At 46.9% G+C, this 56,843-nt stretch carries 57 protein-coding genes and 2 pseudogenes; 39 read left to right on the top strand and 20 right to left on the bottom strand.

From position 1 onward, the window contains the following. The first annotated feature begins 782 nt into the window (after positions 1 to 782). Positions 783 to 1,250, top strand: a complete 468-nt coding sequence (locus EKM92_RS10895; protein WP_125710712.1) for a Dps family protein — start codon at positions 783 to 785, stop codon at positions 1,248 to 1,250. A 41-nt stretch (positions 1,251 to 1,291) separates the two neighbouring features. Here the strand turns inward: EKM92_RS10895 and EKM92_RS10900 are convergent. Continuing rightward, positions 1,292 to 1,381 (bottom strand): annotated as a pseudogene (locus tag EKM92_RS10900) (IS30 family transposase); the annotation flags it as partial. A 438-nt stretch (positions 1,382 to 1,819) separates the two neighbouring features. Between EKM92_RS10900 and fabZ the strand changes: the two are divergent. The 16 genes and pseudogenes from fabZ to EKM92_RS10980 all read left to right on the top strand — a co-directional run. Further along, complete coding sequence (gene fabZ, locus EKM92_RS10905) at positions 1,820 to 2,266, top strand: 3-hydroxyacyl-ACP dehydratase FabZ (RefSeq protein ID WP_125710714.1); 447 nt, start codon at positions 1,820 to 1,822, stop codon at positions 2,264 to 2,266. 12 nt (positions 2,267 to 2,278) lie between these two features. Continuing rightward, entirely contained in the window at positions 2,279 to 2,746 is a 468-nt protein-coding gene (locus EKM92_RS10910) for a MarR family winged helix-turn-helix transcriptional regulator (RefSeq protein WP_125710716.1), read from the top strand. Between the two features lie 10 nt (positions 2,747 to 2,756). After that, complete coding sequence (locus EKM92_RS10915; RefSeq protein ID WP_061777535.1) at positions 2,757 to 3,734, top strand: beta-ketoacyl-ACP synthase III; 978 nt, start codon at positions 2,757 to 2,759, stop codon at positions 3,732 to 3,734. A 25-nt stretch (positions 3,735 to 3,759) separates the two neighbouring features. Then, positions 3,760 to 4,005 (top strand): acyl carrier protein, encoded by a 246-nt coding sequence (locus EKM92_RS10920; RefSeq protein ID WP_125710718.1) that lies wholly within the window; start codon positions 3,760 to 3,762, stop codon positions 4,003 to 4,005. A 3-nt stretch (positions 4,006 to 4,008) separates the two neighbouring features. Next, positions 4,009 to 4,911 carry an ACP S-malonyltransferase gene (locus EKM92_RS10925; RefSeq protein ID WP_041095673.1) on the top strand — a complete coding sequence of 301 codons (903 nt, stop codon included), beginning with the start codon at positions 4,009 to 4,011 and terminating at the stop codon, positions 4,909 to 4,911. A 6-nt stretch (positions 4,912 to 4,917) separates the two neighbouring features. Continuing rightward, a complete protein-coding gene (fabG, locus tag EKM92_RS10930; RefSeq protein ID WP_125710720.1) occupies positions 4,918 to 5,637 on the top strand; it encodes a 3-oxoacyl-ACP reductase FabG in 720 nt (239 codons plus the stop codon). Positions 5,638 to 5,646: 9 nt separating this feature from the next. Beyond that, the gene (gene fabF / locus EKM92_RS10935) at positions 5,647 to 6,867 is read left to right on the top strand and encodes a beta-ketoacyl-ACP synthase II (protein ID WP_041095677.1); all 1,221 of its coding nucleotides are present in this window, start codon (positions 5,647 to 5,649) and stop codon (positions 6,865 to 6,867) included. Positions 6,868 to 6,869: 2 nt separating this feature from the next. Beyond that, positions 6,870 to 7,295 carry an acetyl-CoA carboxylase biotin carboxyl carrier protein gene (locus EKM92_RS10940; protein WP_125710721.1) on the top strand — a complete coding sequence of 142 codons (426 nt, stop codon included), beginning with the start codon at positions 6,870 to 6,872 and terminating at the stop codon, positions 7,293 to 7,295. Beyond that, on the top strand, positions 7,255 to 7,713 hold the full coding sequence (locus EKM92_RS10945) for a 3-hydroxyacyl-ACP dehydratase FabZ family protein (protein ID WP_125710723.1): 459 nt from the start codon (positions 7,255 to 7,257) through the stop codon (positions 7,711 to 7,713). Before EKM92_RS10940 ends, EKM92_RS10945 begins: the two co-directional genes overlap by 41 nt. Before the next feature lie 5 nt (positions 7,714 to 7,718). Then, positions 7,719 to 9,092, top strand: a complete 1,374-nt coding sequence (locus tag EKM92_RS10950) for an acetyl-CoA carboxylase biotin carboxylase subunit (RefSeq protein ID WP_056942986.1) — start codon at positions 7,719 to 7,721, stop codon at positions 9,090 to 9,092. Then, positions 9,073 to 9,906 carry an acetyl-CoA carboxylase carboxyltransferase subunit beta gene (locus EKM92_RS10955; protein ID WP_041095684.1) on the top strand — a complete coding sequence of 278 codons (834 nt, stop codon included), beginning with the start codon at positions 9,073 to 9,075 and terminating at the stop codon, positions 9,904 to 9,906. The genes EKM92_RS10950 and EKM92_RS10955 overlap by 20 nt, the downstream gene beginning before the upstream one ends. Continuing rightward, positions 9,907 to 10,677, top strand: a complete 771-nt coding sequence (accA, locus tag EKM92_RS10960) for a carboxyltransferase subunit alpha (RefSeq protein ID WP_041095686.1) — start codon at positions 9,907 to 9,909, stop codon at positions 10,675 to 10,677. 24 nt (positions 10,678 to 10,701) lie between these two features. After that, positions 10,702 to 11,457: an enoyl-ACP reductase FabI gene (gene fabI, locus EKM92_RS10965; RefSeq protein ID WP_125710725.1), complete on the top strand. Its 756-nt coding sequence runs from the start codon at positions 10,702 to 10,704 to the stop codon at positions 11,455 to 11,457. 9 nt (positions 11,458 to 11,466) lie between these two features. Continuing rightward, on the top strand, positions 11,467 to 12,276 hold the full coding sequence (locus EKM92_RS10970) for a biotin--[acetyl-CoA-carboxylase] ligase (protein WP_041095690.1): 810 nt from the start codon (positions 11,467 to 11,469) through the stop codon (positions 12,274 to 12,276). A gap of 158 nt (positions 12,277 to 12,434) precedes the next feature. Further along, on the top strand, positions 12,435 to 12,623 hold the full coding sequence (locus EKM92_RS10975) for a hypothetical protein (protein ID WP_225420795.1): 189 nt from the start codon (positions 12,435 to 12,437) through the stop codon (positions 12,621 to 12,623). Positions 12,624 to 12,710: 87 nt separating this feature from the next. After that, positions 12,711 to 13,001: pseudogene (locus tag EKM92_RS10980) on the top strand (transposase); the annotation flags it as partial. Positions 13,002 to 13,200: 199 nt separating this feature from the next. Here EKM92_RS10980 and EKM92_RS10985 read toward each other — a convergent pair. Together EKM92_RS10985 and EKM92_RS10990 are read right to left on the bottom strand one after the other, a co-directional pair. Continuing rightward, positions 13,201 to 14,694 (bottom strand): primase C-terminal domain-containing protein, encoded by a 1,494-nt coding sequence (locus EKM92_RS10985; RefSeq protein ID WP_123022952.1) that lies wholly within the window; start codon positions 14,692 to 14,694, stop codon positions 13,201 to 13,203. A gap of 581 nt (positions 14,695 to 15,275) precedes the next feature. Continuing rightward, positions 15,276 to 15,743, bottom strand: coding sequence for a hypothetical protein (locus EKM92_RS10990; RefSeq protein WP_125710727.1), 468 nt, complete (start codon positions 15,741 to 15,743; stop codon positions 15,276 to 15,278). 256 nt (positions 15,744 to 15,999) lie between these two features. Here EKM92_RS10990 and EKM92_RS10995 point away from each other — a divergent pair, with 256 nt between their 5' ends. Beyond that, positions 16,000 to 17,148, top strand: a complete 1,149-nt coding sequence (locus tag EKM92_RS10995) for a GGDEF domain-containing protein (RefSeq protein ID WP_125710729.1) — start codon at positions 16,000 to 16,002, stop codon at positions 17,146 to 17,148. Positions 17,149 to 17,416: 268 nt separating this feature from the next. Here the strand turns inward: EKM92_RS10995 and EKM92_RS11000 are convergent, their stop codons facing one another. The 4 genes from EKM92_RS11000 to EKM92_RS11015 form a co-directional block, all read right to left on the bottom strand. Beyond that, on the bottom strand, positions 17,417 to 18,370 hold the full coding sequence (locus EKM92_RS11000; protein ID WP_125710731.1) for an ROK family protein: 954 nt from the start codon (positions 18,368 to 18,370) through the stop codon (positions 17,417 to 17,419). A 309-nt stretch (positions 18,371 to 18,679) separates the two neighbouring features. After that, a complete protein-coding gene (locus tag EKM92_RS11005; protein WP_125710733.1) occupies positions 18,680 to 19,363 on the bottom strand; it encodes a fructose-6-phosphate aldolase in 684 nt (227 codons plus the stop codon). 142 nt (positions 19,364 to 19,505) lie between these two features. Then, positions 19,506 to 20,450 carry a sugar-binding transcriptional regulator gene (locus EKM92_RS11010; protein WP_125710735.1) on the bottom strand — a complete coding sequence of 315 codons (945 nt, stop codon included), beginning with the start codon at positions 20,448 to 20,450 and terminating at the stop codon, positions 19,506 to 19,508. 2 nt (positions 20,451 to 20,452) lie between these two features. Further along, entirely contained in the window at positions 20,453 to 21,247 is a 795-nt protein-coding gene (locus tag EKM92_RS11015; RefSeq protein ID WP_125710737.1) for a glycyl-radical enzyme activating protein, read from the bottom strand. 134 nt (positions 21,248 to 21,381) lie between these two features. Between EKM92_RS11015 and EKM92_RS11020 the strand changes: the two genes are divergently transcribed. Both EKM92_RS11020 and EKM92_RS11025 read left to right on the top strand, forming a co-directional pair. Continuing rightward, positions 21,382 to 22,140 carry a DeoR/GlpR family DNA-binding transcription regulator gene (locus EKM92_RS11020; protein WP_125710739.1) on the top strand — a complete coding sequence of 253 codons (759 nt, stop codon included), beginning with the start codon at positions 21,382 to 21,384 and terminating at the stop codon, positions 22,138 to 22,140. Positions 22,141 to 22,427: 287 nt separating this feature from the next. Then, positions 22,428 to 24,872, top strand: a complete 2,445-nt coding sequence (locus EKM92_RS11025; protein ID WP_125710817.1) for a glycyl radical protein — start codon at positions 22,428 to 22,430, stop codon at positions 24,870 to 24,872. A 49-nt stretch (positions 24,873 to 24,921) separates the two neighbouring features. On the opposite strand, the gene EKM92_RS11030 is transcribed toward EKM92_RS11025, so the two are convergent. Beyond that, positions 24,922 to 25,869, bottom strand: coding sequence for a Gfo/Idh/MocA family protein (locus EKM92_RS11030; RefSeq protein ID WP_125710741.1), 948 nt, complete (start codon positions 25,867 to 25,869; stop codon positions 24,922 to 24,924). Positions 25,870 to 26,013: 144 nt separating this feature from the next. Between EKM92_RS11030 and EKM92_RS11035 the strand changes: the two genes are divergently transcribed. The 9 genes from EKM92_RS11035 (at position 26,014) to EKM92_RS11075 (ending at position 34,477) form a co-directional block, all read left to right on the top strand. Beyond that, positions 26,014 to 26,877, top strand: a complete 864-nt coding sequence (locus EKM92_RS11035) for a MurR/RpiR family transcriptional regulator (RefSeq protein ID WP_125710743.1) — start codon at positions 26,014 to 26,016, stop codon at positions 26,875 to 26,877. Between the two features lie 20 nt (positions 26,878 to 26,897). Next, positions 26,898 to 27,305, top strand: a complete 408-nt coding sequence (locus tag EKM92_RS11040) for a MarR family winged helix-turn-helix transcriptional regulator (RefSeq protein ID WP_125710745.1) — start codon at positions 26,898 to 26,900, stop codon at positions 27,303 to 27,305. A gap of 99 nt (positions 27,306 to 27,404) precedes the next feature. After that, complete coding sequence (locus EKM92_RS11045) at positions 27,405 to 28,793, top strand: MFS transporter (RefSeq protein WP_125710747.1); 1,389 nt, start codon at positions 27,405 to 27,407, stop codon at positions 28,791 to 28,793. A gap of 206 nt (positions 28,794 to 28,999) precedes the next feature. Then, complete coding sequence (gene spxB, locus EKM92_RS11050) at positions 29,000 to 30,775, top strand: pyruvate oxidase (RefSeq protein ID WP_125710749.1); 1,776 nt, start codon at positions 29,000 to 29,002, stop codon at positions 30,773 to 30,775. Between the two features lie 11 nt (positions 30,776 to 30,786). Further along, on the top strand, positions 30,787 to 31,377 hold the full coding sequence (locus tag EKM92_RS11055) for an FAD synthetase family protein (RefSeq protein WP_125710751.1): 591 nt from the start codon (positions 30,787 to 30,789) through the stop codon (positions 31,375 to 31,377). A 17-nt stretch (positions 31,378 to 31,394) separates the two neighbouring features. After that, on the top strand, positions 31,395 to 32,096 hold the full coding sequence (locus EKM92_RS11060) for a PAS domain-containing protein (protein ID WP_125710753.1): 702 nt from the start codon (positions 31,395 to 31,397) through the stop codon (positions 32,094 to 32,096). Continuing rightward, on the top strand, positions 32,093 to 33,013 hold the full coding sequence (locus EKM92_RS11065) for an FAD:protein FMN transferase (RefSeq protein WP_125710754.1): 921 nt from the start codon (positions 32,093 to 32,095) through the stop codon (positions 33,011 to 33,013). The genes EKM92_RS11060 and EKM92_RS11065 overlap by 4 nt, the downstream gene beginning before the upstream one ends. A gap of 89 nt (positions 33,014 to 33,102) precedes the next feature. Further along, positions 33,103 to 33,699, top strand: coding sequence for a histidine phosphatase family protein (locus EKM92_RS11070; RefSeq protein ID WP_125710756.1), 597 nt, complete (start codon positions 33,103 to 33,105; stop codon positions 33,697 to 33,699). After that, positions 33,677 to 34,477 (top strand): glycosyltransferase family 8 protein, encoded by an 801-nt coding sequence (locus tag EKM92_RS11075; RefSeq protein ID WP_125710758.1) that lies wholly within the window; start codon positions 33,677 to 33,679, stop codon positions 34,475 to 34,477. The genes EKM92_RS11070 and EKM92_RS11075 overlap by 23 nt, the downstream gene beginning before the upstream one ends. Before the next feature lie 40 nt (positions 34,478 to 34,517). Here EKM92_RS11075 and EKM92_RS11080 read toward each other — a convergent pair whose 3' ends face one another. The 7 genes from EKM92_RS11080 to EKM92_RS11110 all read right to left on the bottom strand — a co-directional run bounded on the left by EKM92_RS11080 (position 34,518) and on the right by EKM92_RS11110 (position 41,843). Then, a complete protein-coding gene (locus EKM92_RS11080; protein ID WP_125710760.1) occupies positions 34,518 to 35,450 on the bottom strand; it encodes a metal ABC transporter substrate-binding protein in 933 nt (310 codons plus the stop codon). Continuing rightward, positions 35,447 to 36,280: a metal ABC transporter permease gene (locus EKM92_RS11085; protein ID WP_125710762.1), complete on the bottom strand. Its 834-nt coding sequence runs from the start codon at positions 36,278 to 36,280 to the stop codon at positions 35,447 to 35,449. The genes EKM92_RS11080 and EKM92_RS11085 overlap by 4 nt, the downstream gene beginning before the upstream one ends. Further along, positions 36,277 to 37,008: a metal ABC transporter ATP-binding protein gene (locus EKM92_RS11090; protein WP_125710764.1), complete on the bottom strand. Its 732-nt coding sequence runs from the start codon at positions 37,006 to 37,008 to the stop codon at positions 36,277 to 36,279. Before EKM92_RS11090 ends, EKM92_RS11085 begins: the two co-directional genes overlap by 4 nt. 582 nt (positions 37,009 to 37,590) lie before the next feature. Then, on the bottom strand, positions 37,591 to 38,610 hold the full coding sequence (locus EKM92_RS11095; protein WP_125710766.1) for a winged helix DNA-binding domain-containing protein: 1,020 nt from the start codon (positions 38,608 to 38,610) through the stop codon (positions 37,591 to 37,593). Further along, complete coding sequence (locus tag EKM92_RS11100) at positions 38,603 to 39,259, bottom strand: TetR/AcrR family transcriptional regulator (protein ID WP_125710768.1); 657 nt, start codon at positions 39,257 to 39,259, stop codon at positions 38,603 to 38,605. The genes EKM92_RS11095 and EKM92_RS11100 overlap by 8 nt, the downstream gene beginning before the upstream one ends. 69 nt (positions 39,260 to 39,328) lie before the next feature. Next, on the bottom strand, positions 39,329 to 40,951 hold the full coding sequence (locus EKM92_RS11105) for an ABC transporter permease (RefSeq protein ID WP_125710770.1): 1,623 nt from the start codon (positions 40,949 to 40,951) through the stop codon (positions 39,329 to 39,331). A 1-nt stretch (position 40,952) separates the two neighbouring features. Continuing rightward, the gene (locus EKM92_RS11110) at positions 40,953 to 41,843 is read right to left on the bottom strand and encodes an ABC transporter ATP-binding protein (protein ID WP_125710772.1); all 891 of its coding nucleotides are present in this window, start codon (positions 41,841 to 41,843) and stop codon (positions 40,953 to 40,955) included. A 312-nt stretch (positions 41,844 to 42,155) separates the two neighbouring features. Here EKM92_RS11110 and EKM92_RS11115 point away from each other — a divergent pair, with 312 nt between their 5' ends. From EKM92_RS11115 to EKM92_RS11125, 3 genes are read left to right on the top strand one after another with little or no spacing between them, the layout of a single operon-like run. Further along, complete coding sequence (locus EKM92_RS11115) at positions 42,156 to 42,536, top strand: DNA-directed RNA polymerase subunit beta (RefSeq protein WP_125710774.1); 381 nt, start codon at positions 42,156 to 42,158, stop codon at positions 42,534 to 42,536. After that, complete coding sequence (locus tag EKM92_RS11120) at positions 42,533 to 43,825, top strand: Y-family DNA polymerase (protein ID WP_125710776.1); 1,293 nt, start codon at positions 42,533 to 42,535, stop codon at positions 43,823 to 43,825. The genes EKM92_RS11115 and EKM92_RS11120 overlap by 4 nt, the downstream gene beginning before the upstream one ends. Positions 43,826 to 43,837: 12 nt before the next feature. After that, positions 43,838 to 44,188 carry a hypothetical protein gene (locus tag EKM92_RS11125; protein ID WP_125710778.1) on the top strand — a complete coding sequence of 117 codons (351 nt, stop codon included), beginning with the start codon at positions 43,838 to 43,840 and terminating at the stop codon, positions 44,186 to 44,188. A 44-nt stretch (positions 44,189 to 44,232) separates the two neighbouring features. Here the strand turns inward: EKM92_RS11125 and ccpA are convergent, their stop codons facing one another. Beyond that, positions 44,233 to 45,234, bottom strand: coding sequence for a catabolite control protein A (gene ccpA / locus EKM92_RS11130; protein ID WP_125710780.1), 1,002 nt, complete (start codon positions 45,232 to 45,234; stop codon positions 44,233 to 44,235). A 202-nt stretch (positions 45,235 to 45,436) separates the two neighbouring features. On the opposite strand from ccpA, the gene EKM92_RS11135 reads away from it, so the two are divergent. Then, a complete protein-coding gene (locus EKM92_RS11135) occupies positions 45,437 to 46,540 on the top strand; it encodes a M24 family metallopeptidase (RefSeq protein ID WP_125710782.1) in 1,104 nt (367 codons plus the stop codon). A gap of 279 nt (positions 46,541 to 46,819) precedes the next feature. Here EKM92_RS11135 and EKM92_RS11140 read toward each other — a convergent pair whose 3' ends face one another. Further along, positions 46,820 to 49,171, bottom strand: coding sequence for a transglycosylase domain-containing protein (locus EKM92_RS11140; RefSeq protein WP_125710819.1), 2,352 nt, complete (start codon positions 49,169 to 49,171; stop codon positions 46,820 to 46,822). A 265-nt stretch (positions 49,172 to 49,436) separates the two neighbouring features. Between EKM92_RS11140 and EKM92_RS11145 the strand changes: the two genes are divergently transcribed. Continuing rightward, entirely contained in the window at positions 49,437 to 50,117 is a 681-nt protein-coding gene (locus tag EKM92_RS11145; protein ID WP_125710783.1) for a YjjG family noncanonical pyrimidine nucleotidase, read from the top strand. A 41-nt stretch (positions 50,118 to 50,158) separates the two neighbouring features. On the opposite strand, the gene EKM92_RS11150 is transcribed toward EKM92_RS11145, so the two are convergent. The 3 genes from EKM92_RS11150 to EKM92_RS11160 all read right to left on the bottom strand — a co-directional run bounded on the left by EKM92_RS11150 (position 50,159) and on the right by EKM92_RS11160 (position 53,762). Next, complete coding sequence (locus tag EKM92_RS11150) at positions 50,159 to 50,905, bottom strand: biotin--[acetyl-CoA-carboxylase] ligase (protein WP_125710785.1); 747 nt, start codon at positions 50,903 to 50,905, stop codon at positions 50,159 to 50,161. Next, entirely contained in the window at positions 50,905 to 52,317 is a 1,413-nt protein-coding gene (gene pepV / locus EKM92_RS11155) for a dipeptidase PepV (RefSeq protein WP_125710787.1), read from the bottom strand. The genes EKM92_RS11150 and pepV overlap by 1 nt, the downstream gene beginning before the upstream one ends. Positions 52,318 to 52,430: 113 nt before the next feature. Next, the gene (locus tag EKM92_RS11160) at positions 52,431 to 53,762 is read right to left on the bottom strand and encodes a glycerophosphodiester phosphodiesterase (RefSeq protein WP_125710789.1); all 1,332 of its coding nucleotides are present in this window, start codon (positions 53,760 to 53,762) and stop codon (positions 52,431 to 52,433) included. A 43-nt stretch (positions 53,763 to 53,805) separates the two neighbouring features. On the opposite strand from EKM92_RS11160, the gene EKM92_RS11165 reads away from it, so the two are divergent. The 5 genes from EKM92_RS11165 (at position 53,806) to EKM92_RS11185 (ending at position 56,815) form a co-directional block, all read left to right on the top strand. Beyond that, the gene (locus EKM92_RS11165; RefSeq protein WP_125710790.1) at positions 53,806 to 54,120 is read left to right on the top strand and encodes a hypothetical protein; all 315 of its coding nucleotides are present in this window, start codon (positions 53,806 to 53,808) and stop codon (positions 54,118 to 54,120) included. Between the two features lie 16 nt (positions 54,121 to 54,136). Beyond that, the gene (locus tag EKM92_RS11170; RefSeq protein WP_225420797.1) at positions 54,137 to 55,189 is read left to right on the top strand and encodes a YibE/F family protein; all 1,053 of its coding nucleotides are present in this window, start codon (positions 54,137 to 54,139) and stop codon (positions 55,187 to 55,189) included. Next, a complete protein-coding gene (locus tag EKM92_RS11175) occupies positions 55,186 to 55,920 on the top strand; it encodes a YibE/F family protein (protein ID WP_125710794.1) in 735 nt (244 codons plus the stop codon). Before EKM92_RS11170 ends, EKM92_RS11175 begins: the two co-directional genes overlap by 4 nt. A 1-nt stretch (position 55,921) precedes the next feature. After that, a complete protein-coding gene (locus EKM92_RS11180; RefSeq protein WP_125710796.1) occupies positions 55,922 to 56,515 on the top strand; it encodes a metallophosphoesterase in 594 nt (197 codons plus the stop codon). A 63-nt stretch (positions 56,516 to 56,578) separates the two neighbouring features. Further along, positions 56,579 to 56,815 carry a hypothetical protein gene (locus tag EKM92_RS11185; protein ID WP_125710798.1) on the top strand — a complete coding sequence of 79 codons (237 nt, stop codon included), beginning with the start codon at positions 56,579 to 56,581 and terminating at the stop codon, positions 56,813 to 56,815. The last annotated feature ends 28 nt before the right edge of the window (positions 56,816 to 56,843 follow it).

Raw genomic sequence — 56,843 nt, forward strand, 5'->3', positions numbered from 1 at the left:
ACGAAGATCTAAATCAAACTTGACCATAAGAAAACCCCCAGATTTGGATTGTTGTCCAAACCTGGGGGTTCACATCAAAGCCGCCGTCGTGTTGCGAGTTTTTTTCTTCTCTCAATATGTGTTCTTCCTGTGCCTTTCATGTAACTATATAGCAACACAAAGGACGCATAACACGACACCTGGCGAGATATTACTAAGTACATGCGCGGTTTTAGACGTGTGACTGTTGACGATTTTCGACAGGGGACGAATTTTGGAGTTTTGGATAATGGGCATAAGGGAAAACTGAACCCAAATATGGGTTACACCGCAGTGCGGTGGGTTTTCTAAAGGGGCCACATTCGTGGCCCTGGCTACCCCAAAGTGGGGTTTTGGCTACCTGATAAAAAACACGCTGGCTAGCCGCCACAGTCGTTTGGCTACCCCATTTTTCAATTTGGCTACCCCTACAGCATATTTTGGCTACCCCCGACAAAATCGTACCTAATCCAACTTTTCAGCATAATTTGTTTGAGCATGGCGAGCACTAGTGATTGCTTTGCGAATCTGTGTCACCGTAGTTTGATGTTGCTTGATTGAAGATTTCGTTTGGGCAATTTTACTCTTGGTATCAGATTTTTGAGACCCAGTTTGAAGATCCAACGACTGATTTTGCTTCGATAAAATCTTCTTGAGCTTGGCAATGTTGGACTTATTCTTGGCCGTCCAAAAAATTTTGAGACAGTGGCTAACTTGATTCTAAAATGCGCGTATAATAACCATATCGAAAGGAGATCAATCTAATGAAATATACGAAAACCAAAGCAGTATTAAATCAACTCGTTGCCGATTTGAGCCAGATGTCAATGATTATCCATCAGACGCATTGGTACATGCGTGGACCCAACTTTTTGAAGTTGCACCCCTTGATGGATGAGTTCATGGAAGAAATTGACAGCCAACTCGATGTCATTTCTGAACGGCTGATTGCGCTTGATGGCAGTCCTTACTCGACCTTAAAAGAAATGGCCGAAAACACTAAGATTCAAGACTGGCCTGGTGAATGGGACAAAACAACCCCAGAACGCCTCGCACACTTAGTTGATGGATATCGTTACTTGGAAAACCTTTACCAACACGGCATTGAAGTATCCGATGTTGAAAAAGACTTCAGTACCCAAGATATTTTCATTGGTCTCAAAACCGCAATTGAGAAGAAAATCTGGATGATTCAGGCAGAGCTTGGGTCGGCGCCGGAAATTGATGAATAAAATAATATTAAAAAATCGGTAGGCTTATGGTAGATTGTAAAATTAATCCGAACGCCCATTTGAATATTGGACAGCCCTAGTTCACAAAAGGTTTCGATTTTAATTCGTTCGGAATAGGTTATACTAGACAAAAGATCAGCTCCTAAAAGATGGGTTTGTGGTAAACACCATTTTAAAGGAAGCTGATCTTTTTTGTCCGAGCACAGAACGATAAAAAAATTTGGCTTAAAACAGTGGGATCTGCAACACTTTTTAAGTATGGCAGATTGTAAAATTTAAGTTGAACATTTAAGTGGACAGAAAAACCCATCAAGGTCTTTAATGGTGTTACTGAAGATTGGAACGGGTAACCCAACAGCGATTGGCGGCGTCATACCAAGGATAATCAACAATGCCAGTAAGGTGGCTCAATTGTTTAGCATTCATCATAAAACTCCTTAAAAAGGTTTGACATTCAAACTAAATGTGATTATATTAAGGTCATTCGATAAATTGGTTTGATGTTCAAACTAAATTACCACGTCGAATACTTAAAAACAAGTACTCAAGCAAAAGGGAGGTTAAAACAATTGGCAATCTTATCTGCCCAAGAAATTATGGAATTGATTCCTAACCGGTACCCAATCTTATTCATGGATTATGTGGATGAATTGGAACCTGGCGAATCAATTGTGGCAACCAAAAACGTCACCATCAACGAAGAATTCTTCCAGGGCCATTTTCCGGGCAATCCGGTGATGCCAGGGGTGCTCATTATTGAGTCACTGGCACAAGCCGCTTCAATTTTAATTTTAAAGTCCCCTGAATTTGCTGGCAATACAGCTTACCTGGGCGCTATTAAAGACGCCCGCTTCCATCAAATCGTTCGTCCTGGCGATGTTTTAAAGTTACACGTGGCCTTTACAAAACGACGTAGTAATATGGGAGTGGTGCATACAGAAGCAACCGTTGGCGACAACGTTGCAGCTAAGGCAGACTTGACCTTTATTGTGGCACCAAATACGGCGTCAAATTAAGGAAAATGAACAATGGCTGAAGAAAAAAACAATATTAGTAAAGCGGATTTTCGATTTATGAACGATGCATTGGTGGATGTTTACGACCATATTATGCGAATCGAGGAAGAAACGTTGCGGAAAAGTACCTTTCGGGATATTTCGGTGAAAGAAATTCACCTGATTCATGCGATTACGCTGCATGATCACAAAACGAGTACCGAGGTTGCAAATGAATTACGGCTAACTAAGGGGACGTTGACAACGAACGTCAAAACCTTGGAGCGTAAAGGGTACGTCAAACGAATCAACGACGAACAAGATCATCGGGTGACCCGACTGACACTAACCAACAAAGGCAAGCTGTTATACCGGGCCCATGACGCCTTTCATCGCCAAATCGTTAAGAGCTTTATTAAGGGAATGGACGGCAATGAAGTAAAGGTCATCAAGCGTGCCTTGATTAACCTGGAAGACTTTTTGAGCGACATCACCCAGTAAGGACAGCAAAATGACATTTAACTTAATAACAACGGCTCGTGCAGTACCGGATCAAATCATCACGAACTCTGATCTAGCCAAAATAATGCCGACCAGTGACGAGTGGATCAAACAGCGAACGGGGATTGAACGTCGCCACCTCGCCTCAACTGAAACAACGGAGAGCTTATGCATCGACGTTGCCCAGCAGTTGGTGCAGGCCAATAGTATAGGGCCCAAACAAATTGATCTCATTGTGGTTGCCACCATGTCACCAACCTACAGCATGCCCAGTGTGGCCGCAACGGTTCAAGGCGCGATTGGTGCTGAAAACGCGGCGACGCTTGACGTCAATGCAGCGTGCACCGGGTTTGTCTACGCCATGGCTGTTGCTCATGATATGGCAGTCGCAAAGGGCTATCAAAACGTCATCGTCATTGGCGGTGAGGTGATGAGTAAGTACGTTAACTGGCAGGATCGCAGTACGGCAGTGTTGTTCGGCGATGGCGCCGCAGGGGTGTTATTAGCGCTGAACGAGGATGGCCAAGACCATTACTTGGGTGACGCGTTTAAAACCTTTGGCGAAAAAGGGCGCAGTCTCATGGCTGATTTTCGGCCGAACAATAGCCCCTTCGCTAAACCGGTAGAAGCCGACTCATACTTGACGATGGACGGTCATCAAATCTACAACTTTGTGATTAAGAAGGCCCCGGTTGTCATTGAAGAGGTCCTTCAAAAGACCGGCCTGACGTTACCCGATATTGATTGGGTGGTTTTCCACCAAGCGAATGCCAGAATCATTCAACAACTCAGCAAAAAATTAGGGTTAACAGCCCAACAGTGCCCCATCAACATTGACGAATACGGAAATGTTGCAGCGGCGAGCGAACCATTGGTCTTAAACGACTTAGTGGCAAGCGATCAACTAAAACCCGGCGACAAGGTGCTACTGTGTGGCTTTGGTGGCGGGTTGACAATTGGCGCTTCAATATTCGACTACTACAACTAAAACCATTTTGGAGGAATCAATTATTATGTCAAAAGAAGAAATCATCGCAAAAATCATGAACGTATTACAACAAGACGACAGCATGGAAGGTAAAGACATCACGCCTGATATGTCATTCAAGCAAGAAATGAACTTAGACAGTCTTGACATTTTTGAACTCGTTAACGAAATCGAAGATGAATTTGAAATCGAAATTGACACGGATGAAAGCTTAGACACAGTTAACCAAGTGGCAGACTACGTCCAAAAGCAATTAGCAGCTAAGGAATAATCAATGGCAAAAACGGCTTATTTATTTGCGGGTCAGGGTGCCCAAACACTTGGAATGGGTCAAGACCTATACCGTGAAGAGCCCAGCTATCGCCAAACGGTCACGCAGGCTTCTGACATTCTTGGCATTAACCTCGCTGATCCGGAGGTTGCGGCTGCACCAGAAAACACGCAGGTTGCAATTTTGACGATGAGCTATGGCATCTGGCGGTTGATTGCGCCAACAGCGGCAACGCCTGTTGGACTGGTGGGATTAAGTCTAGGTGAGTATAGTGCGCTGGTTGCTGCTGGCAGTTTGTCATTTGAAGACGGCTTACGGCTCGTGGCAGACCGGTCTCGCTATATGGCGGCGGCTGGTCATGAAACACCGGGGAAAATGGCCGCGGTGTTAACGGACCAGCAAACCATTGTCCAAGAACTGTGCGATAAGATCGATGGGGTCTACATTGCCAACTACAATACGCTTAATCAGCTTGTGGTCGGTGGTACCCCTGAGGCGGTGAAACAGCTCAAACAGGCCTTGAAGGATCATAAAATTCGAGTGGTGCCGCTCAAGGTTGCTGTTAGTTCTCACACGCCATTAATGGCAAGTGCCTCAGAAAAATTGGGCCAACGATTGGAAACGGTGGCGTTTACCGCCCCTAAGTGGCCGGTTTGGAGTAATACAACTGGTCAGCCATTTGCTGTTGAACATTTAGCGGCGACCTTGGTTGACCAGCTAGTTGCGCCCACGCATTTTTATGATGATTTTCGAGGCCTGACGGCGGCAGGTGCGGACCAGTTTGTTGAAATTGGCCCCGGTCACGTTTTAAGTGGCTTTGCTAAGCAGATTGCACCAGCTGCCAAACGGTACCAAATTAATGATATGACAACGTTAAACGCAGTGAGAAGCGAATTAGGATGGTGAGTAAAAATGGCAGATGGAGTTGTGCTGATCACCGGCGGTAATCGCGGAATTGGTCTAGCAATAGCAGAACGGCTAGCGGGTGATGGCGAGAATGTTGTCATCACAACCCGTCACGAGTTACCAGAATCGCAGTTGGCTGCCCTTGATGCGTTGGGCATCCACACGGTTGTGGGAGATGTGACGGATGAAGCTGAGGCCCAGCGGATGGTTAATGACGCAGTGAAACACGGCGAATGGTTAAGTGGGTTAATTAATAATGCCGGGATTAACCGGGATAAGTTAATGACTCGGATGAGCACTGAGGACTTTAATGCGGTACTCCAAACGAACCTAGTCGGTGCTTTTAACATGTCAAAACCGGCGTTGAAGCTGATGCAAAAGCAACGCCAGGGTAGCATTATTCACATGGCCAGTGTGGTGGGATTGACTGGAAACGTCGGTCAAGCCAACTATGCGGCCAGCAAAGCCGGGTTGATTGGGCTAATGAAAACCATTGCCAAAGAAGGCGGCCTTCGTCAGGTTCGCAGCAATGCGATTGCTCCTGGGATGGTCGAGACCGACATGACGGATGCACTCAGCGATAAGACGAAAGAAGCCATTCTGGCTGAAATTCCGGCTAAACGATTCGCGAAACCAGCCGAAATTGCCGATGTTTGTGCCTTTTTATTAAACAACGAATACGTCACTGGCCAGGTCATTACAATCGATGGTGGCTTGACCCTTTAGGAGGTCTATATGGAACGAGTAGTTGTAACGGGAATGGGTGCAGTGACACCTCTAGGAAACGATGCCAAAACCTTTTTGAACGGTGTGGCAGATAGTCGGGTTGGCATTGCGCCAATCACCAAGTTCACTGCGGATACTGGCATTACCGTCGCTGGTGAAGTGAAGGATTTTGAGGCGACTAAGCGCTTGTCAGCCAAGACGGCGAAACGGATGGACCTGTTTTCTCAGTATGCTTTATACAGTGCGATTGAAGCGATGGAAAACGCGGGGCTAGAACCCGATAACGTTGTCTCAGAGGACTTTGGTGTCATCTACGGTTCAGGAATTGGTGGCTTGACCACCATTCAAGAACAAGTCATCAAAATGCATGATAAGGGCCCAAAGCGGGTTTCACCGCTTTTTGTCTCCAATTCAATCATTAATATGGCTGCCGGTAATCTGTCGATTTATTTTAAGGCGGAAAACATTAGTGAAGCCGTTGTCACGGCTTGTGCCTCTGCAACGAACGCCATTGGCGACGCCTTTGAACAAATTAAATTGGGCCGTGCTCAGGTCATGATGACCGGGGGCTCAGAAGCGTCTGTCAACGAAATTGGGATTGCCGGCTTTGCTGCCTTGACCGCGTTATCTAAGTCGACAGATCCATTAAAGGCCTCAATGCCGTTTGATGTGAACCGCAACGGTTTCGTCATGGGTGAAGGCGGCGCCACACTGATTCTTGAAAGTTTGACCCATGCCCGAGCTAGAAACGCGCCCATCCTAGCCGAGATTGTCGGTTACGGGCGAACCTCAGACGCCTATCACGTCACTGCCCCTGATCCTTCCGGCAAGGGTGCAAAACGCGCGATGAGTCAGGCGATTTCAGAAGCCGGTATCAAACCAAAAGACGTCGGGTACATCAACGCGCATGGTACGGCCACCAAGGCGAACGATGCGGGTGAAGCGCGCGCTATCGCGGACTTGTTTGGTCAAGATGTCTTGGTCAGCAGCACCAAGGGAATGACCGGCCACTTATTAGGTGCGGCTGGCGCAATTGAAGCCGTTGCCACAATTGGCGCTTTAAATGGTCAGTTACCACAAAACGTGGGGGTCTACGATCAAGATCCAGAAACCCCCGTCACATTGGTGAATGCGGACAATGCGCACCAACAAGTGAATTATGCGTTAAGTAACTCGTTTGGATTCGGCGGCCACAACGCCGTGATTGCCTTTAAACGCTGGGAGGGATAAGCGTGAACGAGCAAGAAATTGAACGTCTCGTTGATAAGTTCGAGCGGTCCTCATTAAACGAAATGCAAATTAGTGACAACAATTTCAAGTTGTTGTTAACCAAGCCTCATCACTCAAATGCAGCTAATTCGGCTGCACCAGTGGCAACTTCGGCACCCGTCCAAACTGCTGAAGCACCCACTGAGGATGATGCCGTTGTGCCGGCGCCGCTGGTTGGCCTTGTTTACTTAGCGGCTCAACCGGGCAAGCCCGTGTTTAAAAGCGTGGGAGATCAGGTTAAAGCCGGCGATGGTGTCTGCTTGATTGAGGCCATGAAAGTCGTGAACGAAGTGAAGAGCCCGTATGATGGCATTTTGCGTGAGGTTTTAGTTGAGGACGGCAGCCTCGTTGAATACGATCAACCGCTCTTTAGAATCGAGAAGAATTGATATGGATATTAAAGACGTGATTCCGCAGCGCCCACCCTTTTTATTTATTGACGAGATTAAAGCCGTCGAACCAGGAGTGGGAGCAGATACAACGAAACTGGTCACCATTAACGAGTGGTATTTTCGGGGGCAACCCAACGACAAGGTCGCACCCATGTTTATGCTACTAGAAATGATGGCTCAAACCGGCGCACTGGCAATTTTGAGCGACCAAGCCGCTGGCAAAAACGTCTTGTTTGGTGGGGTCAAAGCCGCCGAATACACTGTGGCGGTCCACCCTGGCGACCAGCTAGATTGCCATGTGGCCCTATTAAAACAACGCCACGGCATTGGAATCGGTAGTGGCGAAATTAAGGTCGATGGTCAAGTGGTGTTTTCTGCCACGCTAATTTTTGCCATTGTTGAAACAGAGGAGTGAAACCCATGTTTAAAAAAGTCCTGGTTGCTAACCGTGGTGAAATTGCCGTTCAGGTGATCCGTAACTTACACGAGATGGCGATTGAAGCCGTGGCTGTGTATTCGACCGCTGACCGGGATGCCTACTTCGTAGAACTTGCAGATGAGGCCGTTTGTATCGGGGCGCCTTTGCCGGAACAATCATACCTAGATATGAAAAGCATCGTGACCGTTGCGTGTCTGCTCGGCTGTGATGCTGTCCATCCCGGGTATGGTTTTTTGTCCGAAAATGCTGAATTTGTAGCGTTGTGCCAAGAAGTGGGGCTAACCTTTATTGGTCCTCAATCGGAAACTGTCGCCCTAATGGGTGATAAGGCTAGCGCCCGTGAAGTCATGCAAGCTGCGGGGGTTCCGGTTATTCCTGGCAGCGATGGGACAATTTCAGATCTGAACGCGGCCTTAACCCTTGCCGAAAAAATTGGGTATCCAGTGATGCTGAAATCCGCTGCTGGCGGTGGCGGCAAAGGTATGCGACGCGTCGACGACAAAGCTGCATTAACTGTCGCTTTTGAAGACGTTAAACGTGAATCTCAGCTATCGTTTGGTGAAACTGGCATCTATTTGGAAAAGGTCATCGAACATGCAAAGCACATTGAGATGCAAGTGATTGCCGATGACTTTGGTCACGTGGTGTACTTTCCGGAACGGGACTGTTCACCGCAACGCCACCACCAAAAGTTAGTCGAAGAAAGTCCTAGTTCCTTGATTTCGGCCGAGCGTCGTGCTGAGTTAGGCGCCATTGTGGTAAAGGCCTGCCAAAGCGTGAACTACCGGAATACAGGTACTTTTGAGTTCTTAATGGATCCTGATCAACGGTTTTATTTCATGGAAATGAACACCCGGTTGCAAGTTGAACACACTGTGTCTGAGGAAGTGACTGGCGTTGAGATGATTAAAGCCCAGGTTCTGGTAGCAGCTCACCAACCGCTACCGTTTGACCAAGCAGATGTTCAGGTGACCCAGTTTGCAGTTGAATGCCGGATTAATGCTGAAAACCCAGCGGCCCAGTTCATGCCAGCTGCTGGGGACGTCACTGGCCTGTTCCTACCGGTTGGGACCCACGGCGTTAGAATTGACACTGGCCTGCGTGAAGTGGACACCATTTCACCCTACTATGACTCGATGATTGCTAAGTTGGTCACCAGCGGGTCAAATCGGGCGGCGGCGTTGAAGAAGATGCAACGGTTGCTGACGGAGCTCAAAGTCACCGGATTGACAACTAATCAGGCATTTCTAGTGGATTTGGTTGCCAGTCCTGAATTTGTCGCGGACGAAGTGACCATTGAGTCCGTTGAACAGACGATATTACCGAGGTGGTTAGATGATGCCAGCAAAGTTTAATGGGTTAGATAAATCGACTCTGGCAAAACGGATGGATAAGATTCCGTCAGATTTATACGTGACGTGTCCGTACTGTAAGCAAAGTGTCTACCACCAGAAGTTGGGCCCCTTTCAAGAGTGCCCCCATTGTGGGTATGGCTTTCGGCTGGGAGCGGCCGCACGCTTAAAAATAGTCACTGACAAATTTGAAGCATTCGATGCGGAGCTAGCGGTTGACCCAGCTCTTGTTGATGATCAATACGCTGAAAAATTAACGAAAGCTAAGCAGCATTCTGGCCTGCCAGAAAGCGTTGTAACGGGGATGGCGACCATCGACAGTTTGCAGGTGGCGATTGGCGTGATGGATTCCAACTTCATGATGGGTTCGTTGGGATCGGCGACGGGTGAGAAGTTGACCCGGCTGTTCGAAGAAGCTACAAGGCGACGTTTACCAGTTGTGCTGTATACCGCATCTGGCGGTGCTCGGATGCAAGAGGGCCTGCATTCTTTGATGCAAATGGCCAAAGTCACTCAAGCAGTCACGGCCCATGGTGAAGCAGGGCTGTGTTACTTGGTGGTGTTAACTGATCCCACAACGGGCGGCGTGACCGCCAGTTTTGCGATGGAAGCTGACATTACGCTGGCTGAACCCCATGCGCTCATTGGGTTTACGGGGCGCCGGGTGATTGAATCAACCTTGCATATTAAGCCACCGGCTGATTTTCAACGAGCTGAAACGTTACTGGCTAATGGTTTTGTGGACGATATCGTGGCTCGGTCGGCACAAAAGGCCACCATTGTGTCGTTACTAAAACTGTCCCAAGGAGGCGCCTAGATGAGTGAAAATGCAGCATACGATATCGTTCAGGCGGCACGGAGTCAGTCAAAAATTGATAGTTACACGTTGATTAATGGGGTATTTAGTGATTTTCATGAGTTGCACGGGGATCGGTTACACGGCGATGATTCGGCCTTGATTGGTGGTGTCGGCCGCTTAAACGGTCGGCCAGTGACCATTTTGGCGACTAATAAGGGCCGTGACATGGCGGAAGGTCAGGCGACTCACTTTGGCGGTGTTAGTCCAGATGGCTACCGTAAGGCGATTCGATTAATGAAACAGTCGACTAAGTTTAACCGCCCCATCGTTGCGTTAATTAACACACCAGGCGCATATCCTGGCGTGGAAGCCGAGTACGGCGGGCAGGGGGAAGCAATTGCTCGAAGCATTCAAACCGGCCTTGGCCAACCAGTACCATATCTGAGCCTCATTTTTGGTGAAGCGGGTAGTGGCGGCGCCTTGGCACTTGCAACGGGTGATGAAGTTTGGATGCTTGAAAAAAGTACTTACTCGGTGGTGTCCCCGGAAGGGTACGCGTCGATTTTATGGCGGGATGGGAAACTGGCCGACCAAGCTGCGGCGAAGATGAAGCTCACGCCTAGCGAGCTACTAGCCGCTGGGTTTGTTGACCGGGTCTTGCCCGAGGTGACGACACCCGAGACGTTATCCGCCTTAACGACTCAATTAGATCTTAAAATCACGGCGCTGGCAAAACTGCCTGTCGCCGAGCTGATGGCAGCAAGGCGTCAGCGTTATCGTCAATTTTAACCACTATTAGGAAGGGATGAAGAAATGGACGTTGTGACGGGAAAAACCATCGTCATTATGGGAGTTGCGAATAAGAGGAGTATTGCATGGGGGTGCGCGCAGGCCATCCAGGAAAATGGCGGTCAAGTTATTTTGACCTATCAAAATGAGCGAATTAAGCGCATTCTTGAACGGTTTGTACCGGAAGAGATGCCAATGATTCAGTGTGATGTGTCTGACGAGGAAACGGTGGTTCAAGCCTTTACAACGATTAAGGACCAATACGGCCACGTCGATGGTTTAATTCACGCGATTGCATATGCCGATAAGGAGAGTTTGGAGAACCCAGTTCTTCAGATTTCTAAAGAAGGGTATAACCTGGCCCAAGACGTCAGCGCATACTCGTTTATTTTAGTATCACGGTTGGCAACCGAAATTTTCCCTGATTTAACAAGCCTTGTCACGTTGACTTACTTTGGCTCAACGCACGTGATTCCCAACTATAACATTATGGGGGTCGCTAAGGCGGCGCTTGAAGCCAACGTCCGTTATCTCGCCAAAGAACTTGGTGATCGTCACGTTCGCGTAAATGCTATCTCGGCTGGGGCCGTGAAAACATTAGCTGTGACAGGGGTTAAAAACTCCAGCACCCTGCTGAAAATGTCGCAGGAACGAACGGTTGATGGGGTGTCCGTGACCAAGTCAGAAATCGGCAACGTGGCCACGTTCTTGTTGAGCGATTTATCAACGGCCATTACCGGCGACGTCATTTATGCGGATAAAGGGGTTCACCTCATTTAGGAGGCGTTAATGCGCGATGATTTAAAAGCAACGGTGATTCGAGAAAACCTGCCATCCCAATGGCTGGTTGATCCTCGGGTGACGGTGTTGCCAAGCGTTGATTCCACCAATACTTATGCTAAGCAACGGCTCAATCACCGACCTGAAATCGTAGTGGCAGAGCGTCAAACGGCGGGAAAGGGCCGGTTTCATCACCGGTTCGTGTCCCCCGCTCAGTCTGGCATTTATCTCACGATTGTTTGGCCCCTCAACGACCAAGCAGACGGGGGACTTGAGGCCGCGCGAGCAGCGGTGGCGGTTGTCCAGGCGGTAGCGGCGGTCACGGGTCTTGAGCTCGCTATAAAATGGCCGAATGACTTGGTGTTTCGGCATCAAAAACGCGGTGGTCTCTTAATTGAACAAGTTCAAACCTCAGCTGGTTGGCAGTTGTTAATTGGGATTGGGTTAAATCTTGCAGCGACTGATGTTCCAGCATTACCGGTCAGCTTAACGCTGGCTGATACCCCCAATCAACAATGGACGCGAAACCAGGTGATTGCGGCCATCTACGGTCAGTTGACGGCGTTGTTCCAACAACCGGCCGCGACGTGGTTGGCGGTTTACCGGCAATCTGTCTTATGGGTTGGCGAACGCGTTCAATTTAATGTTAGTGGGCAAGCGATGATCGGAATATTACAGGGTTTTGATCCCCATAACCGGCTCCAAGTTCAACCCCAAACGGGTCCGCTGTTAGTGCTTGAGGCTGAACGAGTGAGTGAATTGATGCCTCTCGACCAGGATTATCAAAAGCCAAATGAACCTAGTAACGACTTCACTTGAGTTAGAGTGAAGTCGTTTTTGTGTTTGATAAGGATTAATTAAAGTCGGACACTTATGGGACACCGTCGCCAACCCGATCAAATCAGAATAAATACTTTCATCATATTCTAATTTGATGTAAAGTAATTCTAATCAAAACCACATGAGGAGGGATTGGGATGTTTGATGAAATTGGTCAGATTATTTTTAATCATGAAATTGTTGCCAACGCGAGTGATTTCAACATGGGGATTGAAGTTGAAACGATTCGGGTTGATGCCGCATCGAAGCTAACAACTGAGCCATATCCCAAACTTTTGGGAGATCAACGGCAAAACCACTTTATTAAGACTGATGGTAGATTGTAAAATTAATCCGAACGCTGTTCGGACAAAAAAGATCAGCTTCCTTTAAAATGGTGTTTACCACAAACCCATCTTTTAGGAGCTGATCTTTTGTCTAGTATAACCTATTCCGAACGAATTAAAATCGAAACCTTTTGTGAACTAGGGCTGTCCAATATCCAAATGGGCGTTCGGCTGAACCGATCACCGTCAACAATTTCTTATGAATTATCTCGATGTCAACCTTATCAGGCTGAATTAGCACAAACAGATGCCGAATACAAGCGATCACGATGTGGTCGGAAAACTAAGCTGAGCGATGAGTTAAAGCAAAAAATTCTCAACCATTTACGTCTAAGCTGGTCACCAGGAATGATTGCTCACGAATTTAAACTAGCTAGTGGCCTAGTTGAACAGCCACTAGCTACCTTCTTACTGTTAATATTGATAGCAATCTTGTGGAATTGCTTGTGCTATAAGTGTTAGGCGATGATTTGAAAGTGATGATTACTTGCTATCAATAGTGTTATTACTATTGATAGTTTTGGTTGATTTGAATGGCGTAGTACGGTGTTGACCTAAAATCCGAATTGATCTTGGCTTATCCTGAGGATGACACGTTCGTCTGACCGCGAAGGCGAATATTTGTATGAGAAAGGTTTGCAGAAATAAAAGTAAGCTGAAGTAGCCTTGCGGGTGCTTGGGCTAAGATGAGTGAAATCTGGTTGAGGAAGTGTAAAGCTGTGACTTGCTTAGTACGGATGATTGCTGCGACGAGAGTAGTCCTATAGGCAACTGAGATGCCGCCATTGCGGCCGCGACGTGTATGCAAAATAATCTCGCCAGCGGCGTGCATTGTTTTTAGGAGTTTTGCTAGTGAACGAAGTGGAATGCCGATCGCTTGAGAAATTCGTGATTGGGTGGTGTCGAGAAAGGGTGAATCAGTGGAAGTCTTGCGTGTTAAGTAGTGGATAAGGTCTGTCTTCCACTCTTTGAGAAAACTATTCTTTCGGGCGGTGCGAGGTTGCTTAAACTTGACCCACTTCGATCGGGAAAATAAATCGTTACTCGTAAGGCTTTCTGAAACCCATTCTTGGACTAGAGGCACAATAAAGGAACGGCTTGCGGCTGTGTAGGTGCCGGAGTATGCACTACGGATGGTTTTCTTTAACTCATTGTTTGAAACTGGGGCATCTAGTCGTTCGTTAAACTGACGCAACATTTTGCTACATTCATGTTTGTTGAGATCAGAGGAGTAGCATGCAAGTGCTAGTGTGAAGATTGCATTGTTGCGCCCATATAACCCTTTTGTACCGCGGATTTTTGACTGATTTAGGAGTAATGAGAACCACGGCTCGTCGATTTGACGATGGTTGAGCTGGTTAGAAGCTTTGATGTGTTTGGTTTCTATCGAGGTGTCTTCCTGCTTGAGCGACCATGATAGCCACTTACTGAATGGATATTGATAGTTTGTTTTGAAGAACTCAACGTTATCAGTACGTGGGATGCGTGTGATACCAAAGTGATTGCAGGTCATATCCACAGGAAAATTCTTGGCGAAGTATTGGCGAAGCGATTGTGAGATCTTCTTTGCAACGGCAACAACCCGAAAGTTAGAGTGAGAAGTGACATATGCGGGTTCACTAAGGATGAAGAACATCTGGTATCCGCGTTTAGTTTTCAAGATCATGGTGGGCATTAACCCCAAACTTAGAGATTCTAGCAGGAGATCATTGGAGCTAAAAAGCTCCGAATCTGGCGTAACGTCGATGTCCACGGTGAAAGCATTGATTTGTTTGAGGTTTGATTCTGTATGGCCTTGGGTAATGTGATGGATTTTGTCCGTGTAAGTGCCATAGCAATAGACGTTTGGTGTCCAATGGGTATATTCATCTGGCGACTGTGCAAGTGCTTCGAGTGATGTGATTACGACTCCTTGACCAAGTGTCATTTTTGGTTTGCTACGCCATGCGAAGACCGCACCTTTATTTGCTTTAATAGCTGGCTGCGGATGAGTACGGCTATTTTTGAATTTATATTTGCGTAGGCCATCGTGCAGTATGGTGGCCTCGATTGTTTCTAGTGTTGGCTTCATGAGATGACCTCCTCCAGAGTTGATAGCCGACAATTCATCGTGGAGGTGGCCTTTCCCATGCGAGAACTTGTATTTGACTTACCGAGGCGTGCGCAAATATCATCAGTGCTATATTGTAAAAATCTGATATTAATATTGCTATCAATTTCAAAACATTCCCTTCCTATTAATAGTGCGTTGTTTGAGGAGAATGTTATTTGAACCAATCTCTGAATTGGGCGGCATCATTCAAAAGACGTGAGTTTCTTCGTTGTAGTTTTCTTACGTTCTCTGAAATTGGCCCGATTTTGGGCCGATGATGTGTAATTCATTGATATTGATTCAAACTCATTGAAATTCGCTTGGGAGTTAACGTTGAGAGGACAATACTTTGAGGCTGATTGAGACCCATTGATGTTATAGAATTCAAAGCCAGGTCTGAAGAAAGCCCGTAAGGCTAGCCAATTCTCCAAGCGTTAATCTTTGGATTTTCGTTTTACGAGATTTGGAAAACGTCTCGCAGATATTCTGCGAGGCGTTTTTTGTGCGTTGAACATAAAAAATCCTGCTATCGATTTGAGCTAGCAGGACGATTCAAAAGGTTATAACGTTAATGGTGCCATCCGACCGTAAAAGCCCACGCTGGCGAGATGCTCTAAATTATCGGTCACATAGCGTTCATCGGAGCCATAATAGCGATCAAGAGTGCCTTGAAAGTGTTGTTTTTGATAATCGAAGCTGATGGTGACGATGGCGTGCTTTAATGTGACGGCAAAGTGCATGATTTCCGCTGCCGGAATCGATAAGGGATCGATGCTACCGGCAGTGACCTGGCGATTGCTTGTTGGTAAGGTTGCGATGATAATTTGCATTGGGGTAAAAATGAATAATCGCGGATGCTCTGTACCTAAGCTCAGCAGTGGGTAGCCTACAAGTAAGACGTCAACCGCAATGGCCATGTGTTTGGTATCGGCGTCTGAACTTTGCATCACTGGCAGATAATTTGCTGCAGATCTGACACCAAGGTGTTGCACGGCAAGCGCTAATACCGCTTGTTTAGGAATATTCATCTGGCCCTCGCTTTCGCATACGTTCAACTGATTGAATTATAAGCGGTTACAATTAGACTGTCAAAAGTCAATTTTTGAATGAGTCGATTTGGTTATTCTTCAGAACCAAGGGTTTCACAGTTAGACCAATTAGATATGGACTGGCGACTTTCACACCTCGACTCACACGAATTGTGTGCCATCTGATTGCGACGTGGTGCGATTTTTGTGTTATTCTAAAGGGAAAAGCACACAATCAATCGTTTGGGGAAACGTTATGAATTTTACTGAAGTGTTTGCATCGTTTGTTTTATCGTTGCTGACCAACTTTATTGTAATGGTCGGTGCGACATCGTTTTTCTATTGGGTCAATTCTAGTACGGCGACGCCATTTGTGGTGGCGCATCGCGAGCCGTTAGCCTTGATCACAGGCTTTGGGTTCATGGCGTATTTGTTTGCGCAGATGCAAGCTGATGCCTATTATGATCACTTGCAAGCAGGCTTTCATTGGACCTACTTGAACATGATGATCTTAACGATGTACATTTTGAACTTGCAGTTACATTTGCGATGGCAGGCACTAGTGGATATCGGGTTGATCGCGATTTATTTCTTTGGTTTCGGGTCGCAGGTTTCGCCTTTAGGGATTGTTGCATTGATCATCGCGGCACTGACGCTTTATGCCACGCAAGCTTTCGCCAAGCGCTTAGTGAAAAATCGCCTGTGGAAGTACGGCGTGTTTGCGGTGTTTGCCGCTTCGGTATTGCTTATGCAAAGCCAAATGTCGGCGCAACATACCGATGCTTGGTTTTGGATGCGGCAGTTGTTAGCCTTGGCGATCATGAGTGTCTTATGCCTAGAGTTTGAGCAGATCATGCGCATGACGCAGCACCGCACGAATCACATGGCCACTTTGACGACCATTGATGAATTGACTGGTGTCCGGAATTTCGGGACCTTCAACAAAGAACTTGACGAACGCTTTGCCGAATATAAAAAAACTGGTACCCCTTATTCAGTATTTGAAGGGGACTTGGATCACTTCAAACATATCAATGATACATACGGACATCCAAGTGGCAACATCGTGTTGCAACGTTTGGCGTTAGAGCTCGAGGAATTCGCCAAAGACTTACCGTTTGAAGCGTCTGCTTATCGTCTTGGTGGGGAAGAATTCGCCATTATCGCGCAAGCAGATCTGACCTATGAGCAAGCGATGGCGATCGGTGAACGATTCCAAACGTTGTTAAACTTGGTCCGTTTCCCTGAAGTGGATCCGCAGTTGATTATTACCTGCTCGATCGGTCAAGCCCGCGTCGAATCCGGGCATTACAGTGCCAACGACGTGTATAAGCATGCTGACCGCAATTTATATGATGCTAAACAAGCTGGGCGCAATCGTGTCAAAGCCCAAGCAGATGACTGATGTTAAGCAACCCGATCACATTTTGTGAGCGGGTTGCTTTTGTTTTCGACATCAAAAAAACGCCACTAAATAGCGGCGTACAAGATTGCAAATAAAACTTAGGAGCAGGCCGGTACCATCCATGGCCTGAGTTACGATCGTAGGCGATAAGTAACTGTCATTATTCTAGCGTAAATGGATCGATGATTTACGTCAATATTCGTAAATATCGATTCGCTTGCCCATATGGCACAAATGGCGATCAATTGCAAAATGACGAGCTGAACGGCTAAACCATTGGCACATCATCTAAGTCGATCGGGACGTCATGTTGGACATCGAGTTTGTTGAATAGGCGATACAATGCCCCATAAAGGTTGGCATCGTTGTGGTAGCGGCTACTCATGATTTCAGGACGTGCGATCGTGGTGGCGACCCAAGGCCGTTGCTGAAGAATGTGATCATATTGGGTATTGATCTCGTCGATCAGTGAAGCTTGAAAGGATACCCCGCCGCCAATGACATAGCGATCGAGATCAAGGACAGTTTGGACATTTAATATCAATGACGCCACTTGACGCGCGTAGGCTTTAAAAATTGTTTGGGCAACAGGAACATTCGCATTGATTGCTTCAAAAGCTTTTTCGCCATTATTTAAATCAGAATTGCCGACTGCGGCGTTGACAGCTGCCACCATTCGCACAGCAGAAGCGGTATGGCCGAATAATCCGTCGTCAGATAAGTTATTAGGGGTTGCTGGCATTAAGCTAACTTCACCAGCTAACCGTCGAGATCCTGCCCACAAGTGACCATTTAAAACGATCCCACCCCCCACACAGGTGCCTAATACCATTGCCATGCCATTGTTGATGCCTTGGAGATTACCTAACCAAGATTCTGCCAGCACCGCCGCTTTGCCATCATTTTCAACGCTGATGGGGATGCCAAAGCGTCGCAGTTGACGAGGCAAGCAAACCTCATCAAGGTAAGGCAGGGAGTTGTTGCGGCAGTAGATCGTGTCGGTGGTGATATCGACGCGACCTGGTGTGGAAAAAGCGATACCGTTTAATTGGCAATGCAAACCTTCTGCAATTGCAACCACAGTGCTGAGAAAACTATCTAAACAATCTTGTGGGGTTTCGACGCGACTTTTTTGAATCATGGTGCCACTGCGATCCATCAAGGCATATTTTAAGTTGGTGCCGCCGACATCGACGACTAAATAACGCGCATCATCTGACATATTGTGTGACCTACTTTCTAAACGAACTTTCAATGATCAGCTTAGCAGGTGTGTGCTGGCTCGTAATCGCTTTCGCGCAACGAAAATAGATTCGCCAAATTAAATAACGCAAGTCGTATTGAAAACCCTAACAGCTCGCATAAACATAACAATCGACGTGGCTCCGGACGAAACGATTTGAACGATTTGCACCGACTTTCTCAAACTAGATTCGATGCACAACCGTGTGAGGTACGCCTCAAAAGCTGAAAGTGTGCACAAAAAACCGCCTGACCTCAGCCAGACGGTATGTTGAGAAACGGTGAAACGTTATTTGAAACTGGAGATCGTGGTGCCTTTGCCATAAATGCTTTCCCAATCGTTGGTGAAACCATCAACAGCGGCTTCAATGGCAGGGTTGCCTAATGCAGCAGCGAGAATGTCAGCGCCCATGGTGCAAGCAGCTGCGCCAACTTCAAAAGCATCGTTGACTTGGCCAACAGTGTGGAAAGAAGCGGCCAAGATCTTGCTGGAGCTACCTTGACGATCGATCGTAGCTTGAATGTTGGCTAAGATCTGCTTGGCATCCAACCCCATGTTCACCATCCGGTTGAAGTAAGGGGCTAAGTAATCAGCGCCAACTTCAATGGCTAAACGCGCTTGCATTTCTGAATAAATAGCAGTGGCAGTGATGTTGAAACCTTCAGCTTTGAGGATCTTCATCGCAGCTAAGCCTTGAGCATTGGTTGGAACTTTGACATAGACTTGATTATCGATATTGTCGCGAATCGTGTGCGCATCTTCAACAATGGCTTCAGTGGTGCGGCCGACTGCTTGGACATGCAACGTTTTGTCTTTGCCGATAATGTTGCGGATCTCGTTCATGTGTTTGAAGAAGTCGACTTTACCTTCTTTTTTGACGATCGTTGGGTTAGAAGTGACCCCAGCCAAAGCGATAATGTCGTTATATTTTTTAATGTCTTCAATGTGGATCGTATCAAGTAAAAATTCCATTTTTCTCACCTCATGTAGTTGATGGTTCTAGTGTAGCTTGGTTTGCACATTTGTAGCAGTAAATTGACAGGCCGAAATGTTGAAATCGCGTCGTACCAAGCTTTATCACAATTAATTGGTCTAGACATGCACATTTGTGCGATTAAGTTAAAATACGTTTGGCGCATTCACTGTCTGTGATCAAGGTGTTAAGCACGCCCATGGTCAAAAATGTTTTGATCGCTGGCGCTTTGGTCACCGAGCGCACCACGCCGACAGTGTTAGGCGTATGTTTAAGTTGATCGAGGTCAATGGCGATGGTTCGGTCATGCAAATTTCCTTTAAGGACTTTGCCGTTGCGATCAAAAAATGTGCAACAACAATCGCCGATCACTTCTCGATCTTGTAGTAAGGCGACATCATCATCAGATAACAGATCTCGCCACCGACTGGCACCGCGATTCAAAGCCCCGCCAATGCCGACAAAGGCGATATCCAAATGATTCCAGATCTGTCGCACCGTTTGAAAATACTGTGATTGCCAGATCCCGTCGCGAATCGCTTTGGTTTCTTGAACCGCCGCGGCATCGACGAATAAACTGTCACCGCCGAATTGTCTGGCAGCATCATAAACGATGCCGTTGACATGATATTTCGCATTTGCGGGACTGGGACCGCCGACCAATGGGACAAACGTGGCGTTGGTTTTGATCGGGTGATCGAGTTGACCGACCATTCCAGAAAGGGTGGTGCCCCAAGCAAAGCCGATGTTTTGGCGAGGGCGAATGATCCGTTTTAAATATTGTGCTGCCGCTTTGGCCAGTTGTTGATTTTTTGTGGCACTATCGGCATTTGCATCAGTTTCAATGACGATCGCTTGGGTTAAGCCAAAGCGCTGCTGAAGCTGTTGTTCTAGCTGATAGGTTTCCACATCAAAGTGATTGACTTGAATGGTGACGATGCCAGTATCGCGCGCTTTTTTCAGCAGGCGGCTGACTGTTGAACGGTCAACTTGTAATTGCTTGGCCACTTGCGATTGCGTTTGATCATCGACGTAATACAAGTAAGCGGCTTTGGCCATTAAGTTGATTTTTTCAGGATCATCCATGGCTACCACCCATTGACCGTGGCGCGAATACCAGCAGCTTGCAAAATGCTTTGGAAGCTTTGTAAGTCATCGGCGGTTAACTGCTTGACGTCTTTTAACGCGTATTCACGATGCAAATCTTGATATTTCTTCAATCCGAATTGATGAAACGGCAACAATTCAACGGAAGGCACGTGAATGCGATTGAATAATTCCCCAAAATGCTTCGCATCGTCGTCAGAATAGTTGAACCCTGGAATCACAGGGATGCGGACTTGCACTTGCAAATTAGGCATTTGCATAGCGGCTTGTAAGTTCTTAAGGATCAGCTCATTACGCGCAGCAGTGCCTGCCTGATGTTTCTTTGAATCCCATTGTTTGCAGTCGTAATACATTAAGTCGATATATTGCGCCAGGTCGGCGAAAACATGAGGATTGGCGTAACCAGTAGTTTCACAAGCGACATGAATCCCTGCTTCATGGCAAGCTTTCGCTAATGCGGTGACAAAGGTCGGTTGAAACAAGATCTCACCACCAGATAAAGTGACGCCGCCGCCAGATTCTTCATAGAAGTCGCGATCTTGTTCGATGATCTTCATCACCGCGTCAACGGTGTACCATTTGCCGACGGTGACATTTTTTTGTTTGGCTTCGTCATACATTTCTTCTTGGAAACCAGATTGTGATTCTGGATTGGAACACCACTTACACCGCAATGGACAACCTTTGAAAAAAACTACGGTGCGGATCCCAGGGCCGTCGTTGAGACTGAATTTTTGAATATTGAAGATCAAGCCGAGTTTGTCTTGCTCTGCCATGACGCTCACCTTCCTTTACGGATAATGTAGCACGTTTAGTTTCAAACGTAAATGATTAATTTGCGTTTGAATGCAAATTAAGGTCGTATTTGTGCAGAACACGTGCTAAACTATTGATATCGGAGGTGTTCGCCATGGTCGCAAAACGAATCGATCGCATTTTACAGCGGGTGACAGAAGCGGGACAAGTGGAAGTGAATCAACTGGCCAAAGAATTATCAGTGTCGCAAGTCACCATCCGCAAAGACTTGACTACATTAGAAGAAAAAGGCCTACTTCAGCGCCAACACGGCGTCGCCATTATTAACGATCCGACAGATCTACGGGCTCGCTTGGCGCAAAATTACGAAACCAAACGTCAAATTGCCTTGTTAGCAGCAGAATCGGTGAAGAATCAAAGTACCATTATGATCGAGTCTGGTTCGACTTGCGCGTTGCTTGCTGAAGTCCTAGGGCAACAAGGCAAGCGCGTGACAATCATCACGATTTCCAGCTTCATCGCCGATTACGTGAGCGACTATCCTAATATTGATGTGATCTTATTAGGTGGCAATTATCAAGCCGCCGCGCAAGTGGTGGTAGGGCCGCTGACCAAAGCGATGCTTTCACAGTTTCAAGTGACGCAATGCTTTGTGGGCACTGATGGGTATTCACCAAAGGCCGGCTTTTTCGGCAATGATTTAATGCGCAGCGAAATTGTCCAAACCATGGCCCAACACGCCGATCACGTCACGATTTTAACGGATTCACAGAAGTTCAAGCGCACCAGCTTGGTCCATCAGTTGAGTGTTGATGAAGTAGACGCGGTGGTCACTGATGATGGGATCACACCGGAAGTGAAACAACAATTAGCAGATCAACACGTTACCGTTGAAATTGCGAAAGCAAAATGAAAGTGATTTAAGGCTGACCTTAGGATCGGCCTTTTTCTTTGGGCAATCAGTCGATCACTGAATACGATCAAACCAATCTGCTCGACGCGATGAGATAATTTGCGTGATTACTGTTGAGTAAGCGAATCCAACGGGACGCATACCAATAAATGATCCGGGGAGCGACAGTGCACAATTGTGGCAATTTATCCGATTTTTTGGTTTTTAATTGATTTTCGTTTGAAACGATGATACATTATGAACGTAAACATGAACCTGATTTCAAGGAGGAAATATCAATGGATGCCATGAAAACTCAAACCACAATTGCAAAAAGCGCCGTTGCCAAAGGCGAATTCGGAAAGCTGACCAAGCGTATGAACGCTTTGCGTGATACCATCATCGACGCGAAGCCTTACGTTGACCCAGAGCGTGCGGTGTTGGCGACAGAAGCCTACAAGGCTCATCAAGATGAACAACTCGATGTGTTGCGTGCCAAGATGTTGGCCCATATCCTTGATAAAATGACCATTTTCATCGAACCACAAACTTTGATCGCTGGTAACCAAGCCCAACAAAATCGCTGGGCGCCAGTATTTCCAGAATATTCTATGAACTGGGTGATCGACGAACTCGATACCTTTGAAAAGCGGCCAGGGGATGTCTTCTATATTACTGAAGACACGAAAGACAAACTCCGCGAAATTGCACCATTTTGGCAACACAACACCTTGGAAGATCGTGGATTAGCTGCTTTTCCACCAAAGAGCCGGGTCTTTTATGATTTAGGGATCATTGGCGCTGACGGGAATATCACTAGTGGCGATGGTCATATCGCCGTTGACTACACCGCGTTGATCAACAAAGGTCTCAAATGGTATGAAGATCGCGTTCAAAAAGCAATGGATGCGTTGGATCTCACTGACTACGAAAGTCAAAAGAAGTTGTACTTCTATCAAGCTAGCTTGATCACCATCAATGCCGTCAAGCACTTTGCCAAGCGTTATGTTGACAAAGCCAAGCAGTTAGCTGATGCCACTGATGACGCTGACTTACGCGACAACTATTTGCAAATTGCCGACATTTTATCGCGGGTCCCTTACGAACCAGCCAAGACTTTACGTGAAGCGATTCAATCGGTTTGGTTAGTCCATTTGATTTTGCAAATTGAATCCAATGGTCACTCAGTTTCCTACGGCCGGGTCGATCAATACTTGGATCCTTTCTATGAAGCAGATCTCAAAGCTGGTCGCACGACGCCTGAACAGGCGGTTGAATTGATCACCAATTTAGCGTTGAAGACCTTGACCATCAATAAAGTGCGTTCTTGGCAGCATACGGAATTTTCCGCTGGCTCACCACTTTATCAAAACATCACCATCGGCGGCCAAACCCCGGATGGTAAAGATGCGGTCAACCCGATGTCTTATTTGATTTTGCAAGCCATCGCTCAAGCCCACTTACCACAACCAAACTTGACGGTTCGCTACCACCATGGCTTATCCAACGACTTTATGCTGGCGTGCGTGCAAGTCATCAAGCAAGGCCTCGGGATGCCAGCGTTTAACAATGATGAGATCATCATTCCATCGTTTATCAAGCGCGGCGTTAAAAAAGAAGATGCCTATAACTATTCTTCCATCGGCTGTGTGGAAACGGCGGTTCCTGGCAAATGGGGTTATCGTTGTACTGGGATGAGTTTCATCAACTTCCCACGGACATTATTGATCGTGATGAATGGCGGGGTCGACCCAGAATCTGGCAAGCAATTGTTACCAAATTATGGGCGTTTCCCAGAAATGACCAGCTATCAACAATTGCTTGATGCTTGGGACAAGTCGTTGCGTGAAATTACCCGTCAATCCGTGATCATCGAAAACACCTGCGATATGGTTTTGGAACAAGGTTATCCGGATATTTTATGCTCGACATTGACAGATGATTGCATCGGCCGTGGTAAAACCATCAAAGAAGGCGGCGCAGTTTACGACTTCATCTCAGGGTTGCAAGTCGGCATCGCCAACTTAGCAGACTCTTTGGCCGCCGTGAAGAAATTGATCTTTGACGAACACAAGTTGACCCCTGAACAATTATGGGATGCGTTGCAATCTGATTTTGCCGGTGCTGAAGGCGAACGGATCCGTCAAATGTTGCTCAATGATGCACCAAAATATGGCAACGATGATGAATATGTTGATTCGTTGATCACTGAAGCTTATGCCCCGTACATCGATGAAATCGCCAAGTACAAAAACACCCGCTATGGTCGCGGCCCAATCGGTGGGTTACGTTATGCCGGCACCAGCTCGATTTCTGCAAACGTCGGCCAAGGCCACTCCACGTTAGCCACTCCTGATGGCCGTCATGCGCGGACACCACTTGCTGAAGGGTGTTCACCAGAACACGCAATGGATACCAATGGCCCAACCGCAGTCTTCAAGAGTGTGTCTAAACTTGATACTGGTGCGATCACCGGTGGGGTATTGCTCAACCAAAAGATGTCACCACAGATCTTACGCTCAGAAGAATCTTGCATGAAGTTAGTCGCCTTGCTGCGGGCTTTCTTCAACCGTCTGCATGGGTATCATGTGCAATATAACATTGTCGATCGTGCCACTTTGATCGATGCGCAAAAACACCCTGAACAACATCGTGATTTGATCGTGCGGGTCGCTGGATACTCCGCCTTCTTCGTCGGGTTATCCAAAGAAACGCAAGATGACATTATCGAACGCACGGAACAAACCATGTAATTCAAAAATCGATCGCTCACTTGAAGATGTGAGCGGTCGATTTTTTGTGTTATTTGTTGTTGCGGGCCTGGGCTAACACATCGAGCACCGCCGCACTGTGTTCAAAGGCTTGATCGCAAGCATTGGTATCATGTTCGGCAATCATTTGGGCAAAGCGCGTGAATTCTGCCACCATGCGATGTGTGTGGTGATTGGCATTTAAAGTTTTACCGTGAATCGTCACGCTAGGCAAGGTGTTTGGTGCACCGTTGAGCGTTAATGTTGCTTGTTCGCCTTCGATGACGCCGATGGAAGGCCCATCAGCGTCTTTGGCAGCAATACAAACAACTTGCATGTTGGGATATTGCAAACTCAAAATTCCTGATGTATCCACACCCCGCTGAATATTTGGCGCGTAGCTGACGCTGGCGGGTTCCCCAAACAAGCCCACTGCCAAATGAATGTTGTAAATATTGAGATCCATCAACGCACCACCGCCTTTTTGCGGATCAAACGCTGGCAAAATCGTGCCTTGCTTAAACGCGTCATAACGTGAGGAGTATTGCGAGTAGTTGAAATATGCGATCCGTACTGGGCCAAGAGTAGGCAAGGCCTGTTGAATTGCGGTGAAGTTCTCCAAATATTGGTTGGTGATCGCTTCTAGCAACAAGACGCCTTTTGCATCTGCAATTTGTTTCAAGGCTTCGGCTTCTTGACGCGTGTTGACGAAAGGTTTTTCGCAAATCACGTTTTTACCAGCGGTTAAAGCGGCTTGAGCGATGGTGAAGTGTAAGCTGTTCGGCACAGCAACGTAAATGGTATCAACATCAGGATCTTGCATCGCGAGTTGCGCATCGAGATAAGTTTTTTGAATGCCATACTTGCCTTGCAAGTCTTTTAATGTGGATTCATCGTTTGGTGTCCCGGCAATTGCTACCACTTGTAAATCTGGAATTTGATCGGCAATGGTTAAAAAATCATGGACGATTTTTCCGGCACCAATGATCGCTAATTTCATTTTAATGACCTCCTTGTCTTTGACACGCCTATCATAGCAAGGCGACTATTGATTGTGGTGAATGTGAGGCAAGTGGTTTAAAATGTTCAAGAAAATGTTTAATAATCGTGATAGACTTAAACAAAATGTTCAAGGAGGCACGTGATGCTGATTGCTGAACAGCTTCAAGCCCAAGTGCACTTTACGCCGACTGATGCGGCCCTGGCGCAAGTTATTTTACATGATCCGCATGCCATCGTCGGCCAATCGATGCAAACGATAGCACAAACTGCCCATTGCTCGCATTCGGCAGTGATTCGCTTGTGTCAAAAGCTAGGGTTTAAAGGATATCGCGATTTTTCGTTAGCGTTGACACAAGAGCTTAGTGTGCAAAAAGTCGCGCCTGATGATGTGAATTTTCCGTTTGCAGCGAATGATACCTTGCGCAATGCCACAGAAAAATTAACCACTTTGAGTTTAGATGCGATCACGGCGACGAAAGCTCGTTTGGATTTTCCGAAAGTGGTGCAAGCGGTACAAATTTTGGTACATGCCAAACGCATTTTCTTATATGGTCGTGGAGACTCAAGTTTATTGGTCCAAGGATTTGCCAATAAATTGAATAAAATCGATCGCTATCCGATTTTTGCAGATCAATTCGGCGAAACCAGCTGGAATTCAACCAATATCACCTCAAGTGACTGTGCTTTGTTTGTCAGCTATCGCGGTCAAAATCAAAGTTATCAGCAGGTGATGCGCTACCTTAAAGCCCATCAAGTGCCGACGATTTTGATCACTGGCCGCCCACGATCGCCGCTTGCACAAGGTACCGATGTTTGTTTAGAAGTGCTCGGGGATGAATTCGACTTCATGAAAATCGGCACGATTGCCTCACAAGTGGCTAGCGAATACTTACTGACGATTTTATTTGCTGGCATTTACGCGCAACATTACCAAGAGAATCTTGCCAACTTGCAAGCCAAACAAACTATTTTAACGACGGGACCGTTAGCAGAAAGTGGTCAATAAGCAAACGAAAGGATAACCTGATGGATTACGGAAAATTAGTCAAACTCGCCAGTAATCAAATGAGCAAAAGCATGGATGCCCACGCCAAAAAATACGGTCTGACTGGTACTCAAATGTCGATCATCGACTTTATCGGCGATCAACATGCCTGCTTGCAGCGCGATATTGAACAAGAATTCAACATTCAACGTTCAACTGCCACCGTCGCTTTGCAACGGATGGAAAAAGCCGGGTTGGTCAAGCGGGTGATTTCTTCAAAAGATGCTCGCCAAAAAGAAGTCATGTTAACCCCTAAAGCAGAAAGCCTACATGCCATGGTGAGTGGCTATATTGCCAAGCAACAAGCTGCGATGAATCAAGCCTTTACACCTGCAGAGTGTGAAGTGTTCACTCGAATGCTAGAATATTTTATTGAATTGAATCGTTAAGTAAAATCGTCGCATTAACGGCGATTTTTTGTTTGCACATTGGCAAATTTGCGGTAAACTGGTTATCGTTAGCTTGCTAACGAAATTTAGGAGGGTTTTATGAACGAAAAAATTTCACCAAAAGTAATTGGCGCGATCATCGCCACAGGCTTAATGTCGTTTTGTGGCGTGATTGTTGAAACTGCCATGAATATCACTTTTCCAACCTTAATGAAGGAATTTGGTGTGGCGACGAATACCGTGCAATGGATGACGACGTTGTACTTGCTGGTGGTCGCGTCGATGGTGCCGTTGTCAGCGACATTGAAACGCCGCTTCAAAACCAAAAGTTTGTTCCTTGTTGCCATCAGCTTCTTCATCATTGGGGTGGCGTTAGATGGCATTGCACCAGCATTTTGGGTGTTACTCCTTGGGCGGGCCGTGCAAGGTTTAGGCACAGGGATCGCCTTGCCATTGATGTTCAATATTATCTTAGAACAAGTCCCAACCAGTAAAATTGGCATGATGATGGGGGTCGGTACCATGATCACCGGCGTGGCTCCTGCCATTGGGCCGACATTTGGTGGGATCGTCGTTTCATTGATGTCTTGGCGCTATATTTTTGTCTTCTTATTACCGGTGTTGATCATTGCGTTAATTCTAGGGCTGGTTTGCATCGAACAAAAGTCACCGACGACTGCTGCCAAAATCGATCAACTCAGTGTTTGTTTGATCGTGTTGACGTTTTGCGGGTTGATTTTTGGAATCTCCAACTGGGGATCGCAACCTTTCATCAGCTGGTCAGTTGCTGGTGCGTTAGTCGTCGGGCTCTTAGCGTTGATCGGCTTTAGTGTGCGTTCGTTGCATGTCGATATGCCGATCATCAATATTCGCTTGTTTACGAATTCTGCATTTGTCCAAGTTGTCATTGCGTTTGCTTGTATCCAGATCAGTGCCTTGGCGATGAGTTTCTTGTTGCCAAATTATATTCAATTGGTCAATCACAGCACTGCATTGATTGCAGGATTATTGGTGTTGCCAGGTGCGGCATTAGGTGCAATCGCCGGTCCTTTGAGTGGTCGCTGGCTCGATCACGCCGGTGCGAAGTTACCGTTGCGGACGAGTACCATACTGATCGTTATTGGTACGATCGGGATGTGGTTGCAAGGACATCAATTGTCTAATATTGCGATTTTAGGTTGGTATATTTTAATTATGCTTGGGATGGGGACCGGTTATGGGAACTTAATGACTTTTGGCCTCAATCAACTCAGTGACCAAATGCATAGTGATGGGAATGCAATTTTTAATACCTTACAGCAATTTGGTGCCGCCCTTGGCACCAGTATGGCTGCAGCGATTGTCGCTGCTGGTCAAAAAGCCGCGACGACTCAAGCGGCTGGGACCGTGACTGGCAGTGTCAACAGCTTCGCGGTTGTTGCCGGCTTGCTCGTGATTGAATTCGTGCTGGTATGGTGGTTCACTCGCCGAGCGCCGCAAGAAAATTAGCAACTGTATTACAGATTTATATATGTGAACACACAAGGTGACCTTAATGTTAATGGGGTCGCCTTTTATTTATGGTTGTGAAGAATATAACAGCAAGTCATTTCTGCACTAGTTTTTAGACACACACAAACATGGTGAATCGCTTACATTGGCGTTAGACTTATTCTTGTAAAAGCGCTTACGCATAAATATTTTGGAGGTCTATTATGACAAATACAATCAGCGGCTCCGATGCAGTCTTAAAAGTCATTGAATCATGGGGCGTCGACCATATTTATGGTTATCCTGGTGGGAGCTTTGATTCCACGATGAACGCCTTGCATAACCAACAAGATCAAATCAAATTTATTCAAGTGCGTCATGAAGAAGCAGGGGCTTTAGCAGCTGCAGCCGACGCGAAACTTTCTGGTCAAATCGGCGTCTGCTTTGGTTCTGCTGGCCCTGGTGCCGTGCATTTGCTCAACGGCTTGTACGATGCCAAAATCGACCGCGTGCCAGTCCTTGCGATCGTTGCGCAAGTACCAAGCAAGAACATGAACATCGACTTCTTCCAAGCGATGAATGAAGAACCGATTTTCAACGATGTGGCGGTGTTCAACCGCACGGTAATGACTGCTCGCTCCTTACCAAAAGTGATCGATGAAGCGATTCAAGAAGCTTACGAGAAAAAAGGCGTTGCTGTCGTTACGATTCCTAAGGACTTCGGCTGGGCGCAGATCCCTGACACTTATGTTTCCAATGCCAACACGCAAATCAAGCCTTATGCGATCACCCCAGATCCAGAAAAGATCCAAGAAGCCGTGAAGTTGATCCAACAAGCCAAAGGTCCGCTGATTTACTTCGGCCTCGGTGCAAAACATGCCCGCAAACAATTGTTAGCGGTTTCTGAAACATTCAAAATGCCAATGATCTCCAGTGTCTTGGCCAAAGGCATTTTAGATGAAGACGAACCTGCCTATTTAGGTTCAACTGGACGTGTGGCACCAAAGCCTGGTGTTGAAGCCGCGATGGCAACGGACTTGATCTTGTGGGTCGGCAACGATGTGCCATTTGCCAGCATGTTGTTCAATCCCAAAGCCAAAGTCATTCAAATTGATATTGAATCAACCAAACTTGGCAAGCGTCGTCACAACGATGTCGCTATTTTAGCTGATGCCAAAGCCGCTTTGAAGGCAATAGCCAAGGCTGGCAAGCCACGCAAAGCAACCCCATTCTACACGGCTTGCATCGAAAACAAGAAGAACTGGGTGGCTTGGCAAGATAGCTTTAAAGATTCCACTGAATCACCTGTCCGTCCAGAACCAATTTTTGATGTATTAAACAAAGAAGCTTCCAAGAAAGCCGTCTTTGCTGTTGATGTCGGCAACGTGAACATCAACTTCGAACGGTTACTCGATATCAAACACACGCAAAAGTGGACGACTTCTGGGAAGTACGCAACGATGGGTTATGGCTTGCCAGCCGCTATTTCTGCTAAGACCTTGTATCCAGACCGCGATGTTTACAGCTTATCTGGTGATGGTGCCTTTGCGATGTTAGTCGAAGAAATCTTGACCCAAGTGAAGTACGGTTTGCATGTGGTCAACGTGGTGTTCTCCAACGCGACTTTAGGATTCATTGAAGCTGAACAACGCGATGATTCCCATCAACCATTGTCAGGAGTCGATATTCCTGATACCGATTGGGCAACCATTGCCACAGGAATGGGTGCCAAAGCATACACCGCGCATAACAAAGCCGAATTCCAAGCAGCCATTGATGATGCTAAGAACACTACTTTGCCAGTGGTGATCGACGTGAAGTTAACCCATAAGATGCCATTCACCACCCAACACATGTTCTTGGATCCTGCTTATCAAAAGCAATCTGACATTGACGAATTTGTGGCGAAATATGACGCTCAAGCTTTGAAGCCATTGCGGGCATTTTTGGCAGATGCTAAGGCCGCAAAGCCTGAAAAAACAGGCAAGAAAAATAAGTAAGAGGTGAGCACATGGTAACCGTCATGATCGATTTAAACAATATTCACCAGATCACGACGCAACCATGTGTCTTAGCCCTCGGCTTCTTCGATGGGGTGCATCGCGGTCACCAGCATGTGATCAAAACCGCTAAACGCATCGCACAACAGCGTGGGTTGCCGTTAGCGGTGATGACCTTTGACCGACATGCCAGCACTTTATTTTCGGATCAACCGTTTGATTATCTCACTACCCTTGATCAAAAGGCGGCTTTAATGGCTGACTTAGGGGTTCAAACCTTATATGTGGCGCGGTTTACTCGTGAGTTCGCAGCGCTGACGCCACAAGCGTTTGTGAGTCAATTCTTAGTCACCTTGCAAGCACAGGTCGTGGTGTGTGGATTTGATTATACCTTTGGTCAGTTCGGTGCCGCTGGCGTTGAAAGTTTAGAAACACTAGGTCAAGGCCACTTTGAAACTCGTGTCGTCGCCGCCTTACAAGCTGATCGTGAGAAAATCTCATCGACTAGGATTCGCCAGTTACGGCAAGCCGGCCGCATTGAAGAAGCGGAACGCTTATTAGGGCATCCGTTAAATTTTCACCAACAAATCGTCGCAGGATAAGAATCGAGGAATTTATCATGGCAAAACCAGAATATGATGGCGCATATATCACTTTTCCCACTGGTCGGTTGACGCTGACTGAAGTGCAACAAATTTTTTCAACTATTCCTTTTGAAATTGATTTGATCGATCACACGGATCACTTCACTTGGTATTCCAATAAACCTAATCGCGAACATGTCCGTACCGTTGATCAATTGAATGAAACCGTCGCAGAATGCCACCCAGCCCGGGTATTACCTGTTGTGATGGGGATCATTAACAGTTTTAAAGATGGCAGTCGCGATTTCGTGGCACGGCCATTGATGATGCACGGCCACCGCGTATTCATTCAATATTACGCTTTGCGAGATGTCGATGGGGAGTACTTGGGCACCATCGAATTCACCGGCTCAGCAGAACCAATTTTAACCGCTTATGAAAATGGTGGTTGGTCTGATGCTTCCAGTGGTGCATCTAAAGCTGATGGCAAGACTGGTCAACCAGAACCAGACGCTGACACCGGCGCCTCTGAAGAAGAAGCAGCCCCAGTTGCACAACCAGATGCTGACACTGGTGCCTCTGAAGAAGAACCGGCGCCTGCTGCCAAGCCAGATGCTGACACTGGCGCTTCTGAAGAAGAACCGGCACCTGCTGCCAAGCCAGATGCCACTAGTGGTGCTTCTGAATCCGGTGCAGGCGATGCCAACAAGCCTGGTCCTTTCACTTACGACCTATGATCACGCCGCAATCGCTAACCTTGCATGCGTTAGGCACTCACATCAAGTTGACCGTTTTTGGTGAGTTAGACACCGTAGCGCTAACTGCTGCTGAAAACTTGATCAATCAAGAAGAAGATCGCCTGACGGTCAATCGCACAGTTTCAGAAGTGATGGCCGTTAATGCTGCGGCTGGTGTTGCCGCAGTGGCTGTATCAAGTGGGACGTTTCGCTTGATCCGCCGAGCCATTGCCGCTAGTCGTGAAGGCTTTGGCTTCAATGCCTTGATCGGCCCGTTGGTGAAACTGTGGAAAATTGGTTTTGATGGTGCCAATGTACCGGGTGCTGACGAGGTGCAACGGCGCCTGCGATTATGTGATCCTGAAATGGTGAGCCTTGATGCGCAAACGCATCAAGTGCAACTGTTAGCCAAAGGCATGGAACTTGATCTCGGTGGGATCGCAAAAGGCGATATTGCCGATCAGATCCGCAGCCTTTGGCAGGCGTATCACGTGCAGGCAGGCATCATCGATCTTGGTGGCAACTTGTTATTTGTTGGCGATTCTCCAAGAAGAGCCGACGGGCAATGGGTGATCGGGGTTCAAGATCCCGCGAAAAAACGTCATGAAGATCTCGGGGTGACGATTTTGCCAGCGTGCTCAGCCGTGACTAGCGGCATCTACGAACGGTTTCTGATCAAGGATGGCAAGCAATATCACCACCTACTTGACCCACGCACTGGTTATCCCTTACAAACCAAACTCGCCGGCGTCACAGTGTTTACCCGCGACTCAATTCAAGGTGAATTAGAAGCTAAACGCTTGTTTTTTGCCGGCGCGGCGCCAGTTGATTGGCTAGACGATCCGCAACATTTAGGCGCAGTCTTTGCCTTTCAAGATGGTCACCATGAAACCATCGGCGCCACCTTACGTCATTGAAAACACCTCCTAGTCTTACGACTGGGAGGTGTTTTTTGTTGAAAGCGGCGTCAATCGGCGGTAGGCTTACTATTGACGGAGGTGAATTCATGACTAAAACCATTTATTTAATGCGCCACGGTGAAACCTTGTTTAATCAAGAACAACGAATTCAAGGGTGGTGTGATTCACCGTTGACTGCTACTGGTCGTGCGCAAGCGCAAGCCGCAGGTGCCTGGTTACGCTATCATCAGGTGGTCATTGAATCCGCTTATTGTTCAACGCAGGAGCGGGCGAGTGATACTGTGAGTTTGGTGTGTCCAACCCTTTCCTACACGCGGTTAAAAGGTCTTAAAGAATGCAATTTCGGCCGCTTTGAAGGGCAGCCTGAGTATTTGAATCCGCCGCAGCCTTATGGTGACTATTTTGTCGCTTATGGTGGCGAAGCTGAAGCAGAGGTGCAACAGCGGATGGTCGCGACATTGACCGCCATTGCGGAAAATGATCCTGCTCAAGTCTTGTTGGTCGTTTCTCACGCTGGCGCTTGTTATAATTTTTTGCAGCGGTTTGGTTGGGCGACTTTTAACGCGGGAAACGAGCGTTTAAGCAACTGTACGATGTTGAAATATCAGTATGAAAATGGGGAGTTTGCATTGCAAGCAGTGATCCATCCGGAGGACTCAGATGGATTTATTAGTCACGATTGATGCCAATTACTTACAACCACTAACGGTGATGCTAACCTCTTTACATTTAGCGGCACCTGAAGACCATTGGCATGTGTGGTTGCTTCACCGCAGTTTAAGTGAAGCGCAAGTGGCTGATTTAATTTCACGTACCGATGACTGGGGGTGGCAGTTGTCAGCAATTCAAGTGGCGGCAGAACATTTTGAAGAACCTAAAACCACGAAACGGTATCCGCAAGAAATGTACTATCGCTTATTATGCGGGGAGCTGTTACCAGAATCGGTCAAAAAAGTGATCTATTTGGATCCTGATATTTTGGTACTCCACTCGTTAAAGCCGTTATGGCGTAAGCGTTTGGCAGGGCATTTATTTGCAGCAGCGACGCATTCAGGGTTTACTGATATGATCAATGATCTCAACCGGGTCCGCTTGAATCAAGACCACGGCTATTATAATTCTGGGGTATTGGTGATCAACGTTGCCAAAGCGCGCCGTCAAATCAAACTTGATGATATTAATCAAGCACTTCGTCAATATGAACGACAGCTGGTTTTACCCGATCAAGATTTATTGAATCTATTATACGGTGATTGGGTGTTGCCATTAGATGAACAGCGGTATAACTATGACGCTCGTAAGTTTTTAGGGTATTATACCCGCAGCCACGGCAAACATGATATGCCTTGGGTGATGGCGCACACCGCGATTTTGCATTTTTGTGGCAGTGCCAAGCCTTGGCAACCTGGGCATGATACGCGGTTTACTGCGCTGTATTTGAATTATTTGAATCGATTATAAAAAGCTTGCCAGGTGCTTGGCAAGCTTTTTACGTGTGGATTTAGCTGAGACCTTTGGCGATTTGATCGAGATTCCATTGCATCATCTTATAGTAGGTATCGCCATTTGAACCTTTTTGGCCAAGCGAGTCGGTGTAAAGCTTCGAATAAATCGTGAGTCCAGTTTCAGAAGCGAGTTTGTTCATCGATTTTGGTGAGACTGAGGTTTCGACGAATAAATGTTTCACCTTAGTTTGGTTGATTTTTTGGATCACCGCTTGCATTTGAGCAGGAGTTCCTTGTGATTCGGTGTTGATCTCCCAAATATAAGTCGGTGTCACATGATAAGCTGCGGCAAAATATTTGAACGCTCCTTCAGATGTGACTAGGACCCGTTGATTCTCTGGAATGCTAGTGAATTTGCTTTGAGCTTGTTGATGTAAGCTGCGCAACTTTTCAGTATAGGCTTCGGCGTTTTGCTGATACGCATTGGCGTGATCTGGATCTTTTTGACTCAGGATTTTGGTAATGGTTTTCACATATTGGATCCCATTAGAAAGGTCTAACCAAGCGTGCGGATCCACTTCGTTAACGTTGGTGGTGAGGTGTTTGGCTTTAACCCCATCACTGGCCGCAAATACGTCTTCGTCGAACTGCTTATTGGCATTGGCGACAAGTTTTTTGAACCAGCCGTTACCGCCAGTTTCCAAATTTAAGCCGTTATGAAACAAGACGTCAGCCTGGTGAGTGGCGGTGATGTCAGCAGGTTGTGGTTCGTATTCGTGAGGATCGACGCCGCGAGAGACGATGCTGTACACGTCAACGTGTTTGCCACCGACTTGTTGGACCATATCTTCTAAAATCGAGTTGGTGGTGACCACGCGTAATTTTCCAGTTTGAGTCGTTGTTGTGGGGGATGTGCGGTGATCTAAAAAGTAAAATAATCCGGCAACGCTTGCGGCTAATACTAAAAATGTGGCGAGGAGTTTTTTCATCGGGCGAGAGCTCCTTTTAATAATCCGTTTTTCGGCGAGAAGATGAATGAAATGGCGAATAGTCCAGCGGCAACGATGACGATCGCCGGACCTGAAGCCAAGTTATAGGTGAAACTCAGCCATAATCCAGCAATGGCGGATAACACGCCGACCACACTGGATAGTCCTAACATGACATGCAGCTTGTCAGTCCATAAGAAGGCCGTCGCTGCTGGGGTGATCAACATGGCGACAACGAGGATGATGCCGACGGTTTGCAACGCAGATACGGTAACCAAAGTCAGCACCAACATCAAGGCATAGTGCAACGCTTGGACCTTAAAGCCGTAAGTTCGGGCAAAAGTTGGATCAAAGCTGGTGAGTTTGAGTTCTTTATAAAAAGCGACGATAAACAAAATCACTAAGGCACCGACAACGGCAGTCGTTTTCAAATCACTGTCTGATACCGCCAAGATATTACCGAATAAAATATGGTGTAAGTTGGTGGCGGAGCTTGCCAGTGAAATCAAGATAAACCCACCGGCGTAAAAGGCGGAAAATACCACCCCAATCGCCGTATCGATTTTAACTTTGGAATGGGCAGCGACATAACCGATCAACAAGGCGGCCAGAATGCCGAAAATAGAAGCGCCGAGCAACAAGTTGATGCCGAGCATATAGGCGACGGCGACACCTGGTAGCACCGCGTGAGAAATCGCGTCACCCATCAGCGACATGCCGCGCAAGATGATAAAACAACCCACTAGTCCAGACATGATCCCCACTAAAATTGCGCAAATCAAAGCGCTTTGTAAGAAGCCATATTGGCTCAAGGCGTGAATAAAGTTCATTGGGCTTCCTCCGTAAATAATACTTGGGACAAGTCGCTAGAAAAGGCTTGGCTGATGTTGGCTTGCGTGTAAACTTCTGCCGTCGGCCCAGCGGCAACGATACCGTGATTCAAAATCACCAAATCGTCGAAATATTGACTGACTTTGTTTAAGTCGTGATGGATCACGATGATGGTTTTACCGGCTTGACGCCATTGTTGCAAAATTGCCATGATTGCAGCTTCTGAGTGCATATCAATGCCGACAAACGGTTCGTCTAAAATGATCACGTCAGCATTTTGGACGATGGCGCGAGCCACAAAGACGCGTTGCAATTGGCCACCGGATAAATTACCGATTTGGCGTTGGGCAAACTCGGCTAAGTTGACTTGTTGTAAAGCGGCATGTGCTTGTTGGCGTTGTAATTTGCCAGGGGATTGAAGCACGCGTAAATGCGGATAAGTGCCTGTAAGCACCACATCAAAAACTGAAATAGGAAAGGTCAAGTCGAGGTCTTTGCGTTGTTCGACATAAGCGATTTGTTTACGATGGGTTAACAGCGGCTGCTTGTTATAATTGACTGTTCCGGAACTTTTAATTAAGCCTAACATTGCTTTGATCAACGTCGACTTGCCAGCACCGTTTGGCCCGATAATCCCAGTGATCTTACCTGGGGCAAAGGCTACTGACAAATCTTTAAAGACGGGGGTGGCCTCATATGCCACCGTTAACTGGTGTACGTTTAACATGGTTGCCTCCGTAAAGTTTAGGGATAACTAACTATCTGAATCCAGTATACCTGAGAGGATAGTTTTGCACAAGTCGTTTTCTATCTACGCACAAAAATACGAGCTGATCGGACTTGATCAGCTCGTCATTACACGAAAATTAACCGCACCAAGCGGTAATTTCCCTTATGTACCTGGGCGTGCTAGCGGGTGACCGCCTACCCAGGCGAAAGTTCAGGTATTCATTTCATTGGTTAATTGATCGTGTGCCTAAACGCGGTGTGCGTTTACGGTCTGCACCAGTGCATAGGTGGCACAACGCCTGGTAGGTCGACCGACGCCGCCAAACGTGGAATCCTCACATCGAGTTACGTTTAGTGCGGCCGCACCCCAAAGTCTCCGTGATTCATCTTGGCTACAGCTTATCAGAATGAGAAAACGAATTCAATAACAAAATTGGTGCAATTATGAGCAGGCTGACGAACCCTTAATCGCAGTTAAAGTCAGCAGAAAAATAAAATTTAATTTATCGCCAAATAACAAAAATACCAACATAATCACTGAAAAAAGGCTGATCAACGTCATGGTTGACCAGCCTTTACATTAATTTGCTAACGATAAGCCGAAGCAATCTGCGACCTGTTGCAACTTCGCCATGATCTGCTGGTGTTGGCCTGCAGAAATTGCGGCCCAATAATCTAAGGTGACACGCATTTGTTTTCCCTGTATTTTGAAGTGCCAAGTCCCAACGACCGTACCTTGTAAAATCACGATCGGATTCAAAATACCATTGACCGTCCATAATTGCCGTTCATGATCAGGATCGACAAGCCACCGCTTATCAACGTATCCGGTTAAAGCGGCATCAAATCCTGACGTTAAGATCACTTCTGGTAACTTTATCGGCGTTGGTGGCGTCAGTAGGAACTGATCAGCGCCACAAGCGATCCAATTCCGCGAAGCCCTTTCCCATAATGGCCGGACACGACTGATGGTTAAGCCCGCCCATTTACAAAAATCTGCTAGGCTGGCAGGACCAAATCCAGCTAAATAGCGTGTCATCAACTGCTGAATCGCCTCAGTACTTGAAAGCAACGTAGGATGTTGGGCGTACAATTCATATTGATTGCCGGATTTAGGGATGAAAGTGAACGCACCAGTATGTGCTGCCAGTTGAAAAATGGTGTAGCGCTCTTGGCTTAACAACGCGTGTCCAGCTAATTCATCGAGTTGGGCATCGATTTCAGTTTTGGTCAAATGATCAACGGTTGCCAAGCGTTGCGTTAAATTAATTGCCAAGTGCTCAAATAAATCGCGCTGGCCTTGAAAATATTGCGTCGGCAGCTGCTCGTCAAACCGTGCTGCGATCACCAACGCCCAATCCGTTAAGGTGAATAGCTGATAGGTCCAGCGCTGTCCCCAAGTGCGGACAATATCACCACTGGTATAAGCGGCCAACAAGTCAGCGCGTGTCAAGTTAGGAACTTGCAAGGCAAGACCGACTTCTGCTTGCCGTAATTGTTGAGCTTGAATGCCGACTGTTCGGGTCAAAGCTTGCGTCAGTGTTGTGTGAGGTTGGGCCTTACCTAACGCCGCGAAGCGTTGTGCACGTAAATCAGTCATGGTCGGCCTCAGGGTCTAAGAAACCATATTCTAATACGCGCATATATTTCATGACTTGTGCCATCACCGGATCAAAGTCATCGATTTGAATATTCGGATTGTCTCGGATCATGACTTTGGCCTGTTCGCCGATCAAATTCGTCATCATGGCAGTCATTTTGACTACTGTATCGATGTCCACCCCTTTACGCATCGGGGAGCGCTTGAGGATCGGGGTGATCATATCGGGAATTTGAGAATCAGTCAAAGTCGTCCAAATTGCGTCTACTTTTGTCCGCAGGCCTGCAGGCAAGTTGCCGACTTCAGCATATGCCTGCATCGTCAAGGCGAATTCATCAGGATAATCGATTTGCATTTGAATCTTGTAGCGCAAGGCCCGCTTGACCATTTCTTCGAGATCGGGAGAATCTTGCCAAACTGACATATCAGCAACCGCCATGATTTTGGCATAGGTAGTGCGCACGGTTTCTAAATATAGATTAGCTTTGGAACCAAAATAATTGAAGATCAACCCTTTGGAAACATCAGCTTCTTGGGCAATGGCATCGGTTTTCGTGTCACGAAAGCCATGATGGGCGAATTGATGCATCGCAGCATCAAGGATTCGACTTTGTTTTTCAGGATCGATCGTTGGACGGGATTTTACCATGATAACTCCATTTCTTTGGATACGGACACCAATAGCGTAGCAGGAATTTCCCAACTACGCTACGATAAATCAATTTTCTAATAAATCACGCCGTTGGTAAGCAATGTATCCGACGACGACTAAAATTAATCCTAGTGCAGTCATCCAACCGGCAGTTCCCCAATTGACGGCTTTGACTGGTACAGTGTTTACCCAACCAAAAGGCGTTAACTGCGTACTCCACTTCGGAAAGTTCATCAATGCGCCTAAATATAAGGAGAAAAAGCCGTACGCAGGTAGGATCCATGCCAGCGTTTGTAGCTTTGGAAGCAATCCTGAAAGTAAGGCGCCAAAGCCAAAAGTGACGATTAAAGCTGGTGCAAAGCCCCAGAAACCGCGCATAAAGTGAGCGAAACTTGGCATATTGTCACCCATTGAAGCAGCCCCAGCGACATACATCCCACAAACCGCTAAGAAGAAGGTTGCCAGGCTAACGACTAAGCCAAAGCCTGCAATGGCAAAAAACAAATGAGCACGAGAGACGCTGCGAGCATGTAGCTGTTCGAAGTAGCCTTTGCGTTCATCACCGTTTAATCGAAACATCGTGATCAACCCAGGGATGATTGCTAACACTGCAAAGATGATGGTCAACTTGTTGGCAAACGATAAGACGATGGCGCGGTTAGCGGCATCAGTAGCAGCCGTGCCAATCAGCTTGGACATCATCGGATTGGATTTCAATAAATCACCGGCAGTCCCAAAGATGGAACCGTAAGTGGCACCTAAGAAGAATAAACCCACTAACCAAATGATGGTGCTGGTACGTTCGAGGCGTGCGATCAACGACAATGGACCGGCTAAAAATAATGAAGCGCGTTTGCGTCCCGCGCGATCAGGTAATAAGCCGGCGCCAACATCGCGAGTCGCCCCAACCATAATCGTCAACGCACCGATGATTACCGTCATCAGCAACATCAAGCCGACAGGTCCCCAGTTGTTTTTTCCGTAAATATCGAGTTTTTCGATCCAACCGTAAATGGTCCACCAAGTGTAGTCAGGATTTTTAACGTCGGTACCCATGCGGATCACATATAAAATGCCTAACCAACTGTAACTTAAAATTGTGGCGCCACGGCTAGAATCAGCAATTTGTGCAAAAAGTAAACTAAAGGCGCCAAACATCAAACCAAACATCGCGAGGCCTAAGCCAAACAGCCAGTTCCCACCAGCGTTCATCCCAGTCATACCGCTAGCTTGCAGACCAAGGGCTTCTAAGACGCCGGCGATGACGTTAATGATCACCAATTCTAAAATTGCGGCAGTTAAAGCACTGGAGCGGCCAACGCTGTGGGCGCGGATCAATTCTAACACCCCAGAGTCTTCATCACCGCGAGTGGTATGCACCGCAAAATAAATATTCATCATGGCGACGAACAAGCCCATGAAAGTCATCATTTCTGCAGCATATACGATCGCAACGGTATAAGGTGGCTTTGCAGTAAAGGGACCCATCAACGACACCATCGCAGGGGTTTTTAAGGTGGTGATGATCGTGGCCATTGCTTTTTTAGTGCCATAAAGACCGTCAAACTTTGCGGCAGCACCTGCCATTAATCCGACTAAGCCAATCAACCAAAAAACGATCTTCAACCAATCGCGGCGCAGATTCAAGCGCAACAATTGACCGGTTTTTGCATAATGTGTTGAAAACATATCACGCCTCCTGATTGTAGTAGCGCAAGAATAAATCTTCCAAAGTTGGTGGTGTGCTTTGCAACTGCTTGATTTCAAGTGGTGCCAAAGCCGTCATCACACTGGCGAGATTTTCAGAGTCAACTGCAAATGTCGCTTTGTTACCAGTTTGGTTAAATGAGTGAACGGCAGGTAATTGTTGAATCGTGCTGAGATCTTTGACTGTGGTAACGGTGACTTGGGTGCGTGACAGTTGCCGCATATCATCTAATGTCCCAGTTTCAATGATCGTCCCTTGACGAATGATCCCAATGCGATCACACATGCGTTCCACTTCGCTGAGAATGTGGCTGGACAACAAAACGGATTTACCAGCAGCCTTTAAAGCTAAAACATGTTTTTGGAAGACTTCTTCCATCAACGGGTCCAGCCCAGACGTCGGTTCATCGAAAATATACAGATCTGCATCTGTTGAAAAAGCGGCGATCAAGGCCACTTTTTGGCGGTTACCTTTGGAGTAGGTGCGATTTTTCTTGGAGACATCTAAGTCAAAGTCTTTGATCAACGCATCAGTTTTAGCGGAGTGCTTTTGACCATTGAGCTTTAAAAATAAATCGATCGCTTCGCCGCCAGATAAATTAGGCCACAAATACACGTCGCCAGGTACATAAGCTAAGCGTTTGTGAATGGCAACGGCTTGAGACCAAACGTCTTGACCAAAAATCGTCGCTTGGCCGCTAGATTTCTTGAGGATCCCCAGCAAGGTGCGGATCGTTGTTGATTTACCGGCACCGTTAGGCCCGATGAAGCCGAAAACTTCACCTGGATATACGTCAAAGGTGATGTCTTTGAGGGCTTGAAACTTTCCGAAGTGTTTTTGTAAATGTTGAATCTGAACCACTGGCTGTGCCATGATGTGGCCTCCTTATGAAAAATAATCGCGTGACATTTCATTGCGACTGTAGTGTATCACCGAGTGACTGGTCGGTCAATGACTTATGAGTCAATTTAATTGCAAAAGTTTTGGAGGCCGTAGAAACGCTGATATTAAACGGATTGCAAACGTAATCCTGAGGTTATCCATTTCAGTTTTTGAGCAACCGTTGTGATGTCGTTGAAGCGCTGGATTCGTGCGACAAAAAATCGACAAACAATTTGCGAACAAACGTTCTTGAAAAATAAGAACGTTTGTTCGTATAATAGACCCATAAGGAAGGTGATCCAAATGGCATATGTGGTACCACGAGAATTATGGTTATACGATGATCGCGGCATGATGAATTGGATGGGGTGGTTGTTGTCTGATCACAGCGCCTTTATGGAACAAGCGGCCCACAATAATCAGCCACAAACGGAGCTTTCAGCGATGACTGATGCAGCCATCGACGGAACCTTGCAACAAGCATTTGAACAACGTCAAGTCGTTGCCATTCAACTTAATGCGTTGTGGGATGCAGCTTATTTACCAGAAATCGTCGGATTAGTTATCGGTTGTGATGATGGACGAGTATTTTTGCAAGCGCAAGATGGTGGGATGCAAGCCTTATCGGTTAGCGACATTCATCATGTCCGCGTGACTGAAACTAAACATTGGTGGGCGGCATGAGCACGCCGCTTGATGACCCGAAACGTTTGCCAGTGCGCGATATTATGTGTATCGATTGCAAATCATTTTATGCCAGTGTCGAAGCGATTCGTCGCGCTGAATATCCATTAGCGGCGAAAAATGCAGTGTTATCGCGACCAGAATCTTCAGGAGGATTGATTTTAGCAGCGTCACCAGATACGAAATCTGATTATGGCGTGAAATTAGGGACCCGCCAGTTTGAATTGCGACCAGATATGGATATTCAAGTGGTCGATCCGCACATGAGCGACTATATCAAGATCAATTATCGTATCAATGAAATTTACCGCAAGTTCACGGATGATGCGCACTGGTATGTTTATTCGATCGATGAGTCGTTTATCGATGTGTCGGCGTCGCATCAGTTATTTGGCGATAATTGGGCGATCGCCCGAGAGATTCGCAGGCAAGTGGAAGAAACGACTGGAATTTTCACAACCGTTGGCATCGGTCCGAATCCATTAATGGCTAAACTCGCTTTAGACAATGAAGCCAAGAAGAAGGACCCTTGGATCGCGGAGTGGGGGTATGACGATGTGACAACGAAATTATGGCAAATCGATCCGCTGACAGACTTTTGGTCGATCGGCAGTAAAACCGCGGCTAAGCTTGAAGCGATGGAAATTTATTCGCTCAAAGACCTAGCCCTCAGTGATCGAAAATTGATTCATGATCGCTTTGGCATTTTAGGAGATGCATTGTACTTTCATGCTTGGGGGATCGATTACTCAGATCTTGCTCGGCGCTATTTGCCGCGTAGTGAAAATAAAGGGTATGGCAATTCGCAAGTGTTGATGCGCGATTACACTACGATGGCAGATCTGGAAACTGTGTTGTCTGAAATTGCTGATCAAGTGGCCACGCGGTTGCGCAAACACGGGGTGGTTGGTGAAGTCGTGGGCATCTCAGTCGGATTTGCAGAACCTGATGCCCAAGGTAAAACGCATTGGGGTGCCCAAACGCAAGTCGATCCAACGAATCGCACCGATGATTTGATCCGCGCGGTACGTTATTTGCTCCATAAGAAGTGGCAAGGTAATGCGATCCGCAATGTCGGCGTGCGGGTCAATCGCATCAGCAAACCGGCAACCATTCAAACTGACTTATTTGAAAATGTTGAACAACTCGAGGCGGAACAACGCTTGGCCGCCAGCATTGATAAAATTCGCGATCGTTTTGGTTATAAAGCCATTGTCCGCGGGTATTCCAAGACGAAAGGTGGGACTGCGATCGATCGTTCAGGGTTAGTTGGCGGCCATGCAGGCTAGAAAGGAGTCACGATGTTATTAGAATCAAGGCAATTGATCGCTAATTTTGATAAGTATTTTTTGCGTAAGTATAAATGGCGTTATGTGTTGATGGTGGTGAATAATCACTATTTTGATCGGTATTCGTTTTTCTTGCAGGCTTGGCGTTTTGGCGATGCGCTGCATTATAGTTATGACTTGATGGAAATGCCGCGCGATGAGGCGAAGTATCAACAGGTGATGCAAGATTTGCGGGCCCACACCAAAATGCGCATTGAGTTTCGCGATACGCATCAGCTCGCGCATCCAGGCCGTGATATCGTCAATGACAATGTGCATGGACATGGCACTAGCACCCGTTACCATGAGCAACATCCCAAATAAGCGCAAATAAAAATCAGGCACGAGGCCTGATTTTTATTTTGAAACTATTTGGTTGACTTGCGGCTGGTGATGTCAAAGCCTAAGCGAATCGTCTTGGCGTCGATTTCTTCTTTGTTCATCATCTTGGTCAACAAACGCATGGCAACGGCACCGATATCATACAAAGGTTGGTCGATGGAAGTCATTTGTGGACGAGCCATTTCAGTTAACTTGGTGTTGTTAGAGGTGATCAATTCAAAGTCATCAGGAACTGAAACCCCAGCATCAATGGCGCCGTCTAAGACCCCAAAGGCCAATTCGTCGTCACCAACCAAAGCAGCGGTTGCGCCGGCTTTTTGTAATTGCTTGAAGACAGCCAAACCAGCATGATAAGAAGCTTCAGATTCAAAGACTAACGATTCGTCATAAGCCAAACCAGCTTTAGCTAAGGCGTTCTTGTAACCTTGCAAACGATATTCACCGTTGATCGGTTGACTTAAAGGACCAGTGACCAAAGCGACTGCTTTGTTACCGGACTTGATCAATTGCGTGGTGGCAGCTTCAACAGCAGCGACGTAATCGATGTTAACAGAGCCAACTTGTTCGTCAGGATCAACAGAACCAGCTAAAACGATCGGGGTTTTAGAACGAGAGAATTCTTGGCGAATATTGTCAGAAATGTCGTGACCCATGTAGATCAAGCCATCAACTTGCTTGGCCAACAAGGTGTTCAGCACTTGAACTTCTTTTTGAGAGTTTTCATCAGAGTTGGCTAAAATGATGTTGTACTTGTACATTGTCGCCACGTCGTCGATCCCACGTGCCAGGCTAGAGAAGAACATGTTGGTGACATCAGGAATGATCACACCGACAGTGGTAGTTTTCTTAGAAGCCAAACCACGGGCAACCGCGTTTGGACGGTAATCGAGTTTATCGATCACTTCCAAGACTTTCTTGCGAGTTGCTGGCTTAACGTTCGGGTTCCCGTTGACAACACGAGAAACCGTGGCCATGGAAACGTTGGCTTCACGGGCAACGTCATAAATCGTAATCGTTTGTTTTTCCATTATTTGTGTAGCTCCTTATTTCACAGTAGCGATAAATACTTGCTTAATTTACAATCCACTCTAGCAAACTACCGCAAGGAATGCAAGCGTTTTACTGAATTTTTCAGAGAAAGTTTCATGAGCATTTTTCAGAAAGCCGGTTTAACGGCTTTCATGGTATACTAGAAACGTCAACAATTGTGAAAAAAGGAAGCGAGACTAGATGAATCAACAACTGCAAAACTTGCAACAATGGGTCCAAGACCAAGGCCTTGACGTCGCTTACATCTCAAATTTCACCAATATCAACTATTTCACGAACTTCTTTCAAGATCCCGAAGAACGTGTGACCGGCTTGTTCGTGTTTCCCGATCATGAACCGTTTTTATTCACCCCAGCATTATCGATTCAGGCAGTGAAAAAAGCTGGTTGGGATTATCCAGTTTACGGTTATCTCGATCATGAAGATCCTTTTGCATTGATTGCCGATCATATTCGCGCTGTCAATCCTAACCCGTTAAAGTGGGGGATCGAAAAACTCGATTTAGCGGTACAAAAATTTGAAGCCATCACCCGGCAATTTCCACAAGCTAGCTTTCCTGCAGATGCCAGCATGAAGATCCAGGAACTGCAACTGATCAAAACTGATGCAGAACTGGAAATCATGAAAGTCGCAGGCCAACAAGCAGATGCTGCCTTTGCAGCGGGCTTTGCAGCCTTACAAGCAGGACGTTCCGAACAAGCGGTGGTTGCTGAAATCGAATATGCGATGATGAAACAAGGCGTCATGCATATGTCGTTTGACACCATTGTGCAAGCAGGCGTGGATGCAGCAGATCCTCACGGTGGCCCTGAAGCCACAAAAGTGCAACCAGGCGAGTTGGTATTGTTTGATCTTGGGACCAACAATCATGGTTACATGTCAGATGCCACGCGGACGGTAGCTTTTGGTGGCGATGTCTCACCGAAAGCCCGGGAGATCTTTGATGTGTGCTTAGAAGCGCAACTCACTGCTCAAGCTGCAGTCCGTCCTGGCCTGCGTGCTAGCGATTTAGATAAAATCGCGCGTGATGTGATCGAAAAAGCAGGTTATGGCGAATACTTTAACCATCGCTTAGGTCACGGCATCGGCATGTCCACACATGAATTCCCATCGATCATGGCAGGCAATGATATGGAATTAGTTGAAGGTATGTGCTTCTCCATTGAACCTGGGATCTATATTCCAGGCGTCGCTGGGGTGCGGATCGAAGACTGTGTGCATGTCACAGCCACTGGTTGTGAACCATTTACCCATACGCCAAAAGATTTTCAAATCATTCAATAAACTTGGTACGGCTGCAAATCTTGCAGCCGTATTTTTATTGCGCCATCAGGCGACAGTGGGCTAGCTCCGTTGCGGAACTGAAATCATCGAACGTGGCCGGCCGACTTCTGCAGACGGCCGCACGGCAACTTGTCCAATTCACCGCAGTGTCGCCGAATCGTCGGAGCCCACAGATTTTCGTGCCGGAGGCATATTGGTATAGTATGCTGAAACACTTACACTGCCAGACGTCGAGAGTATTAAAAAGCCAAGACGAAATTTTTCGTCTTGGCTTTTTGACTATTGATTGGTACTGGAAGTGTTAGAAGTAGTGACTTTGCCATAACCGTTCGACTTTTTACCACTAGCGTATTCCCAGAATTGTTTGTAATTATCGGTGGTGCCGCCGATCGCAAAGTTACTGGTGGTGACGCCTGGCAAGTAGTCATTGTAAAGACTAGTGACGGTGCCGCCGCTTTCAGCGACGTCATATGACTTCCCATCATAAGTGACTTTACCGGTTTTTTCGCCGGTGAGCTTGGATACTGTCGCTGATTTAACTGTACTTGGTTCAGTACTGGTTTGATCGGCTTTGAACTGATCAGGGATCACGCGATAAGCCGCGTTAGCCAGCTCTGCCCAATAAGCTAAGTTGGTGTTTGAAGCGGAACTCGACAAGTTGTAACTGGTGCCGTTTGCGTTGTCGTAGCCGATCCAAGAGGCTAAGGTCATCCCAGGTGTTGAGCCAACAAACCAAATATCTTTATAGTCGTTTGATGTCCCAGTTTTACCGATCAAGTTCGTCGTATTGAAGTTCAATTGGTAATTTAAGCTGGCGGCAGTCCCTTTGGCGACGACTTGATGCATCATTTGTTGCATGATGTAAGTTGTTGCTGGGGAGAAGACGCGGGTATTGTTCGTTTGATGTTGATAGATCACATTGCCGCCTGGATCGACGATTTTATCGATGACAAACGCATCGGTGTGATTCCCGCCATTTTCAAAAGTCGTATAGGCACTGGCTTGATCTTCAACCGAAACCCCGTAGTCAGTCCCACCAAGGGCTAATCCAAGTTGCGAGTAGTCGTTGGCAGTCAATGAGTTGATCCCAGCTTTGGTGAGGTAATCTTTGACGTTAGTTTTTTGACGGACTTCATTGTACAAGTTAACGGCAGGAATGTTGTAAGATTCTGCTAACGCATCAGTCGCCGAGATAAACTTGTTTTGGATCTGGCCACCATAGTCGGTAACTGAGTAATTCGTGAAGTTGGTTTTAAAGTCAGCCAACATCGTTTGTGAGCCGATCAATTGATTTTCGATTGCAGGACCGTAAACCGCTAATGGCTTGATCGAAGAACCTGGGCTACGGGTGGTGTAGATGTGGTTGAGTTCCCCACTGACGCCACCAACGAATCCGACCACTGCACCAGTGGTGTTGTCCAATAAAACCGAGCCGTTTTGAACAGGTTCAGAATCGGTGACATATTCACCGGTTTCTGGATCGATTTCACTGGAGGAATAAGTGTAGCCGAGGTCAGCGTTTTTGACGACAGATTGCATGGCATCATAAACTTGCTTGTTGATCGTGGAGTGGATCTGATAGCCTTTGGTGGTTAACAAATTTTGCGCTGAAGTGAGATATTGGTTATCTAAGGCGGTATCTTTGTCCAAGTCTGCTTGGGTGTGGCCGTCTTGTTTGGCCAACTGCAACGCTAAAATGGATTTAGCTTCAGAAGTGACCATGTTGTAAACATAAGCATACTTCGTGGTCGCATCGTCGTTGCTGGTGTCGTGGCCTTTGAAATCAGCTTTTAAATCAAACTTTTTGGCGTCGTCATATTCTTTTTTGGTGATTTCGCCATCACGATACATCCGAAATAACACCGTGTGTTGGCGGTTGATCCCTGCAGATAAGTCTGATTTTAAGTCGCCATTAGCATTATAAGGCGTGTAAACCGAAGGACTTTGCGGCAACCCAGCGATAAAGGCAGATTCCGGCAGGTTCAAGTCTTTGGCATTTTTACCGAACAAGCCTTGCGCCGCGGTTTGAACGCCGGCGATGTTTTGACCTTTGTTGTTGCGGCCTAAGGTCACGATGTTCAAATACGATTGTAAAATGTTCTTCTTAGAAAAGAAGTGGTTGACGCGCAAGGCGTACATGATTTCAGTGACCTTGCGTTTAAACGTGGTTTCAGAGCTTAAGAATTGCAATTTGACCACTTGCTGTGTCAAGGTCGACCCACCAGTTTGGCTACCGACGCCAGAAAATTCTGAAAATACTGCCCGGATCACCGATTTTGGCGATACCCCTGAGTTGGTATAAAAATCTGAATCTTCTGTGGCAATGATCGCTTTTTGGACCCAAGGAGAGATATCAGACAAATTGACCGTATCGCGGATCAAATCTGACTTCACATGGGTGAGTTCGACGTTATTGGCAAAATATAAATTCGTTGATTGATCAACGTTACTTAACGTGCGGGCCATCGCCGTTTTTGAAGGGACATCTGTGTTTGAAACGATGGCCGCAAAATAACCTGCCAGCAAACCGACCCCAAACACCCCACCGATCGCGATCACGGCAACGGCGTAATAAACGATGGTTTTCAATGCTTGTAACATGATGTCCACGTACATGGGCAAAGTTTTCATCGATAACGCCGGAAGGGCTTGTTCAGTTTTATTGAGCCGAGCACGGGTGTTGAGCCGAGTGATCAGCGCATGCCACCAGTTTTTTGGCGTCTTCACATTTTTCCCACCTTTTAAAAATTGTGCAATATGGCTCATTTTATCATTAGATTGTTGTAAACACCATTAAAGGTGAAACACCGTCGAGTTACAGTATTTTTACAGCTAGACGAAAGCCTGGCCTCGTGGTAGCGTTAAAGCAAAGCTCTGGTGAGGAGGTCAGCAACTCATGTACCGCAATTTATTTTTCGATGTCGACGATACGCTATTGGATTTTGAAGCTGGAGAGCTTAAAAGCCTGCAAGCCACTTTCGAAAAACATCACATTGATTACACCCAGAAATTAGAAACCACCTATTTAGGCATCAACGCCGAACTTTGGCGCCAATATGAAAAAGGCACGATCACTCGCGAGCAGATCTTTTATAAGCGGATGCGCCAGTTGTTCAAACAGTTGAATTTGGCAGGCGACCCTGAAGCGGTGGAAAAAGACTATTTCACCATGGTCAATCGCCAAGCGGTGTTGATTCCTCGTGTGGAAGCGACCCTTGAGGCGTTGAAAGATTATCATTTGTATATTGTGTCCAACGGCTTTGAGTCAGCACAACGTTATCGATTGACGAAAAGTCATTTGATCGATTACTTCGATGATATTTTCGTGTCCGATACTATCGGCGCCCCGAAGCCGACGAAAGCCTTCTTTGATTATGTGGCCAAGCGCACGCCGCATTTCAATCCACAAACGAGTTTGATCATTGGGGATTCTTTGACCTCAGATATTCAAGGTGGGCGTAATGCGCATATGGATACCGCGTGGTTTAATCCCCATTTTAACGCGAATCATGGCCCGATTTATTCGACTTATAATTTCAACGATTTCAGTGATTTATTAAAAATCGTCAAAGCCTAAATGAAAAAGCTGCCGCGAAATTTCGCGACAGCTTTTTTAAATTAACGCAGGCGAATCGAGCCGCTGTTGAGAGACTCGATACCGTGATCTGTTGCTAACAGTAATGCACCATCATCAGCAAAGCCTTGAACTACCCCCACTAAAGGATGGCTTAAGCCTTGAACGATCACGCTTCGGCCAAGCCATGCCGCATGTTTCCGAAATTGCGGCATGATCGACTCAGGTACGTGGAGAAGTTGATCGAAGTGTTGCAACCATGACGCCACTAGTGCTGGTCGCATGTCAGTGGTTGGAACGTGGTCAAGTAAAGTGCCGACTGGCAAGTCAATCGGGACATCAGGGGCATCACGAGCTGGGGCGATGTTGACGCCAACGCCGACTAAGACGCTGCCATTTTCCAAACGATTCGCTAAAATACCAGCGATTTTTTGATCACCGATCAAGACATCATTCACCCACTTGATTTGGGTGGTGACGCCAAACAACTCAAACGCCGCAAGTTGTAAAGCGACCCCGGCAGCTGGTGTGATCAAGCTGAGCTGTACCGGATCTAATTGAAAGCCGCCGTATGTGAAGTAGATCCCAGTATGTGCTGGTGAGAAAAAGGCTTTGCCGCGGCGGCCAACGCCTTGGGTTTGTTCGCCGGCGACTAATAATTGAGGATGCGGCGCATGTAAAAGTTGCTGGGCCATCACTTGATTGGTTGACGTGGTTTGCTGAACGCAAGTCACATCAACGGCTTGTAGCGATTGTGGTAAGGCTTGTTGCAAGGTTTCAGTGGTGAACATTACAAGGCCTCGGTTTGAGTCAAACGGTAAATCGCATCGGCATATATGGCGACAGCATTCATGATGTCTTCGATCGGCATATATTCGTTAGCTTGATGCATCACATTTTCGCGTCCTGGCATCATCGCCCCAAAGGCAACACCGCGGTTTAAGATGCGACCATAAGTGCCGCCACCAATAGATTGTTCGCGACCGTCGTGGCCAGTGTGATCTTGATAGACTTGCAATAAGGTTTTAACGAAAGGATCATCACCTGACACATAATGTGGGGTGTGGCCAGCTTCAGTGACGCTGACGGTCACGTCTGCGCCGAGTGCTTGTTGCATGTTGGCTTGAATCGTGGCCAAATCAATGCCTTGCGGGTAACGAACGTTGATGGCGATGGTTTGTTCACCATTTGGTCGGAAGGTGAATAGGTCAGCGCTGGCAGTGAGATCCCCCATGATTGCATCGCTGAAGGCCAAGTTTAAGTGGTGACCGCGAGAATCGTTGTGCAAATGATCAGCAGTCGTTTGCAAATACAAGTGACTTGCTGGATCATCGACCCAAGGGGCTAACAATGTCGCCAAATGCGTCGCGGCGTTGATCCCAGCTTTAGGTTCTAAGGCATGTGCCCCAAAGCCAGTCACTGTAAATTGCACGCCATCTGCAGTGTCGTCGTAGCTGATCGTGACGTCATTAACTTTGGCGTATGCGTCAGCTTGAGCTTGCCAGTCGTCAGGTAAATTGCCGATCAACGTTGCAGTGGCGGATTGTGGCACCATGTTCACGCGCAGTCCAGCATCAAAAGCTGTCATGCTGGTGTGGCCGCTAGTTGGTTGCGCGGCAAAGGTGAGGGTCAAGGTGCTGATGCCTTTTTCCCCGTTGATGATCGGAAATTCTGCATCTGGTGAAAAACCGTAATCTGGCATGGTTTGGGTGGCTTCATAGCGATCCATGCCGTACCAGTTGGATTCTTCATCAGTCCCGATGATAAAATGGATCGTTTGTTTTGGGGTGATGCCTTGGTCTTTGAGCAAGCGCAATGCGTAATAAGCTGCTAATGTTGGGCCTTTGTCATCGGCGCTACCGCGACCATAAATGCGGCCGTCTTGAATCTTGGCGACAAAAGGATCACTGTCCCAACCAGCACCTGCAGGCACCACGTCCACATGGCCGAGGATGCCTAAAGTGGTGACGCCTTCACCGAAGCTGATGCGGCCAGCCACATTTTCAACATTTAAAGTGTCAAAGCCGTCGCGTTCGGCCAAGCCAAGCATTGCCTTTAAAGCATCAGCTGGGGCAGGGCCTAAGGGAGCGTCTGCAGTTTTATGTTCAACGTCGCGCACAGAAGGGATCGCGATCAATGCTTTAAGGTCTGTCAACAAGTCGCGTTCATAGCTTGCGGCAACTTTTTGCCAATCGATTGTCATGTGTTTTCCCGCCTTTTGATTTGATACCTTCACGATAACAGATTTTTCAAGCGCTGGCTATTTTTAAGGTGCCAATAAAAAAGCGTTTCCTCAAAGTGGGGAAACGCAACGGGTCAAAGGCTCAACCCTAAAGCATTGAAGTTTAAACTGTCGATCGCGGTTTGGCCGAGACTCAACGTTGGGCGATCGACAGTGGTGACGGCGTTAAATTGGGTCAACCACACTTGAGCTTGATTTAAATGCAACTGCAGTTGTAAGTGCTTGGCTTGCACCCAACCGGCTTTGGTTTGACACCACACTTGATCACCATGCAACTTCACTGCGGAGATCAATACGTGAGCGCCCGCCTGCAAGCTGCCGACTTGGGCACTGGTGGCACGTGAGGTGATCCGCGTCGGCAAGGTTTTGAGAAATTGGGTATGGACCGTTGCGTGTTGGTTGACTAGCAGCTGCGCCCAGCCAGCCATTGGGGCCAAATTCAAAGTGTCAGCAGGTACAAAGGCGTTGGTGTCGATTTGATCATAAGTGACGCCTTGAGATTTGATCGATTTCATCACCGTGAAAGTTTGACCTGGGGCAATGGTTTGTTTGCGTAGGTTAGGCATGTAAGGATTTTCGTAAACCGGTAACGTTTGCGTTGAGTTGTTGCTTGCTAAGGCATCGACTGGATGGCTTTGGGCATCTTGGGTCAACAATTGATATTGATGGGCAAACCCAGGGTAGTTGGTGACGACCCCATCAATGGGAATGTTAGATAACCACCGCCACTTCGCACGATTTTCATTCATTTCATCCCAAACATAAACTTGTTGGCCGATGTGGTGGAGATCAGAAACCAATTTTTCTGTGACTAATGTGGAGGAAATGTTGATACCAGTGACATAAGGGAATACCGCAAAAGTGATCCGCTTCAGCGAGCCGACAATGAAGATCCGTGGGACAGTTGGTAATAGGACTTGCAGACGTTTCAGCGACTTTAATGAAAAGGAGTGGAACATCACCCGATTTTCCATGTGGTATTGTTTGACTAACGCGGCAATTTTTTGTTCCATTTGGGGATGTGGGACCCCTTTTTCAATTTTGGTTTCGATCAAGAATTTGGCGTTGGTTTGTTGATAATGTGTAAAAAGGGCTTGAAGACTGTGAATCGGTTCGCCATTTTTGGTATGATATTGCTGGATTTGGGAATAATCAGAACTGGCGATCGTGACATCAGCGCCAGTGGTTCGCAACAACGTTGGATCATGTTGGATCACCAACGTCCCATCTTTTGATTCTTGGACGTCGAGTTCGACATAATCGGCGCCAGCCGCAAAAGCCGCAGAATCAGATTGAAACGTTTGTTCCGGATAAACTAAAGGATCACCGCGATGGCCGACGACAACAAAGGCTGATAAACACGCCCAAAGTGCCAGCCACCCAGTGATCAGTAACGTTTTTGACATCGTAAACTCCTTTACGGATCACACAGAAAGTACGAGGGATCATATGGCTGAAGACAATCAAGTGTTTGATTTGATTCAAGAAATTACCTTAAATGATGGCACCCGCTATTATGAATTAGGGAACATCTTAATGAACGGACGCGCAGAAAAAGCAGCGATGAAACATTTGATCAAATATGTTCGCATCATGCAACTTAATATTCCTCATTCTACCGCAGTGCGCAAGTATGAAAGTTACATCAACGACCATTATACTATGCCACCGTTTGATTTGGACCATTGGGAACAATGGGAGAAGCCAGAAGGTCCGATCAAAGCCGCTTATGACGAGATCTTACGGCAAAATCACATTGGTTAAGGGATTATTAAAATGGATGTGGCCACTACTTGCATTTGTGTTGGTATTTGTCGGCGTGCAATTTGACGCTGGTTTGTATTCAAAGCCGATCGCACGCGTGACTAGCGCCAAAATCGTTAAAACTGTCGCCCAAACCGACAATTTTGAAAACCAAGACCATGTTTATACCCAAGCGTTAACGGCAAAGCTTTTGAATACCAAACATCGCGGGCGGGTTTTGCATTTGCACAATACCTATTCTGGTAGTGGTGCTGAAGATGCCAAACTTGGCGTTGGCTCACAAGTGTTTTTATCTGAGAATGCGGCAGGCCACTTCACCATTTCTGGGATCAAACGCGATGCGATTTTGCTTGGATTAGTGGCAGCAACGGTGGTGCTACTTGGGATCATCATGAAAAAGCATTTGTGGTTGACGTTGGCGTCTTTGGCAGCCAACGCAGTGGTGTTTGTGTTGGCTTTGCATGTGGAAATTGCCAGTCATCAAGTTCTGGCGTTTTTCCTGTTTAGTTTAGTTGCCATCGCCTTTGCAGTGATCACGACGCTATTTGTAGTTGGCTTTAAACCACTGGCCGCAGTGGTGAGTGCCGCGACGATTTTGGCAACTGGCTTAGGGGTGGCGTTAGGTTATGCGATTTTTAATGCGACGAATTATCACGGGTTACATTTAGAAACCGTCAATTACGTGACACAAGCGCCCCAATTGTTGTTTTTTGTTCAGATCATCATTGGGTCACTTGGTGCAGTGCTTGATGAAAGCTCAGATATTGCTGTGGCGATTTTTCAACTACAAGATGGGGCCCGCGCTCGCTTTCAAGCTGGGATGGCGATCGGTCGCAATGTGATGGGACCGTTGATCGCGGTATTGTTTATGATTTTTATTGCAGGGACGTTCAACGAAGCCGTGTTGTGGTTGCGCAATGACAATGCCATTGCCACTACGGTCAGCTGGGTGATGGGTTTAGGCTTTGCCCAGTCGTTGATCTCAGCGTTTGGGATCGTGTTGGCGATTCCGTTGACCAGTGGTTTAGCGGCACTAGCAGCCGGTTTTGAAAGTAGGCGAGCAGCATGAATGCAATGGTCGGCTTAGTGATCGCGTTGTTGATCTTAATGTTGTTGGTCGGCGGTCGACAAGGCTTGAGTAATTTCTTGGCGCTTGCGATCAATACTTTTTTGATGATTTTGGCGGTGGTGTTGATGGCCGGTGGCTTTTCGCCGGTAGCAGTGGCCTTTGTGATCGGATTGTTGGTGCTAGCGACGACGATTTTTATGAGTACCAGTCACTTAGAGGTTGCCGGTCCTGCTTTTGTGGCGTCGTTGATGGTGATGGCTGGCGTTTTGCTGGTGGTGTTCTTGGGCGTTTGGTTATCGCAAACGTCAGGCTTTGGACAAGAAGATTCAGAAGAGCTTGAAGGCTTTTCGGTGTATATCGGCGTCAGCTTTCAACAGTTGATGATCGCCACAGGGTTGTTAGGCACCCTTGGGGCGATCGCAGAAGCCGCTTGTGCGGTTGCCGCTGGGGTGATCGAGCTTGGGGATGCGGCGACAGTGTCAGGGTTGCGCGAAATTGAAACCACGATCATCGGCACGGCAATGAACACCTTGTTTTTTGGGTTTTTCGGCGGCTTTTCGGCATTGTTCATTTGGTTTGCGCAATTGAAATATCCTTTGTGGCAGATCTTAAATAATCAGATTTTTGTTGGGGAGTTGTTGCAAGTGCTGTTTTCAGTGATCGCTGTGATTTTAACGGTGCCGATGACGATTTGGATCGTGCGCCGGCGGCAAACAGGAAGGAGGTCGTAAGATGAACTTTTTTATTGCAGATACTCATTTTTTTCATCGCGACTTGCTGGGTCAAAATGATTTTGCGCCACGGTTGTTTGATTCAGTTGCGACGATGAATGCCGCGATGATCAATGCGTGGAATGCCCGTGTTGATGATAACGATGTGGTGTATCACTTAGGCGATATTGCCATGAATCCTGAAAACGTGCCTAGTGATCAAGCAGTGCTTGAGATCTTGTTGCAACTCAACGGCCGCATTGCGTTTATCAAAGGCAATCACGATTACCAAAGCTTGTTTAAGTTCTTGCACAAAAACGATCCTGGATGGCACAGCCAAGCCAAATTCACCTTTCATCCAGTCGGCACCATTATTAAAGATGACCACACCCAATTCATCATGACTCATTACCCGATGTTGCTTGGGATCACCAAGCAAACGTTGAATCTTCATGGTCACATTCACCACAATATGGTACCGATCGCCGAAGACATCAATGTTGGGGTCGATGCTCCAGAACGCGATTGGTTGAACATTCCTTGGGGGAGTCCGTTATCGGCCCAAGAGATCCATGAATTGTTTGCGATCAAACAAAAAATGTTGAAAAAAGCTTGATTTCACATTGATTTTTAATGCAATTCTCGATAAACTGTCATTATACAACTGGGAGGTGGGATAATGGCAGCTGATGTTCAAGCGTTGCAAGCGTTGCGTCGCGATGTGTTAGCAAGCACCCCAGCACCAAATTTGGGGCAAGTGAATGGGTTGATCACCTTGGGGTTTCGAAAACTGGCAGGAAACGGGTTTTCTGCGGCATATTTTCATTTCAGTTTTTGGCCGCAATTGCGGCCACTGCTACAACCTGCCGCCCAATCCACGTTAGCCACACGTTTTGAAGCGTTGGTTCAAGCGTAAAGGTAAAAGTCGCTACGGCGGCTTTTTT

This window comes from Lacticaseibacillus porcinae (genome assembly GCF_003946305.1).
GTDB lineage: Bacteria > Bacillota > Bacilli > Lactobacillales > Lactobacillaceae > Lacticaseibacillus > Lacticaseibacillus porcinae.

Coding starts and splice junctions, on each gene's coding strand:
- EKM92_RS10895 (WP_125710712.1), top strand. CDS start 783: ATGAAATATACGAAAACCAAAGCAGTATTAAATCAACTCGTTGCCGAT.
- EKM92_RS10910 (WP_125710716.1), top strand. CDS start 2,279: ATGGCTGAAGAAAAAAACAATATTAGTAAAGCGGATTTTCGATTTATG.
- EKM92_RS10915 (WP_061777535.1), top strand. CDS start 2,757: ATGACATTTAACTTAATAACAACGGCTCGTGCAGTACCGGATCAAATC.
- EKM92_RS10920 (WP_125710718.1), top strand. CDS start 3,760: ATGTCAAAAGAAGAAATCATCGCAAAAATCATGAACGTATTACAACAA.
- EKM92_RS10925 (WP_041095673.1), top strand. CDS start 4,009: ATGGCAAAAACGGCTTATTTATTTGCGGGTCAGGGTGCCCAAACACTT.
- fabG (WP_125710720.1), top strand. CDS start 4,918: ATGGCAGATGGAGTTGTGCTGATCACCGGCGGTAATCGCGGAATTGGT.
- fabF (WP_041095677.1), top strand. CDS start 5,647: ATGGAACGAGTAGTTGTAACGGGAATGGGTGCAGTGACACCTCTAGGA.
- EKM92_RS10950 (WP_056942986.1), top strand. CDS start 7,719: ATGTTTAAAAAAGTCCTGGTTGCTAACCGTGGTGAAATTGCCGTTCAG.
- EKM92_RS10955 (WP_041095684.1), top strand. CDS start 9,073: ATGATGCCAGCAAAGTTTAATGGGTTAGATAAATCGACTCTGGCAAAA.
- accA (WP_041095686.1), top strand. CDS start 9,907: ATGAGTGAAAATGCAGCATACGATATCGTTCAGGCGGCACGGAGTCAG.
- fabI (WP_125710725.1), top strand. CDS start 10,702: ATGGACGTTGTGACGGGAAAAACCATCGTCATTATGGGAGTTGCGAAT.
- EKM92_RS10970 (WP_041095690.1), top strand. CDS start 11,467: ATGCGCGATGATTTAAAAGCAACGGTGATTCGAGAAAACCTGCCATCC.
- EKM92_RS10975 (WP_225420795.1), top strand. CDS start 12,435: ATGTTTGATGAAATTGGTCAGATTATTTTTAATCATGAAATTGTTGCC.
- EKM92_RS10985 (WP_123022952.1), bottom strand. CDS start 14,694: ATGAAGCCAACACTAGAAACAATCGAGGCCACCATACTGCACGATGGC.
- EKM92_RS10990 (WP_125710727.1), bottom strand. CDS start 15,743: ATGAATATTCCTAAACAAGCGGTATTAGCGCTTGCCGTGCAACACCTT.
- EKM92_RS10995 (WP_125710729.1), top strand. CDS start 16,000: ATGAATTTTACTGAAGTGTTTGCATCGTTTGTTTTATCGTTGCTGACC.
- EKM92_RS11000 (WP_125710731.1), bottom strand. CDS start 18,370: ATGTCAGATGATGCGCGTTATTTAGTCGTCGATGTCGGCGGCACCAAC.
- EKM92_RS11005 (WP_125710733.1), bottom strand. CDS start 19,363: ATGGAATTTTTACTTGATACGATCCACATTGAAGACATTAAAAAATAT.
- EKM92_RS11010 (WP_125710735.1), bottom strand. CDS start 20,450: ATGGATGATCCTGAAAAAATCAACTTAATGGCCAAAGCCGCTTACTTG.
- EKM92_RS11015 (WP_125710737.1), bottom strand. CDS start 21,247: ATGGCAGAGCAAGACAAACTCGGCTTGATCTTCAATATTCAAAAATTC.
- EKM92_RS11020 (WP_125710739.1), top strand. CDS start 21,382: ATGGTCGCAAAACGAATCGATCGCATTTTACAGCGGGTGACAGAAGCG.
- EKM92_RS11025 (WP_125710817.1), top strand. CDS start 22,428: ATGAAAACTCAAACCACAATTGCAAAAAGCGCCGTTGCCAAAGGCGAA.
- EKM92_RS11030 (WP_125710741.1), bottom strand. CDS start 25,869: ATGAAATTAGCGATCATTGGTGCCGGAAAAATCGTCCATGATTTTTTA.
- EKM92_RS11035 (WP_125710743.1), top strand. CDS start 26,014: ATGCTGATTGCTGAACAGCTTCAAGCCCAAGTGCACTTTACGCCGACT.
- EKM92_RS11040 (WP_125710745.1), top strand. CDS start 26,898: ATGGATTACGGAAAATTAGTCAAACTCGCCAGTAATCAAATGAGCAAA.
- EKM92_RS11045 (WP_125710747.1), top strand. CDS start 27,405: ATGAACGAAAAAATTTCACCAAAAGTAATTGGCGCGATCATCGCCACA.
- spxB (WP_125710749.1), top strand. CDS start 29,000: ATGACAAATACAATCAGCGGCTCCGATGCAGTCTTAAAAGTCATTGAA.
- EKM92_RS11055 (WP_125710751.1), top strand. CDS start 30,787: ATGGTAACCGTCATGATCGATTTAAACAATATTCACCAGATCACGACG.
- EKM92_RS11060 (WP_125710753.1), top strand. CDS start 31,395: ATGGCAAAACCAGAATATGATGGCGCATATATCACTTTTCCCACTGGT.
- EKM92_RS11065 (WP_125710754.1), top strand. CDS start 32,093: ATGATCACGCCGCAATCGCTAACCTTGCATGCGTTAGGCACTCACATC.
- EKM92_RS11070 (WP_125710756.1), top strand. CDS start 33,103: ATGACTAAAACCATTTATTTAATGCGCCACGGTGAAACCTTGTTTAAT.
- EKM92_RS11075 (WP_125710758.1), top strand. CDS start 33,677: ATGGATTTATTAGTCACGATTGATGCCAATTACTTACAACCACTAACG.
- EKM92_RS11080 (WP_125710760.1), bottom strand. CDS start 35,450: ATGAAAAAACTCCTCGCCACATTTTTAGTATTAGCCGCAAGCGTTGCC.
- EKM92_RS11085 (WP_125710762.1), bottom strand. CDS start 36,280: ATGAACTTTATTCACGCCTTGAGCCAATATGGCTTCTTACAAAGCGCT.
- EKM92_RS11090 (WP_125710764.1), bottom strand. CDS start 37,008: ATGTTAAACGTACACCAGTTAACGGTGGCATATGAGGCCACCCCCGTC.
- EKM92_RS11095 (WP_125710766.1), bottom strand. CDS start 38,610: ATGACTGATTTACGTGCACAACGCTTCGCGGCGTTAGGTAAGGCCCAA.
- EKM92_RS11100 (WP_125710768.1), bottom strand. CDS start 39,259: ATGGTAAAATCCCGTCCAACGATCGATCCTGAAAAACAAAGTCGAATC.
- EKM92_RS11105 (WP_125710770.1), bottom strand. CDS start 40,951: ATGTTTTCAACACATTATGCAAAAACCGGTCAATTGTTGCGCTTGAAT.
- EKM92_RS11110 (WP_125710772.1), bottom strand. CDS start 41,843: ATGGCACAGCCAGTGGTTCAGATTCAACATTTACAAAAACACTTCGGA.
- EKM92_RS11115 (WP_125710774.1), top strand. CDS start 42,156: ATGGCATATGTGGTACCACGAGAATTATGGTTATACGATGATCGCGGC.
- EKM92_RS11120 (WP_125710776.1), top strand. CDS start 42,533: ATGAGCACGCCGCTTGATGACCCGAAACGTTTGCCAGTGCGCGATATT.
- EKM92_RS11125 (WP_125710778.1), top strand. CDS start 43,838: ATGTTATTAGAATCAAGGCAATTGATCGCTAATTTTGATAAGTATTTT.
- ccpA (WP_125710780.1), bottom strand. CDS start 45,234: ATGGAAAAACAAACGATTACGATTTATGACGTTGCCCGTGAAGCCAAC.
- EKM92_RS11135 (WP_125710782.1), top strand. CDS start 45,437: ATGAATCAACAACTGCAAAACTTGCAACAATGGGTCCAAGACCAAGGC.
- EKM92_RS11140 (WP_125710819.1), bottom strand. CDS start 49,171: ATGAAAACTTTGCCCATGTACGTGGACATCATGTTACAAGCATTGAAA.
- EKM92_RS11145 (WP_125710783.1), top strand. CDS start 49,437: ATGTACCGCAATTTATTTTTCGATGTCGACGATACGCTATTGGATTTT.
- EKM92_RS11150 (WP_125710785.1), bottom strand. CDS start 50,905: ATGTTCACCACTGAAACCTTGCAACAAGCCTTACCACAATCGCTACAA.
- pepV (WP_125710787.1), bottom strand. CDS start 52,317: ATGACAATCGATTGGCAAAAAGTTGCCGCAAGCTATGAACGCGACTTG.
- EKM92_RS11160 (WP_125710789.1), bottom strand. CDS start 53,762: ATGTCAAAAACGTTACTGATCACTGGGTGGCTGGCACTTTGGGCGTGT.
- EKM92_RS11165 (WP_125710790.1), top strand. CDS start 53,806: ATGGCTGAAGACAATCAAGTGTTTGATTTGATTCAAGAAATTACCTTA.
- EKM92_RS11170 (WP_225420797.1), top strand. CDS start 54,137: ATGTGGCCACTACTTGCATTTGTGTTGGTATTTGTCGGCGTGCAATTT.
- EKM92_RS11175 (WP_125710794.1), top strand. CDS start 55,186: ATGAATGCAATGGTCGGCTTAGTGATCGCGTTGTTGATCTTAATGTTG.
- EKM92_RS11180 (WP_125710796.1), top strand. CDS start 55,922: ATGAACTTTTTTATTGCAGATACTCATTTTTTTCATCGCGACTTGCTG.
- EKM92_RS11185 (WP_125710798.1), top strand. CDS start 56,579: ATGGCAGCTGATGTTCAAGCGTTGCAAGCGTTGCGTCGCGATGTGTTA.